The sequence below is a fragment of the Microcoleus sp. Z1_B2 genome, from assembly GCF_036700325.1.
Taxonomy (GTDB): Bacteria; Cyanobacteriota; Cyanobacteriia; order Cyanobacteriales; family Microcoleaceae; genus Microcoleus.
Genome location: NZ_JAUBOQ010000014.1, coordinates 57,672 through 115,342 on the forward strand (window position 1 = coordinate 57,672; position 57,671 = coordinate 115,342).

44 protein-coding genes and 1 pseudogene (2 of these 45 cut by a window edge) are annotated in these 57,671 nt (G+C 42.6%); 27 read left to right on the top strand and 18 right to left on the bottom strand.

Going from position 1 to position 57,671, the window contains the following annotated elements; genetic code table 11:
• Together QT984_RS10450 and QT984_RS10455 are read left to right on the top strand one after the other, a co-directional pair.
• Positions 1-814, top strand: the 3' portion of a protein-coding gene (locus QT984_RS10450) for a calcium-binding protein (protein WP_333052913.1). Its footprint begins 548 nt before the window's first position; only the last 814 of its 1,362 coding nucleotides appear in the window; the start codon falls outside the window, past its left edge; the stop codon is at positions 812-814.
• Positions 815-1,027: 213 nt separating this feature from the next.
• A complete protein-coding gene (locus QT984_RS10455; RefSeq protein ID WP_333052914.1) occupies positions 1,028-2,386 on the top strand; it encodes a calcium-binding protein in 1,359 nt (452 codons plus the stop codon).
• A gap of 107 nt (positions 2,387-2,493) precedes the next feature.
• On the opposite strand, the gene QT984_RS10460 is transcribed toward QT984_RS10455, so the two are convergent.
• Together QT984_RS10460 and QT984_RS10465 are read right to left on the bottom strand one after the other, a co-directional pair.
• Positions 2,494-3,858 carry an MFS transporter gene (locus QT984_RS10460; RefSeq protein ID WP_333208647.1) on the bottom strand — a complete coding sequence of 455 codons (1,365 nt, stop codon included), beginning with the start codon at positions 3,856-3,858 and terminating at the stop codon, positions 2,494-2,496.
• Between the two features lie 134 nt (positions 3,859-3,992).
• Positions 3,993-6,056: an Eco57I restriction-modification methylase domain-containing protein gene (locus tag QT984_RS10465; RefSeq protein WP_333373917.1), complete on the bottom strand. Its 2,064-nt coding sequence runs from the start codon at positions 6,054-6,056 to the stop codon at positions 3,993-3,995.
• A 222-nt stretch (positions 6,057-6,278) separates the two neighbouring features.
• Between QT984_RS10465 and QT984_RS10470 the strand changes: the two genes are divergently transcribed.
• The 5 genes from QT984_RS10470 (at position 6,279) to QT984_RS10490 (ending at position 11,043) form a co-directional block, all read left to right on the top strand.
• Entirely contained in the window at positions 6,279-7,646 is a 1,368-nt protein-coding gene (locus QT984_RS10470; protein ID WP_333052917.1) for an AAA family ATPase, read from the top strand.
• On the top strand, positions 7,639-8,421 hold the full coding sequence (locus tag QT984_RS10475; RefSeq protein WP_333052918.1) for a hypothetical protein: 783 nt from the start codon (positions 7,639-7,641) through the stop codon (positions 8,419-8,421). The genes QT984_RS10470 and QT984_RS10475 overlap by 8 nt, the downstream gene beginning before the upstream one ends.
• A gap of 4 nt (positions 8,422-8,425) precedes the next feature.
• Positions 8,426-8,626 (top strand): alpha-E domain-containing protein, encoded by a 201-nt coding sequence (locus QT984_RS29780; protein WP_445243116.1) that lies wholly within the window; start codon positions 8,426-8,428, stop codon positions 8,624-8,626.
• A gap of 32 nt (positions 8,627-8,658) precedes the next feature.
• The gene (locus QT984_RS10485) at positions 8,659-10,275 is read left to right on the top strand and encodes a family 10 glycosylhydrolase (protein ID WP_333373919.1); all 1,617 of its coding nucleotides are present in this window, start codon (positions 8,659-8,661) and stop codon (positions 10,273-10,275) included.
• Between the two features lie 186 nt (positions 10,276-10,461).
• Positions 10,462-11,043, top strand: a complete 582-nt coding sequence (locus QT984_RS10490; protein ID WP_333373921.1) for a Uma2 family endonuclease — start codon at positions 10,462-10,464, stop codon at positions 11,041-11,043.
• A gap of 284 nt (positions 11,044-11,327) precedes the next feature.
• On the opposite strand, the gene argF is transcribed toward QT984_RS10490, so the two are convergent.
• The 3 genes from argF to dusB all read right to left on the bottom strand — a co-directional run bounded on the left by argF (position 11,328) and on the right by dusB (position 14,825).
• The gene (gene argF / locus QT984_RS10495; RefSeq protein ID WP_333052921.1) at positions 11,328-12,248 is read right to left on the bottom strand and encodes an ornithine carbamoyltransferase; all 921 of its coding nucleotides are present in this window, start codon (positions 12,246-12,248) and stop codon (positions 11,328-11,330) included.
• Positions 12,249-12,332: 84 nt separating this feature from the next.
• Entirely contained in the window at positions 12,333-13,499 is a 1,167-nt protein-coding gene (locus QT984_RS10500; protein ID WP_333208655.1) for an RNA-guided endonuclease TnpB family protein, read from the bottom strand.
• Between the two features lie 312 nt (positions 13,500-13,811).
• The gene (gene dusB, locus QT984_RS10505; RefSeq protein WP_333057150.1) at positions 13,812-14,825 is read right to left on the bottom strand and encodes a tRNA dihydrouridine synthase DusB; all 1,014 of its coding nucleotides are present in this window, start codon (positions 14,823-14,825) and stop codon (positions 13,812-13,814) included.
• 463 nt (positions 14,826-15,288) lie between these two features.
• On the opposite strand from dusB, the gene QT984_RS10510 reads away from it, so the two are divergent.
• Both QT984_RS10510 and QT984_RS10515 read left to right on the top strand, forming a co-directional pair.
• On the top strand, positions 15,289-16,881 hold the full coding sequence (locus QT984_RS10510; protein WP_333057148.1) for a glucose-6-phosphate isomerase: 1,593 nt from the start codon (positions 15,289-15,291) through the stop codon (positions 16,879-16,881).
• 63 nt (positions 16,882-16,944) lie between these two features.
• On the top strand, positions 16,945-17,685 hold the full coding sequence (locus tag QT984_RS10515; protein ID WP_333057147.1) for a response regulator transcription factor: 741 nt from the start codon (positions 16,945-16,947) through the stop codon (positions 17,683-17,685).
• Between the two features lie 10 nt (positions 17,686-17,695).
• Here QT984_RS10515 and QT984_RS10520 read toward each other — a convergent pair whose 3' ends face one another.
• The 4 genes from QT984_RS10520 to murC form a co-directional block, all read right to left on the bottom strand.
• Positions 17,696-18,184 carry a low molecular weight protein-tyrosine-phosphatase gene (locus tag QT984_RS10520; RefSeq protein WP_333208657.1) on the bottom strand — a complete coding sequence of 163 codons (489 nt, stop codon included), beginning with the start codon at positions 18,182-18,184 and terminating at the stop codon, positions 17,696-17,698.
• 279 nt (positions 18,185-18,463) lie between these two features.
• Complete coding sequence (locus QT984_RS10525; RefSeq protein ID WP_006634273.1) at positions 18,464-18,814, bottom strand: YbaB/EbfC family nucleoid-associated protein; 351 nt, start codon at positions 18,812-18,814, stop codon at positions 18,464-18,466.
• Positions 18,815-19,225: 411 nt separating this feature from the next.
• A complete protein-coding gene (murB, locus tag QT984_RS10530) occupies positions 19,226-20,182 on the bottom strand; it encodes a UDP-N-acetylmuramate dehydrogenase (protein ID WP_333057143.1) in 957 nt (318 codons plus the stop codon).
• Between the two features lie 150 nt (positions 20,183-20,332).
• Positions 20,333-21,889, bottom strand: a complete 1,557-nt coding sequence (gene murC / locus QT984_RS10535; RefSeq protein WP_333057142.1) for a UDP-N-acetylmuramate--L-alanine ligase — start codon at positions 21,887-21,889, stop codon at positions 20,333-20,335.
• A 964-nt stretch (positions 21,890-22,853) separates the two neighbouring features.
• Between murC and nadD the strand changes: the two genes are divergently transcribed.
• Positions 22,854-23,585, top strand: coding sequence for a nicotinate (nicotinamide) nucleotide adenylyltransferase (gene nadD / locus QT984_RS10540; RefSeq protein WP_333057141.1), 732 nt, complete (start codon positions 22,854-22,856; stop codon positions 23,583-23,585).
• Here the strand turns inward: nadD and QT984_RS10545 are convergent.
• The 5 genes and pseudogenes from QT984_RS10545 to QT984_RS10570 all read right to left on the bottom strand — a co-directional run bounded on the left by QT984_RS10545 (position 23,574) and on the right by QT984_RS10570 (position 27,672).
• A complete protein-coding gene (locus QT984_RS10545) occupies positions 23,574-24,668 on the bottom strand; it encodes a transposase (protein WP_333342664.1) in 1,095 nt (364 codons plus the stop codon). The two genes, nadD and QT984_RS10545, sit on opposite strands and share 12 nt — an antisense overlap.
• Before the next feature lie 22 nt (positions 24,669-24,690).
• Positions 24,691-24,792: pseudogene (locus QT984_RS10555) on the bottom strand (IS607 family transposase); the annotation flags it as partial.
• 77 nt (positions 24,793-24,869) lie between these two features.
• The gene (locus QT984_RS10560) at positions 24,870-25,598 is read right to left on the bottom strand and encodes a group II intron maturase-specific domain-containing protein (protein ID WP_333373969.1); all 729 of its coding nucleotides are present in this window, start codon (positions 25,596-25,598) and stop codon (positions 24,870-24,872) included.
• Positions 25,599-26,591 carry a reverse transcriptase domain-containing protein gene (locus QT984_RS10565; protein ID WP_333273462.1) on the bottom strand — a complete coding sequence of 331 codons (993 nt, stop codon included), beginning with the start codon at positions 26,589-26,591 and terminating at the stop codon, positions 25,599-25,601.
• Positions 26,592-27,084: 493 nt separating this feature from the next.
• Positions 27,085-27,672: an IS607 family transposase gene (locus QT984_RS10570; RefSeq protein ID WP_333057139.1), complete on the bottom strand. Its 588-nt coding sequence runs from the start codon at positions 27,670-27,672 to the stop codon at positions 27,085-27,087.
• A 658-nt stretch (positions 27,673-28,330) separates the two neighbouring features.
• On the opposite strand from QT984_RS10570, the gene QT984_RS10575 reads away from it, so the two are divergent.
• The 16 genes from QT984_RS10575 to QT984_RS10650 all read left to right on the top strand — a co-directional run bounded on the left by QT984_RS10575 (position 28,331) and on the right by QT984_RS10650 (position 51,463).
• On the top strand, positions 28,331-29,350 hold the full coding sequence (locus tag QT984_RS10575; protein ID WP_333057138.1) for a type I glyceraldehyde-3-phosphate dehydrogenase: 1,020 nt from the start codon (positions 28,331-28,333) through the stop codon (positions 29,348-29,350).
• A gap of 356 nt (positions 29,351-29,706) precedes the next feature.
• Positions 29,707-30,660: a GDP-mannose 4,6-dehydratase gene (locus tag QT984_RS10580; RefSeq protein WP_333373924.1), complete on the top strand. Its 954-nt coding sequence runs from the start codon at positions 29,707-29,709 to the stop codon at positions 30,658-30,660.
• A 22-nt stretch (positions 30,661-30,682) separates the two neighbouring features.
• On the top strand, positions 30,683-30,922 hold the full coding sequence (locus QT984_RS10585) for a DUF5678 domain-containing protein (protein WP_333373926.1): 240 nt from the start codon (positions 30,683-30,685) through the stop codon (positions 30,920-30,922).
• Between the two features lie 261 nt (positions 30,923-31,183).
• Entirely contained in the window at positions 31,184-32,002 is an 819-nt protein-coding gene (locus QT984_RS10590; protein ID WP_333373928.1) for a sulfotransferase family 2 domain-containing protein, read from the top strand.
• The gene (locus tag QT984_RS10595) at positions 32,003-33,238 is read left to right on the top strand and encodes a glycosyltransferase family 4 protein (protein ID WP_333373931.1); all 1,236 of its coding nucleotides are present in this window, start codon (positions 32,003-32,005) and stop codon (positions 33,236-33,238) included.
• A 17-nt stretch (positions 33,239-33,255) separates the two neighbouring features.
• Entirely contained in the window at positions 33,256-33,969 is a 714-nt protein-coding gene (locus QT984_RS10600; protein ID WP_333373933.1) for a formyltransferase family protein, read from the top strand.
• On the top strand, positions 33,969-35,174 hold the full coding sequence (locus QT984_RS10605; protein ID WP_333373935.1) for a DegT/DnrJ/EryC1/StrS family aminotransferase: 1,206 nt from the start codon (positions 33,969-33,971) through the stop codon (positions 35,172-35,174). The genes QT984_RS10600 and QT984_RS10605 overlap by 1 nt, the downstream gene beginning before the upstream one ends.
• A gap of 163 nt (positions 35,175-35,337) precedes the next feature.
• A complete protein-coding gene (locus QT984_RS10610) occupies positions 35,338-37,653 on the top strand; it encodes a glycosyltransferase (RefSeq protein ID WP_333373937.1) in 2,316 nt (771 codons plus the stop codon).
• Between the two features lie 138 nt (positions 37,654-37,791).
• The gene (locus QT984_RS10615) at positions 37,792-40,137 is read left to right on the top strand and encodes a glycosyltransferase (RefSeq protein ID WP_333373939.1); all 2,346 of its coding nucleotides are present in this window, start codon (positions 37,792-37,794) and stop codon (positions 40,135-40,137) included.
• A 215-nt stretch (positions 40,138-40,352) separates the two neighbouring features.
• Positions 40,353-41,129, top strand: coding sequence for a glucose-1-phosphate cytidylyltransferase (rfbF, locus tag QT984_RS10620; RefSeq protein ID WP_333373941.1), 777 nt, complete (start codon positions 40,353-40,355; stop codon positions 41,127-41,129).
• Positions 41,126-42,124 (top strand): GDP-mannose 4,6-dehydratase, encoded by a 999-nt coding sequence (locus tag QT984_RS10625; RefSeq protein WP_333373943.1) that lies wholly within the window; start codon positions 41,126-41,128, stop codon positions 42,122-42,124. Before rfbF ends, QT984_RS10625 begins: the two co-directional genes overlap by 4 nt.
• 75 nt (positions 42,125-42,199) lie before the next feature.
• Complete coding sequence (rfbH, locus tag QT984_RS10630) at positions 42,200-43,555, top strand: lipopolysaccharide biosynthesis protein RfbH (RefSeq protein ID WP_333373945.1); 1,356 nt, start codon at positions 42,200-42,202, stop codon at positions 43,553-43,555.
• Positions 43,548-44,456, top strand: coding sequence for an NAD(P)-dependent oxidoreductase (locus QT984_RS10635; RefSeq protein WP_333373946.1), 909 nt, complete (start codon positions 43,548-43,550; stop codon positions 44,454-44,456). Before rfbH ends, QT984_RS10635 begins: the two co-directional genes overlap by 8 nt.
• A gap of 18 nt (positions 44,457-44,474) precedes the next feature.
• Positions 44,475-45,494 (top strand): GDP-mannose 4,6-dehydratase, encoded by a 1,020-nt coding sequence (locus QT984_RS10640; protein ID WP_333373948.1) that lies wholly within the window; start codon positions 44,475-44,477, stop codon positions 45,492-45,494.
• Between the two features lie 557 nt (positions 45,495-46,051).
• Positions 46,052-48,424 carry a tetratricopeptide repeat protein gene (locus QT984_RS10645; protein ID WP_333373951.1) on the top strand — a complete coding sequence of 791 codons (2,373 nt, stop codon included), beginning with the start codon at positions 46,052-46,054 and terminating at the stop codon, positions 48,422-48,424.
• 201 nt (positions 48,425-48,625) lie between these two features.
• Positions 48,626-51,463, top strand: coding sequence for a tetratricopeptide repeat protein (locus tag QT984_RS10650; protein ID WP_333373953.1), 2,838 nt, complete (start codon positions 48,626-48,628; stop codon positions 51,461-51,463).
• Positions 51,464-51,532: 69 nt separating this feature from the next.
• Here the strand turns inward: QT984_RS10650 and QT984_RS10655 are convergent, their stop codons facing one another.
• From QT984_RS10655 to QT984_RS10665, 3 genes are read right to left on the bottom strand one after another with little or no spacing between them, the layout of a single operon-like run.
• Positions 51,533-56,404, bottom strand: a complete 4,872-nt coding sequence (locus QT984_RS10655; RefSeq protein ID WP_333373955.1) for a tetratricopeptide repeat protein — start codon at positions 56,402-56,404, stop codon at positions 51,533-51,535.
• Positions 56,391-56,570 (bottom strand): hypothetical protein, encoded by a 180-nt coding sequence (locus QT984_RS10660; RefSeq protein WP_333057112.1) that lies wholly within the window; start codon positions 56,568-56,570, stop codon positions 56,391-56,393. The genes QT984_RS10655 and QT984_RS10660 overlap by 14 nt, the downstream gene beginning before the upstream one ends.
• A gap of 15 nt (positions 56,571-56,585) precedes the next feature.
• Positions 56,586-56,750: a hypothetical protein gene (locus tag QT984_RS10665; protein WP_333337609.1), complete on the bottom strand. Its 165-nt coding sequence runs from the start codon at positions 56,748-56,750 to the stop codon at positions 56,586-56,588.
• A gap of 78 nt (positions 56,751-56,828) precedes the next feature.
• On the opposite strand from QT984_RS10665, the gene QT984_RS10670 reads away from it, so the two are divergent.
• Positions 56,829-57,476 (top strand): Uma2 family endonuclease, encoded by a 648-nt coding sequence (locus QT984_RS10670; RefSeq protein ID WP_333373957.1) that lies wholly within the window; start codon positions 56,829-56,831, stop codon positions 57,474-57,476.
• A gap of 119 nt (positions 57,477-57,595) precedes the next feature.
• Here the strand turns inward: QT984_RS10670 and QT984_RS10675 are convergent, their stop codons facing one another.
• Positions 57,596-57,671, bottom strand: partial view of a 50S ribosomal protein L25/general stress protein Ctc gene (locus tag QT984_RS10675; RefSeq protein ID WP_333057110.1) — the end only. 530 nt of this gene lie beyond the right edge of the window; 76 of the gene's 606 nt are visible here — the last part of the coding sequence; its start codon lies off the right edge, out of view; its stop codon occupies positions 57,596-57,598.

Genomic DNA, 57,671 nt, shown 5'->3' on the forward strand with positions numbered 1-57,671 from the left:
CTTGTTTGGTGAAGCATTTATTCCGGGTAAAGTATTTATCCAAAGTTTTACCGATCCGAGTATTAATCCCTTAACTGTTTTGGCAAAACATCGAACTGAAAATTTGTTAACTAATCCGCCCGTGGGTTTTTTGCAGAGGCAAATTTCCGTAGAACAATTAAACAGTCCTGAATTTACTTATAACAACGATTCAGATTTTAACGAGTTTATCGCTGCCATGAATTTGGCCTTGCCCAATGTGTCAGTCGCCATCAGAAGCAGAGGCGGTGCAGAGAGTGTGAGAACCGCACCAGAATTTTCTTTTGTGCAGTTGATCAGACAAATGCAATACGGTTTAGCTCCCTTACAACCGAATTATTTATCAGGCGACGCTCGCAACAATACTGCTACGGGGGGCCCTGGAGAGGATACAGTTACCGGCAACGGCGGTAACGATACTCTCAGAGGCAATCGAGGTAATGACAGCATCATCGGTGGTGATGGCGACGATTTCTTGTACGGCGGCAGAGATAACGATTATTTGGAGGGGGGCGACGGAAATGATTTGGTTTCCGGCGAGTTGGGCAACGATTTTTTAATTGGTGGTGCGGGGCGCGATCGCTTTGTATTGGAACCCGGTGGCGGAGCAGATGTGATTGTAGATTTTCAAGATAGTGAAGATTTAATTACCCTGTCGCGGGGTCTAACTTTTCCTCAAGTTACAGTAACCCAAGGTGTTGACGGAGCTTTAATTAGTATCCCGATTACTGGGGAAATTCTTGCTACTCTCAGAGGCGTAGTTGCCAGCGATATTAGTCGGGTAGATTTTGTATAGTTTTAGGGCGAGCAAAATTTGTATTTGTGGTGGCGAGAAACCCGCATGGGTTTTGTATCGAGAGGTTTTTTTTGTTAAAAAATCTCAATTAATTTGCCCCTAAAAAGCCACTAAAAATGACCCATTAATATGGTTAATAAACGAAGTTTATAGTAAACTGAGTTAAGTAGCTTAAAAACTAATTCCCCATCAAACGACAGGAAATAAAAAAATATGCCCTCCTCCCCCGCCGCTTACGAAACTATAGCCAAGCAACTTGTTTACATAGATGACCAGCCCCAGTTTCAAACTTTAGTTCAAACAGGTTTGAGTGCTGCTGGCTACCAAATCGATCGCACCTTTGACGATCCCGGAACTGGATTTCACGCGATCGGCTTAATTTCCACCACCCCAGACAAACCGCCTGTTTTGGTAGTTCGCGGCACTGACTCGCCCGTAGACGATATTGCCAACGCAGACCCGCGGGGCGCAGGTTTCAACCAATTTGAAGCCAACAAACAAGCATTAGGAAATTGGCTGACACAAATCAGTCAAGATACAGCCAAAAACCCCAGCCGCTTGCCACCAGATGTTCTCGGACACAGCTTAGGCGGCGCCATAACGCAACTAGCCGCCACCGAATTTACATCTACTATCGGAGATGTTGTCACCTTCAATTCTCCCGGAGTTGCTCAGAGTACAGTCAATACATTCAAGCAGAAAGTCGGCCCAGGAAAAAATGTAACTCACTACATAGTTAGCGGCGATTTTGTGAGTTTGGGAGGAGAAGCTTTCCTACCGGGAAAAGTAGTTCTTCAAACATTTACTAACCCGATTATCAACCCGCTACTTGTCTTGGAAAAGCACACCCAAAACGGTTTGTTAACTTCTCCTCCTCCCGGCTTGACTCAGACAGAAATCTCTGTAGACCAGTTGAACCGCCCTGATTTCACTTTCACAGATTCAGATTATTTAGAACTGTTAGCTAGCTTAGACTTTGCACTGCCAACCTTAGCAACATCGCTGGAATCGCGCAGCAGTTTAGAACAATTAAGAACCACTCCGGGAAGCTCGTTTTTAACAAACGTTGTGGCAATGCAAACTGCTCTCGATGTCTCCAAAATTAACAATTTAGTAGGCGACGATGCCAACAATACAGCATCAGGTTTTGCAGCGGACGATATTATCACTGGCAATGGGGGAAACGACACTCTCAGCGGCAACAAAGGCAACGATATTATCAGCGGTGGCAGCGGCAACGACCTACTATTAGGTGGTAAAGGGGATGACAATTTGAGCGGTGGAGAAGGAGACGATACACTCATTGGCGCAATGGGTGCGGATCTCTTAATTGGTGGCACTGGACGCGACGTATTGGTGTTAGGAGCAGGTGCCGGTACAGATACATTTTTAGACTTTCAAAAAGGTGAAGATTTAATCGGTTTGAGCGGAGGTTTGACCTTCAACCAATTGAGAGTTACTCCAGGCGATTTTATAACGACGATCGAAATTGCCAGTAACGGCGAAGTTCTTGCCAGTATTCCTGGCATTCCAAGTAGTCCGCTAACAGCTAGCGATTTTATTGCGATTTAGTTGGCGGCTGACAATACAGATATTCGGTAGCGGTAGGGACACAACAATGTTGTGTCCTTATTTTATCTTATGAACGCAAGCGCACACAATTTATACTCGTTCGATGATTAATCGAAATCGTCAAGCCCAGGTCTCGGCATGGATGCCAATTTTTTCTCATCGTCTAGGGGCAGAAAGAAAATCGTCAGCATACCGGGAATCACAGCCAGCGCGCTCATCAAAAAATAATTTTGATAGCCGAGACTCGCCTGCAAGTAGCCGCTAAAAACGCCCGGAATCAGCACTCCTGCGGCCATAAAAGCCGTTGTAATTGCATAATGAGATGCTTCGTATTCAGGGCGGACAGTCCGCATCAAGAACACTGTATAGGCAGCTACGCCAAGTCCGTAAGTAAATTGCTCGATCGAATTTACAGCATAAGCCCATTCAATCCCCGGTTGATTGATTGCCAACAGCCAATACAGCACGTTAGTCGAATTTTGCAGAATAGCCGTCGGCCACATCCATTTTTTCAATCCTTGTTTAGCAATCAAATAGCCGCCCAGCAACCCTCCTATTAACAGAAACATTACCCCTAAAGTACCGGATAATAAGCCCATATCCGACGTAGAAACTGCTAATCCTCCTTTCTCAACTTTATCCATTAAAAAGGGAGGAGCCATTTTAAACGTCAAGGCATCGCCTAACCTAAAAATTAAGACGTAAGCCACAATCCAACCTATTTTATCTTGCTGAAAATAGGTTTTGAATGCTTCGACAAAGCTGGTTGTTTGTTGGGGTGCACCGGATTCTAGATCGTAATTTCTAGGATAGGGAAGATACCACCGCTGAAAAAGATATATCAGCACAAACATAATCGCACAAATACCAAAGGCTGTCGCCCATCCGTAGTTAAGCGCCGACACGCTAAAATCCGAACCGAAAAGTGACAGTGGAATGTTTTGATATGTTTTTGTGTCGCCTGTATTTCCAGTGACTAAATGCTGTTCGGCCAGTTTCCCCGCTAAGAACACCAATAAACCGCTACCGGCAATGACAGCACCTCTATAAGCCGTGTTGCGAACCCCGACAAACAAGGCTTGCTGGTCTTTATTTAGAGTGTTTAAATAAAATCCGTCAATGGCGATGTCGTGAGTAGCGGATACAAATGCGATCGCGGTAAAGATAACAAGCGATATAATAATCGGTGCCGGCGTTAATACGCCAAAAGCTAGGAAAGCAAACAGAAAAGCACAAATGATTTCGGTTGTTAAAATCCATTTGCGTTTGGTGGAATACAAATCAACAACTGGCCCCCACAAACCTTTTAATACCCAAGGAAAAGACAAAAGACTTGTCAAGCCGATGAGTTCGTTGCTGGTTCCCATACCTTTCAAAAAAATCACCGACATTAAATTAACGACGGTGTAAGGGAGACCTTGAGCGAAGTATAATACTGATACCCACAATCCAGCGTTATGCTTTTTTTCCATTGCAGAGATATTTTACCTAGTTACTTATTTGATTTACTGAGTGCGATCGACAATTCCGGTCAATTAAACCGCTTGCATCACAGTATATGCCATTCCGATGCCAGCGGCTGCCATATAAATAGTGCATTTTAGCATCATTCAGACTCAAAACTATTTTTGTTTTGTGAATAAGCCTGCAAAAATTTTTCTTCGTTAAAATGAACGAGGTAAGCGCGAAGATTCTTGTCCCAGTCAGAAGTGTCATAAGTTCGCAGCAGTTCCAAAGCACTTTCTTCTATCTGATATGCAGTTTTTGAACTATTCACCGGACGTTCGGGACTGTCAGGATTAACAACAATTAAACCTGCATCTAGAAACTGATGCACAGTCTGGCGGCGCACAGTTTCCCGCGTATTTGGCGCATACTTTTTACCGTATTGCTGAGCCATAAATTCCATAATTGGTGTGATTCCCCGAAGTGGAGATTTTGCCAATTCCCAAGCATCCTTTGGCTTGAGGTCAAGCAAAGCCAGAAGGGTTAAGGCGGAACGTTCGTTAACCTGACCTTTTGGAAAACCCAGCGCTGCAAGTATTTCTAGAGATTCATCAATACGGTTCTTGATTGTCATTGGGCTATTTTCTAACGGATTGGTCGCCTTCAGCAGTTGTCTCTCGACAAGTTTATCAATCTCCCGCTGTGTAGGAAATATTTCTCCTATTTGAGCGCCAAGTAAAAGTAATTGCTCTAGATTAGGATACTTCAAATTGCGTAAATCCGTAGCATTAACTTGAGTGTGTCCGTTGAACAGTCGAAAAAACGCATCTACCAAACTCGAATTTAGATAAACGGCCAATCCCCGCGCCAGGGTGAGGTCTAATCCGCGTCCCTGTTGGTGAAAATAATTCAAATGGTTCTCAAAACCAACGCTAGAACTATTAATTTTATTGGCATCCCAGACAACTGCAACAATTCGCTTTTTCTCTTCCTTTGAGGAGAAGCGCTTGCTCAAAACATAATGTTCGTTAGGTACGAGGAGTGCAGCAGTTTTTTCCGTGACAGCTAAAGCTTGATGCTTTCTCGTTGCTGTGGGATATTCAACACCGCCAGCCGAGAAGTGTGCGGGATAAATTAGCGGAACTGTACCGTTCTCAGGTTTTAGCCGCAAGTCAGAGCGAACACGAAAATCTACAACTTTTCCGGTGGAAACTGTTAAGCCTAATTCCTCTAGCGTGCAAGTAAATTGAGCCATTTGCTCGACTACTTTCTGGCTGACAGAATCCGGTAAAATCCGAATAAATTGCTCGGAATCTTTGGGATTAATTAGGGCGGTATAGGGCAGTTGGTGAGACAAAACCAGGTCGTCACCCACGCTGCTGCTTGAGGTAATTAGTACAGTATCTGGCTGTTCTATTTGTTTGGTGGCGCGCACAATAATAGTTTCTTGCAGCACCGCATCATCGCGAAATGGCAACTGTCGGGATTCAAAGATGTGTACTTGGCGTAAAGCCATCATTTGAAGGAAGACTTTGCGGAAATCTCGAAAGTATAAACCGTTGCAAAAGCTGCGGGGAGTAATCGACACTAATTCACCGTTTGGTTTGAGCAGGTGAGCGGCAGCTACTGTGAAGCCAGCGTAGAGATTGCTGGTTTCTAGTCCTATAGAACGCAGCAAGGTTCGGGCTTGGGATTTAGCGTCTATCTTGGCATAGGGAGGATTGATAATTGCATGGGTAAATTCCCGTTTTACTGGTTGTGTAAATAGATTGGGCTGCAACATATCGGCGCTGTCTTGAATAAAATCAATTTCGCGCACCTCACAGGTAAAAGATATCCCAAAATGCTGACATTCAATACTGCATAATTCTAAAGTTTGCTTGAGGTATTCAATCAAGATAAGGTCGATTTCATAAGCTGTAACGTGCAGGCTAAGCGGTTTGTTTGGGCGCTGACAAAGCTCGCAAACAACTGCTGCTAACAGGGTGCCAATACCAGCCCCGGCATCTAAAAGCGATATATCGGGACAGTTAAATTCAAACATTCCCGCCATCAAACTTGCGACGGAGGAAGGTGTTAAAAATTGTCCTTTTTCTCCTCTCTGGCTTTGCTGCAACTTCCGAGTTGCTTCTTGGCGCCAGCCATCTACTCGATCGAGTAAATTGCTTGCAGTTGAGTAGCTGTTACCCGGAAGGGCTAGGGTTTGAAAGTGCGGTACTATCATTTGTTCAAAAAGTGCGTTAGCGAAGCCCTCGAAGAGGATCGCCAGTTCAGTTTATTTTCGCCTAAAATTTCACCGATGTGCAAAAATGTCAAGCGCCCTAGAAAATATATAACTTATCCAAAAGTATGTTGACTGTTCATATAGCTAGATCGGGAGGTAGCTAACGATGACACAAACTGAAACCAAGCGTTATGATTTTACTTAAGTATCTAGGCCTAAATCATGACAACTATCAACTGGAATGAAGTTTTAGATAGTATTTCAGAGAATGCAGAAGAGCCAGAAGTCGAAGATCGATTTGTCAAACGCCTTCTAAATGCACTTGGATTCACATCTGATGAGTGGGTACAACAGTTTAAAACAGGGAAGGGTCAGGCTGATTTTGCTGCTCGCAAGAATCACGATGAGGATAAATTTTCAGTTTCTAAGATTAACCCATACTTAATCATTGAAGTTAAAGGGAGAGTATCAGGAAAGTCAATCAATAACTTAGCAGAAGGTACTCCCACGTACAAAAAAACTAAAGAACAGATAACACGTTATCTTCTTGATCCTAAGTGCCAAACATCTCAATGGGGTATGATCACTAACTCAACAGATATCCAGCTATTCCGTAAACATGGTAAAATCGTATTGCCTGCTACTGACTGCATGAGGATAACCAAAGATAATATCATTGAGATTATTACTAGACTTAAGAAATTGCTGGAAAATCCACCCCAAGCTTTAACAATTTGCATCTATAATGATAAGGGAGGCGTGGGAAAAACTACAACGACAATCAACTTGGCTGCGATTCTTCGACTACAGCAGAAAAAAGTGCTTGTTGTTGACTTCGATCCACAACAAGGAGATTTAACAGATTCATTAGGCTTACAGGAGGGAAAAGTCAAATTATCGGATTGTCTGGTTGATGAATCATTGAATGTTAAAGAAACTATTCAACCATTTTATCTAAAGAATAAAGCTGGTCAATTAGTTAAGATGTTTGATGTAATCCCATCTGATTCAGGGTTATCTAAGTTCATGACTTATGAGTATGAAGCAAAAATTGAGAAAAGTTCAGCAAGGCTACGAGATTTACTTGATATTTTTGTTCGTAATTATGATTACATCTTAATTGATGCACCTACGAACTGGACTTTTTTTAGTAAAAGCTGTGTAATAGCTTCTGATGTAATCCTCATGCCAACAGAACACAATAACTTTTCATCTTTAAAAAATGCTGCTAAAGTGATTAAAGTATTCTTACCTGAAGTTAAGAAGCTTAGGAAGGACGGTGGCCCTATTGCCTTGCCGATATTTTTCAATAAACATAAAGAAACAGAGGCTTCACTCAAAAGAGCCAATGCAGAAATTAAAGCAATTCTTACAGTTAAGAAAGGAGATAATTATCTTATAGATACTAATTTGTTACCCTATTATTGGCCTAAATCTACAAAAACGGTGATTGACCCAACTATATTCTGTATTCCAGAATATGAAGTTGTTTCTACTGCAGCTTTTTCTCGAAAACCAGCGGTTTTTCAACACAAAAAAGCCGCTGAATATTACTTAAAATTAGCGAAGGAGTATTTTTTGTATGAGTAATTCTGAGAACATCGGTAAGTTAATGCACTTGAAGTTATCTAAAATTGAGTCAGCAGAACCCTGCTCTGAGTCAGAGTTTATCATTGCTGGAGCCGCCGAAGCCGTCTTACAAGCAGGTAATCGCAATTGGATTCCGATTATCGTTAAAGAAACAGGCGACTATCAGTATCAAGTTGTGAGCAATCACTTTGTCTATGCTGTAGCTCAACAAGCCAAATTAGATTTAGTATGGTGTATTGTCATTGACCCAAAACCATCAAATATTGAACAAGCGAAGATTCTAGCGCGAGAAGCAAATCCCACAGTCAATCTGAGTACAGCATCAAAAGATACTATTATAGCTGCACTTGAATACTTAGTTAAAGAACAGAAGTGGAAGAATGTAAAACCAGTTGAAGCTGCCAATAAAATTTTAGCTTCTAACCGGGAGCAATGGTCAGATTTTATCCCTCTGACTAAGCTACCATGTGGTTTGAGTAAGGCGAGATTAGATTGTATTACTAAAGTGTTTTCTATATCGCCACCACCACCACCACCGCCACCTCCTGAAGCGGTTAGTGTGAAACGTGCATCAAGAGATGAAATTTTCGATCGCCTCAATTACTTATCAACTAATAAAATAGGCGGCTTTGAAAATATTGATGCCGAAAAAACAGCAGATGCTATTTTCAACGCAAATAAAGGCAAGTGGAAAAGCCTAACTCCAATTGCCAAACTTGAACCCGGCCTTGATACAGCCAAAATGAAAATCATTAAAACCCTATTTAGCCTGTAAAACTATGTTAAGTGGTGTAGCGGATTCAATTTACGGGCTCAACCGCTATATTGAAAGATCGGAAAATATCGCGCATTTTGCCAAGGTCAATTTTAATCTCATTCTCGACTCTCCCAGCGGTATTACTCAACTATTTACCGATCGACCCAATGAATGTACCCTTGTGCGAAAATGTCAAGCGGACGCTCAAACCAAAAGTCCGTAAAGGACTGTTAAACGCTCTCTCACACATTTCTGATGCGAAATACCAAAACATTCTTTTTGTCAAGCTTGTTCCTGATTGGCTTAACAATTAGTTTTCTGCTGACTCCTGGTTGGTTATCAAACTGGTTCCCAAACCGCGCGATCGCAACTATGCCCCCACAAACCCAAACCGCCGAATTTCGCGCCTTCTGGGTGGACGCCTTCAACCCCGGCTTCAAAACCCCTCAAGAAGTCACAAAATTGATCGCAGACGCGCAGCGGGCAAATGCCAACGCGATCGTCGCCCAAGTCCGCCGCCGTGGCGATGCTTTTTACACGAGTGCGATCGAACCCCGCACCCTCGATCCCAACGTTCCGGCGGGTTTCGATCCCCTGCAAGATTTGATTGACAAAGCCCACGCCGCAGGCATTGAAGTACACGCTTGGATGGTGACGCTGCCGGTGGTTTCGGGCACCAAACTTCCCGCCGGTCACGTTTGGCAACAACACGGGCCTTCTGCCCCAGGAAACGACAATTGGGCAATGCTGACTTACGGTGGGCAAGCCCAAGGCTATCTCGATCCCGGCCATCCAGACGCCCTAGATTATACTGTTTCCGTCTATTTGGACTTGCTGAAGCGCTACGATGTGGACGGCGTACAGTTGGATTATGTGCGCTACGGCGGGCCGACTTGGGGCTACAATCCGACTGCGATCGCCCGTTTCAATCAGCAAACAGGTCGATCGGGCAAACCCGCACCCACCGATCCCGCGTGGATGCAGTGGCGGCGAGATCAGGTGACGAATTTAGTGCGGAAGCTTTATGTAGAAAGCCTTGCGATTAAACCGCGCGTTAAAATTACCGCCGCCACGATCGCCTGGGGAGACGGCCCGAAAAACGATGCAGGGTGGTATCAAACACAGCCTTACAAAGAAGTATTGCAGGATTGGCGCGCTTGGCTGGAAGAAGGGATTGTAGACATGGCGATGCCGATGACTTACCAGCGCGAGTACAAACGATCGCAAAAACTCGCTTATGACAACTGGATCGAGTACGCCAAAGACCACCAGTACAATCGCCAAATTGCGATCGGCCCCGGCAATTACCTCAACTACATCGAAGACACTCTAGCGCAGGTACGCCGCGCCGAAGGGCCTTCTGCGAAAGGGAATAACCTAGCGGGTACGGTGCTGTATTCCTACGCTAGCAGCAACGTCTACACGAATGTGGAACTGCGATCGGGCGGTAGCGGTGATTTGCCCCGCCAGCCTTGGAAATACGTTCTTCAAAGCAATGATTGGTTTTATACCGCGCTCTCGCAGCCGAGTCAATACGTTGACGGCGCGACGGGTAAAACTGTTGAAACTCAGCCTGTGTGGACGACTGCGGTGGGGATTCCCGATATGCCTTGGAAGTCGCGGCCGACTACAGGTGCGATCGCCGGAAATTTGCAGCGCTGCGCTCAAACTTGCGACGGTGCGAGCTTGACATTGCAGTCGATCGATGATATTGGCGCGGTGCGTCAACTGCGCGCCGATGGTAAAGGATGGTTTGGGGCGATCGAGCTTTCTCCGGGAACTTATCAGTTGAAAGTTGACGGTAGTCAAATTCAACAAACAGTTAATGTTGTCGCGGGCGACGTAACAAAAATCAATCTCGGAGCATCTTAACTGCTTTACTCGTTACCAGGCAGAGCCTGGTAACGCAGATCCGGAGGCTGTGCCTCCAATTCCCATAAAAGCTTGCGAGGCAGAGCCTCGCTTATATCGGTTTCCAGGCAGAGCCTGGGAACCAGTTAATAGCATAAGCTAAAATAAAATCATCCCACATCAAATTATAAATTTATCAATCGAGATATGCTAACAACAGAAGCTGCTTTCACGCTCCGTAAATGGACAGTTAAAGAGTATCACAAGCTGGGAGAGATGGGATTTTTTCACCCAGAGGAACGAGTCGAATTACTTTCAGGAAATATCATCAAAATGAGTGCAAAAGGAACTGCTCACACCTCCGCTTTAGGGCGTACAGATAGATTGCTGCAATACCTTTTTAGAAATCTTGCCTGGGTACGTATGCAAGATCCGATCGCCCTTGATGACAATTCCGAACCAGAACCAGATATTGCCGTAGTCAGAATCGATCCTTTTGACTATGCGACTCACCATCCGACGCCCTCAGAGGTATATCTCATTATCGAAGTGGCAGACAGCAGCTTAACTTTCGATCGCGAAATTAAAGCCAAAGCTTACGCGCGATCGGGAATTGCCGATTATTGGGTATTAAATGTGGGCGATCGACAACTGCACGTTTTTCGAGAACCTACAGAAAATGGGTATCAAAGCGAATTAATTCTGGGAGAAAGCGCGATCGTTTCACCGCTGGAATTTCCTACTTTTAATATCGCAATTCAGGCAATGTTGCCACCAATTATGCCATAGGTGCGCGCTGCGAACTTAATAATTTTTATTAACCGCAGAGGGCGCAGAGGGCGCAGAGAGAGAAGAGAGAGAGGCAAGTATTTAATCTGTTTGTAAAACCGCCAACTATTTTGAATTCATCGGCAATTTTATTCGCCTAAAAAATCGATACAATAAATCTAATAGTCGCAGTCGGTTAAAACCGACTTAAGCTTTGAGCCAGGGGTTTAAACCCCTGGCGGACTGGCGAAATGGCGACATATTTACTGACAACATCTTTAAGGACTGAAGTCGTTACTACAAACCTAATCGCTTTCCAGAATGCTTGCGAGCAAAGCTTGCTGAGCGTGCATCCGATTTTCTGCCTGATCCCAAACGCGCGATTGACTGCCTTCTATCACTGCATCGGTAATCTCTTCATCCCGGTGTGCGGGCAAACAGTGCAATACAATTGCATTCTTATCGGCTAACTTCAGCAATTGTTCATTTACCTGATAGGGTTCAAACAAAGGAATTCTGATTTTTGCTTCCTCTTCCTGTCCCATACTCGCCCAAACATCAGTATAAATCACTTGAGCATTCTTCACAGCAGCTTCTGCGTCCGTCGTCACCGTAACTTCGGTTTTTCCCTGAGCAATATTCTTAGCTTTTTCCACTATCTCAGCATTGGGCCCGAAATCTTGAGGGCAAGCAATTCTTACATTCATTCCCGTCATTGCACAGCCCAACATCAGCGAATTAGCCATATTATTGCCATCGCCCAAATAAGTCAGGGTCAATCCTTCTAGCTTGCCAAAACACTCTTTTACTGTCATTAAATCCGCCAGAACTTGACATGGGTGTTCGTCATCTGTCAACGCATTAATCACAGGAATTTTCGCATAATTAGCAAAAGTTGCTAAGTCCTTTTGCTCGAACGTCCGAATCGCCAAAATGTCTAAATATCTGTCTAAAACCCTGGCTGTATCTACCAAAGGTTCCCCGCGGCTGACTTGTGTAACGTTGGGATTGAGGTCAATCACTTGCCCTCCCAATTTATACATTGCTACCGTAAAACTTACCCGCGTTCGCGTTGAAGCTTTGGAAAATAACAAGCCGAGAACTTTATTGCGTTTCAGCTTGACCATTCCCGATTTTAAACTGGCTGCTAGATCCAGCAAATAATTTAATTCGTCAATGCTTAAATCTGCCAGACTTAATAAATCTCGCCCTTTTAAGGAATCCATGCTTTCCCCCACACACAAATTTTTAACTTTGTCGTGAACTACCAGACGCTGACCACTTAAGTGGTACAGCGCTGGCTTCCTGATTCAACGGGGCGGGGCGTCCAACAAAACCGAAGTTTTACCAGATCGACTTACATCCCCTCCACAGGCAGAAGCGCTAGTTCCTAACGCCAAAATCCGCAAGGCTTCATTTCTAATATTGGTTGCCGCGTTTACGTCACGATCGTGGTGAGTACCACAATGCTGACAACTCCATGCTCTAATATCAAGAGTGAGATTCTCAACTCGATTTAGACATACATGGCAAGTTTTAGAACTAGGAAACCATCTATCGATTTCGACATATTGCTTTCCTTCGCTCTGGGACTTGTACTTGAGCATGGTACAAAACATACCCCAGCCAGCATCACTAATAGCTTTGGCTAGATTATGATTCTTTACCATGCCTTTGATGTTGAGATTTTCCACTGCAATAACTTGGTTTTCGTTAACTATCTTGCGGGATAGCTTCTGTAGAAAATCTTCACGGCATCGGGCAATTTTGGAGTGAACTTTTGCCACAGCCAATCTTGCCTTTTTCCGGTTCTGACTGCCTTTCTTTTTGCGAGCAAGCTTTTGCTGCTTACGTTTTAGGTTCCGCTGACGTTTAACAAAATGCTTGGGATTGCCAAACTTAGAACCATCACTGGTAATCGCAAAATGAGTCAACCCGACATCAATGCCAATAGCTTTACCTGCTGGGACGGATTCAGGCTTTTCTTTCCCGTCGTCAGTCAAAACAGAAATAAAGTGTTTGCCGTCTGGGTTACGAGACACGGTAACGGTCTTGATGTCGCCCTCGAAATCACGGTGTCGCCGACAGAAAACTAAACCAATTTTAGGTAAATTGATATAGTCACCGTCAAATTTGACATTTTGAGGATAACTGATCGACTGCCTGTCGTGCTTGGCTTTGAATTTGGGTGGCATCGCCCTCTTGTCAAAGAAGTTTTTGTAGGCAGTAGATAAATTCAATGCAACGACCTGCAAGCATTGAGAATAGGGTTCTTTCAACCATTCGTATTCTTTCTTGAGTGCAGGGAGCAAACCTTGTATGTATGCTCTCGATAGTCCTTTCCCGGTATTCTTGTAAGTTTCTTGACACAGATTCAAAGCATAATTCCAGAACCATCTCGCACAGCCAAAAGACTTTGCCAGCAAGACATCTTGCTCATCTGTGGGATAAATTCTGTACTTGTAAGCTTTATACATTTATCAGGAGTGCAGAATACCGGTAAAAATATCATAGTGCACAAAAACGATATTGATTCGCTGTCGCTCAATTTATTTTCTGACTCATTTTCATCCCGACGCTCACCTTCGGTAGAGCGCGGGACTTCCCATTCGCATTAGTTAAATCTTAGCCCGCAGAGGTGGGTTTTGTTTATTTCAGCTTGCACCATTTTCAAGAACAGGCAAGATGCCTGTTCCACAAAGATTAGATTTTAGTGTGGGGAGTAGGGGTTGGGCATCCTGCCCGCCCGTGAAAGGCTTATTAAAAATGGTGCAATATCTAAGTTTATTTCAACTTGCGGGCAATTGATCGATCGCGCGATCGATCGAATCGCAACCTTGTTCAACCGTTTCTACCACAGCCAACACGCCCCGCAATTCCCCAGCGCCGGGGAAACCCTTAGCATACCAGGTTAAGTGCTTGCGCGCTTGGCAGACACCGCTTTCACCTTTATATTCCCACAAAGCCCGCAAATGTTCCTTAGCACATTCGAGGCGTTCAATTGGTGTCGGAGGTATCTTTTCCACACCAGTTTTCAAGAAATAATCAACTTCTCCCACCAAAAAAGGATAGCCCAAAGTTCCCCGCGAACACATCACTCCATCGGCGCCGGTTTCTTCCAGACATCGCATCGCTGCTTCCACTGAAAAAATATCCCCGTTAGCAATAACTGGAATCGATAAAACTTCTTTCACTCGGCGAATCCACTCCCATTTTGCCGGGCCGGTGTAACCTTGCGATCGAGTGCGGCCGTGCACGGTAATCATTTTTGCACCCGCATCTTCCATCCGCTTCGCAAATTCCAAAATATTAATTTCTTTGTCAGTCCAACCAATCCTAGTTTTAACCGTGACAGGAACATCTACCGCTTCCACAACTGCCCGCACAATTGCCTCGGCTGTTTCCGGATCTCGCAGCAGGGAAGAACCGCCGCCGTTTTTAGTAATTTTGTTAACCGGACAGCCCATATTAATATCAACAGTATCCGCTCCTTCTGCCACTGCTTTCTGGGCCGCTTCTGCCAAGAAATCCGGCCGGCAGTCAAACAATTGAATGCTAATCGGGCGCTCGTTCGGGTCAACTTCCATAATTCTCGGCAGTTGCTTCACGTAGTGCAAACCCGTAGCGTTCACCATTTCCGTGTACATCATCGAATCCGGCGCGTAGCGGCGCACCAGGCGGCGAAATACCAAATCGGTAACGCCGGATAATGGCGATTGCAAGACGCGGCTTTTAACTTCAAAATCGCCGATTTTGAGCGGAGTTGCTAACCTTTCTTTTAATTCGGGAGATAGAGCAAGCATAGTCGATCGCACTTTAATTCTAATATCTGTATATTATACTACACTTCCGATAGTTGACAGTTGTTAATTATATTTTTAGCCGATTATTGAGTGACAGCTAAAAGTATATTTAACCTGACCGCAATACCTATTTTACAGAACCCGATCGCCCGAATTTGAACATTGTGAAACCATGACTCAAACGCCAACGCCGACCACAGTTAAATTTCTGTGCCGCTTCCATCTATCTATGGGGTGTGACCATTAATGAGATATCTACCTACTAAGACTGTTGCCCAAGTCATATTTTTATTGTTTAATTCTGCCGAATGCTCTGACTGCCTTCGGCTCCGGCTGCCTTCAGACGATTAATGCTTAAATTTATTGGGATTCTGCAAAAGCCGTACATCAGATCGTTTTAAACTACAATTGGTTGATTCCTGACGACGCCGATCGAACATTAAAAAAATTGTAGAGAATTCCTATGGACGCCGCAGCACTCTGGCAACGCTATCAAGACTGGCTTTACTATCACGAGGGATTGGGACTTTACCTCGATATCAGCCGCATGGGATTCGACGACGCTTTCGCAGCAGCACTGAAGCCCAAATTTGACAAAGCTTTCAAAGACATGGCAGCTTTAGAAGCAGGTGCGATCGCCAATCCCGACGAACACCGCATGGTGGGCCACTACTGGCTGCGAAACCCCGATTTAGCTCCCACTCCAGAATTAAAACAAGAAATAGTCGAAGGAATATCACAAGTCGAAGCATTTGTCAAGAAAGTTCAAAACCGCGATATTAAACCGCCCTTTGCTCCGCAATTTACCGACATAATTTCGATCGGCATCGGCGGCTCGGCCCTCGGCCCCCAATTTGTCGCCGAAGCTTTATCCCCAGACATTCCGCCCCTAGCAATACATTTTATCGACAACACAGATCCGGCTGGGATCGATCGAGTCCTCAACAAAATCAAAGACAAACTCGCCAGCACCCTAGTAATTACTATCTCCAAATCCGGCGGCACCCCCGAACCGCGCAACGGGATGATCGAAGTTCAAAAAGTCTTCGCAGCCGAAAAACTCGATTTTGCCAAACAAGCAATTGCCATCACCGGAGTTGACAGCCAACTCGACAAATTAGCCAAATCCGAAGGCTGGATTACCACTTTTCCAATGGCAGATTGGGTGGGAGGACGCACTTCCGAATTGTCAGCAGTCGGACTTTTGCCCGCAGCTTTGCAAGGCATCGACATTCGGGCGATGCTCGACGGCGCTAAAGTCATGGACGAAGCTACCAGAACCACCGAAATCAAACATAATCCCGCCGCCTTGTTAGCAATGTCCTGGTATTTTGCTGGCAACGGACGTGGCGAAAAAGATATGGTAGTTTTGCCGTATAAAGATTCACTGCTATTGTTCAGCCGCTACTTGCAGCAATTAGTCATGGAATCGATCGGCAAACAGGAAGATTTAGACGGCAACACAGTTCATCAAGGAATCGCAGTTTACGGCAACAAAGGCACCACAGACCAACACGCCTACGTCCAGCAACTGCGAGACGGCGTGCCGAATTTCTTCCTAACATTTATCGAAGTTTTGCAAGACAGGCAAGGCATTTCCCCAGAAGTAGAAACCGGCGTCACTTCAGGAGATTATTTGTCGGGTTTGTTGCAGGGAACTCGACAAGCTTTGTACGAAAATCACCGAGATTCCATTACTGTCACAATTCCCCAAGTCAACCCGGAGACAGTAGGAGCATTAATCGCCCTCTACGAAAGAGCAGTAGGTTTTTACGGTTCCTTGGTGAATGTCAATGCCTATCACCAGCCAGGGGTTGAAGCAGGCAAAAAAGCGGCCGCTGCTGTATTGGATTTGCAGCAACGGGTACTGCAAGTGCTCAAAGACGCCCAAAAACCTCTGTCTGTAGCAGAAATAGCCAAAAAAGCAGGGAAACCAGAGCAAATCGAGACAATTTATAAAACTCTGCGACATTTGGCAGCCAACGGGCGCGGCGTAGCTTTGGAGGGCAAATTAGGACAACCGGCTACTTTAACTGCAAGCTATCAAGAGAATTAAACAGTAGAATTAAACATTAAAAGTGACTAATTTCACTTTTAATGTTTAATTTTTAATTCCCCCATGCCATTAACGATTCTGGTTGCTGACGACGATTTCGCGACTCGCTTGTCGATTACCGATTATCTAGAAATTACCGGATACTCTGTAATCGCTGCTGAGAACGGCAAAGAAGCTTTAGGCTTGGTAGATGAATTTGGGCCCCACTTGATTGTTACCGACATTACAATGCCCGAAATGGATGGCTACGAATTTGTACGGCGAGTTCGGACTCGTCCCGCTTTCCGCTTGCTGCCGGTGATTTTTTTGACCGAACGCACGAGCACGGAGGAACGGATTCGCGGCTATCAGATGGGGTGTGACAATTATCTGGCTAAGCCTTTTGAACTCCAAGAATTGGGGGCGGTAATTCGCTCTTTGCTCGATCGCTACGCTCTAATCGCTCAGGCCCCCTCTCGTTCCCCGGAACCCGAACCAATGCCAACAGAGGCACGCAGCAGAGCCAATGACAAGCCAGAAGCAGATTTTTTAACTCAAAAGTCAAACACAGGCGATTCCCTACGAGATAGCTCCGCTTCACGGGCATCTCCCAGCCAAAATGCTCCGACTTTGACTCAGCGAGAGCGACAAGTGCTAGATTTGCTGACAGAAGGTCTTTCTAATATTCAAATAGGCTCCACACTCCACCTCAGCCCTCGAACTGTCGAAAAGCACGTCAGCAGCTTGTTCAGAAAAACTGACAGCAACAACCGTGCAGAACTCGTTCGCTTTGCGATGGAACACCATTTAGTCGGTAATTGGTAATTGGTAACTGTTAATTGGTAATTGTTAATTTTTCCTGATTGATAACGTACTCCAACAAACCCTCGGCAGCATCGTGCAGCAAATCAATTACTCGATCGAATCCCTCCGGGCCACCGTAGTAAGGATCTGGCACTTCTTTAAGGTCGTATTTCTGGCAAAAATCGCACATCAGTCGCACTTTATCTTTATACTTTCCAGCCGCATCCAAGGCAAGAATATTGCGATAATTGTCCCGATCCATAGCCAGAATCAAATCAAAATTTTCAAAATCTTTCCTGGTAAATTGGCGGGCTTCGCCTAGCAATTCAATGTCTCGCTTCTTCGCCGCCAATGCCATCCGCCTGTCAGGGGGGCTGCCAATGTGATAGCTAGCAGTTCCAGCCGAATCGCAGGTGATGCGATCGCTCAAACCAGCTTGTTCGATTAAGTGATTCATAATATTTTCTGCTGAGGGCGATCGGCAGATATTTCCGAGGCAGACAAATAATAATTTAGTCATTAGTTAGTAGTGATTAGTTATGAGTTATTAGTTATTAGTCAGTCAACCGTCAACAGTGCTAATTTGTAGCTAATTTGTAGGGTGCGTCGCTTTCAGAGTCAATCTGCAAGTTGTTCCATCAAACATGGAGCCGCGACGCACCTTACCATCGCTAATTTGTAGGGTGCGTCGCTTTCAGAGTCAATCTGCAAGTTCCATCAAACATGGAGCAGCGACGCACCTTACTGTAGCGGTTTTCCAGAAAGTTTAATCAGTCAACAATTGACTGATGACTAATGACTAACCGAAACCGGGGAGATTTAGTCCACCGGTGAGTTCTTCCATTTTCTCCCGCATCGTCATCGTAGACTTAGCGTAAGCATCCTGCATCGCCACCGTGACGAGTTCAGAAACCACATCAGCACCTTCACCGAGGGCATCCGGTGAGATTTCCACGCGGCGGGGTTCTTGGTTGCCGCTGAGAAAAACCTTGACCAAGCCACCGCCGGCAGTTCCCTCAATTTCCATGACATCCAACTCTTCTTGGAGCTTTTTAGCTCCTTCTTGAACCTGCTGAGCTTTTTTGAAAGCTTCAGTCAGTTCTTTCATTTTGCCCAGGCCGAAGCCAAATCCTTGTCCTGATTTTGTCATCAAAATTCCTCTGGTCTGAAACCCCGTCCTTACAGGACGGCTTTACATTTAATTTTAATCCCCTTGCGGGGTAGGGGGGTAGTTGCCCCCCGTGAGGATATGGTTGTCCTCAATCTCCCATTTCTGGGGTAAAGTTAGCTTTGCCAATGTTTTCTGAGCTTGTTAGGCTAGGAGCACTGTTCCTGTTACCTGAGAACTGTTTAACTACTAGCGACAGAGCAGGGAACTAGCTTCGCATTCGCCCGGTGTCGTGACTCAAAAAACGTAGTCAGTTAAGACTTAGGCGGGTCAAGATGGCTTGTTAGATTTCTCTTTCAAGCCTCATGCCGTCAGGGCTGAGGTTCTTGACAACTACTTTGTGATGGTGTGTGGGCTGGCAGTCTGCCGTTTCCGTATTACTTCAATGATGCCTTAGAAGGGAAACTCTCCCAGTATTCTAACTTCTGGCTCCAACAACAGCGACCACCGCTGCTCGACTTGCTGTTGAACGTGGCGGATCACTTGAAAAATATCATTGGCCGTTGCCGACCCGCAGTTAAGAATAAAATTAGCATGGCGCTGAGCTACTTGTGCACCGCCGATCTGATATCCCTTCAGTCCCGCTTGTTCGATGAACCAACCTGCCGTCTTGGGGCCAGGGTTACGGAAGACTGAGCCACAGCTCGGTAAGTGGTAAGGTTGAGTTGTCCGCCGCTGGCTGAAATGGTCATTAGTTTCTGCCATTACTTGCGATCGGTCGAATCCCGGCTGTAACTGAAAAGTCGCTTCTGTTACTAGCCGATCGCCCCCTTGCAGCACCGAAGTCCGGTAGCGGTACTCCAACTCTTGGGGAGTCAGAATTTCCACCTTACCACCGGGGGATAGGACGCGAGCATTGACTAGAATATCAGCAGTACAGCCTCTGTGAGCGCCTGCATTCATCACCACAGCCCCTCCCACGGTACCCGGTATGCCGACTGCCCATTCTAGACCTTTCCAGCCCCGTTTAGCCGCCAACCAAGCAAGGCGGGGAATTGACTCCCCCGCCCCCGCCGTAACTTGACCTGTTTCTGGGTTAAAATTCACCTGTTTGAGGTAGCGAGTGCCGACGACCAAACCGGACAAACCCCGATCGCTCACCAACAAATTAGAACCCGCACCCAGCAGAGTCACAGGCACCCCTTCATCGTGTGCCCAAGCAAAACTCGCTTGCAAAGCCTCCATACTGCGGGGAGCAACATACCACTCGGCAGGGCCACCGACTCGGAAGGAAGTCAGGCCCGCCAGCGAAACTTGGGAGTTAATCTTGCAATCAGTTCCCCGCAAAGAAATAGGAGAATACACTCGCCGATTGTCCTTAACAGAGGAGTCATTCGAGATAGTCACCATCTTGAAAATCCTTAAAAATACCTTCGCTCGAAGACAGGGTTGAAAATCCATTTAGCTAACTTATGTCGCCCCTTTGAGCGAGCCGTCCGACAGAAGTTTCGACACAAAGTGCAACGCCATAATGTCGATCGACTCTACTCTGTTCGCGAGCTAATCGGGGCGATCGGCTTCTTGATAAAAAGCCATAACCTCTGGAATAATCTGATTCAGATTACCAGCGCCCAAAAACAGAGCCAAATCCCCCGGTTGCAGATTTTGGGTTAAAAACTGAGTGACTGACTCTAGGGAAGGCGCAAACTCAACCTCTCGGCCTTCTTTAGCAATCAAATCAGCAACCTGCTGCCCGCTAATCTCTCCTAAATTTGGTTCCCCAGCACTATAAATATCGCAAGCCACAACCAAATCAGCATCCCCAAAAGATTGAGCAAATTCTGGCAAAAATGTCAGAGTCCGGCTGTAACGGTGGGGTTGAAAAATTGCAACCACTCTTCGGGATTTGGGATTTTTTTCGCTACCTTCGATACGCAAGCGAGCGGCCGCCAAGGTGACACGAATTTCGCTAGGATGGTGAGCGTAGTCGTCCACAAACAGGATGTCATTGTGAAAACCCCGCACCTCAAAACGGCGACGAGCTCCTTCAAAGCCAGCAATCGCTTTGGCAATCGCCGAAAACTCTAACCCCAACAATCGGCCTACTGCTACCGCAGCTAGTGCATTGCTGAGATTGTGTGTACCCAGCAACTTCAACTCCATTTCCCCCAGGAAAGCTCCTCGCTCCCAAATTCGGGCCTTGGTACTTTCGGCCCCGTACTCCACGCCCGATGCCGTGTAGTCAGCACCGCTGTCCGGCTGCAAGCTATAACTGACATTAGGCTGAAGGGAATCTTTGACGATTTGGTCGTCAATGCAGCCCACCAAGGTTTGACAGTTTTGGGCAAACACCTTAAATGTGTCTATTACCTGGTCAAGGGTATCGTAATGGTCTGGATGATCCAGTTCCACGTTCGTTACTATGCCAATTTTGGCTACTAGCTTAACGAGAGAACCGTCGGATTCATCAGCCTCGGCCACTAAGTAGGGGCCTTCCCCCAAACGGGCATTGCCTTCCCAAGCATTTACCTCGCCTCCTACTACGATCGTCGGGTCTAGACCCGCAGCCATCAGCATGAAGCCGATTAAGCTGCTAGTAGTAGTTTTGCCGTGAGTCCCGGCTACGGCTATGCTTTGGTAATCTTGAATTAACGCTGCCAACACATCCGATCGATGAAAAATCGGACAGCCCAAATCTAAAGCAGCTCGATATTCGGCATTGGCTGGGTGAATAGCCGTCGAACATACTACTTGAGGCAATCCCGGAATTGCTTGGGCGCTTGAACCGTTGCCGTTAAATTGGACAGCTTCGGCTGTCGCGACAGAAGTTCCTACCGTACCCGCGACTATCGAGGATACTGCTCTTTCCTGTTGCCCGCAGTCGGGACTGCTACCGTTAAGGGCCGTTTCAAATAATTCAAAATTGCTGGCGTCTTGACTCCAAAAAATATGAGCTCCCATTCCTTGCAAGCGCTCGGTTATGTGACTCGATTTAATGTCCGAGCCGTACACAGGCAACTTGCGTTTAGCTAGAATGTAGGCAAGGGCTGACATCCCAATCCCACCAATGCCGATGAAATGAAATGGTCTACCGCTAAAATCAACAGAACTCGGCATCTTTGCTCCTCACACACCACACCACGCCAATAACACGCGATATCATATCAAGAATTGTTTTTTCAGGATACAGTTCGCTAGAGATTTTGTACAAAATTCTCTGCGTGTCCCTAGATTTGAGGGACTTGTAGAGATGTTTGTCTTGTATCCTATATGACTTAGTACCGAGTAGTTTTCCGGAACAGTCACAGCTCGAAAATTGCAGGTAACAGAAAACGGGGTCTGGGGTCGGGGCCAATAGACTAATTTTGGGTGGTTGCATACTCCTGCATTCTTTCTATTTCTATCCGCCTGCTGTGCTGGGATACGGCAGCAAAAGCCCCACAACCTTTCTACCAAGATTGAGGGTAAAACCCATAAGGATTTACAAACACTACCACGAACAACAAAATTTCGCTCATTTTGTAGTCATTTATCTACTCCTACGGTCATTTTTTCTTGAAAGTGAGAGATTGACACGATCGCAGCTATAGTATATATTCTGACTTTATTGTATATATACAAGTTATGCAGTTTGTCGAAATAGTCGCAAAGCCATAGATCAAACCAAATCATTGGTTTTGATCGAGAAGCCGATCGACGCTCTTGGCAGTCCTTAAAATTTTTACCAGTGCGCTAAGTATATCTACCGTCAAAACTTTTTCGGTAGCCCACAAACGAATGCTCAGGCGGTCGATCGCAAAACGAGAAACAAGTTGGGATTAATATTGGCAAGGTTAATCATCCAGTCCCGAAACCACTCCGACGCTCAGAAGCGGGTTTTTTAAGTCTTATTGAAGGTTTGGACGAATTAAGGGGGTTGAAAAAACCGGTTTCAGCGTCCAGGACGATCGTCGAAACTAGGGTCGTCTAGGGGTTTGTCGCCGATGTAAAGCGAGGGTTTTCTCATAAACGAGCTTATGGTTAAAAGCGTATAAACAGAAAATTGGCGCGATGTCTGTATTAATCCTGATTTGGGGGAAATATGGGGAAAATAGCGGTTTTGGGGGGGACTTTTGACCCGGTTCACTGGGGTCACGTGTTGGTAGCCGAAACGGCTGCGAGTCAATTTGCTCTCGATCGAGTCATTTGGGTACCGGATCGCTCTCCTCCTCACAAAGAGCGCCCGGATTTGGCAAGTTTTGAGCAGCGGCGGGAAATGCTTGCTCTGGCGATCGCCGATCGCCCAGACTTCGTAATTTCGCCGCGGTCGGCCAATCCCAGAGGCAGTTGTTTTGCGATCGACACCCTGCTGTATTTGCAAAAATTGTATCCCGGCGATCATCGCTGGTACTGGATTATTGGTAGTGACGCACTCCTTACTCTTCCCAAATGGCACCGGTGCGCCGAAATTGCCCGGTTGTGCGACTGGTTGGTGGCCCCACGTCCGACTCACGGAGATCGAGTGACAGCAGAAAGCAAGGAGAGTGGGGGACTGTCCGAGTGGGGAGATTATCCGGGTGGAAAACCCCTCGATTCCGGGGGAGACAGGATGCAGGTTCAGGCGACTGCTGTGGGCCGACGAGTTGCCGAACAAATGGCTCTTGTGGACGTGGAAATTCGCTGGGAAGTGCTGTCCATGCGTGCGATCGAGATTTCGTCCAGCCACATCCGCCGCTGCTGCGCCGAAAGGCTCGACCTCCGCTACTTAGTCCCGGAAGTTGTCGGGACTTATATTGCAGCCCATCAGCTTTACCAGATACATTTAACCCGGTAAATCCCGAACTAAGCCAGGAATCACCGTGTATGGCAAGATAGAAAAAGCAGCAAGCTCTCCTATCAAGGAGGTATCTCTCAAAGCTTTCAATAAAATATTGAAAGCGCCATTTTTGTCCCTGTCCAGAGTGTGTCCGCACTTTGGACATTTAAATATTTTAGACCCGCCTAATTTAGAATGAACGTGTCCACATTTGGAACAGATTTTCGATGTGTACTCTTCTGTCACGTCTACTACAACACCACCATGCTTGGTAGCTTGATGCTTCAACGTTTGTTTAAAGCGATAATGGCTCAACGTAACCATCGCTCTAGCCGTTTTAGTCGCCAACCTGCGTTTGCCTTTTTTGACCATTTGTTGTGTCTCAAAGGTTGGCAAGAAAATTAACTTGTACTTGCTTGTCAAATATTTTGCAGCTTTCTTGTGTAGTTCATTGACCAAGTTTTTAATCTTGCTCCTGATTGGGGCTGCTGATTTTCGCAGGCAATACCTTAGTCGCTTGAACTCTCTCCCTTTACTTACTCCAATACGGGACATTAATTTGTCTAGATGCCTTGCTAGGCGATAGATACGACCGATATCGTTTTTTCCTATTTCGATGAAGTCACTACCATCAAAACCAGTAAGAAAAGTTCTGACACCCGGATCTAAAGCAATAACTAAATCGCTCTCAATTGGCTTGATTTTTGGTACATCAATTGCATAGCAAATAAACCATTGCCTGTTAATCAAGCTAAGTGTCGGTTCGTGCTGCATTACCTCGATAATGGGCTCCGATGACTTGAATGTTAGTTCCTTAGTAGAAAGTGGGTAAAAAGTTCCTAGTTTCCAATTGGACGTTTGAAATCGGATAGTCTCAGATGCGTCGAAACGGCTTCTAAATTTTGCCGTTCCTTTTGTCTTTTTAGCTGCTTTGTGTGCTTCAAAAGCTTGGAACACTGCCATTTGACGCGGATTGTAAGGTTGTTCAGACACCCAACTAGGGGCTGAGTCCATTATTTTCTTCCTTAAGCCATACTTACCAATTTTTTCATCTTTCAGGATAGCAATTGCTTGATTGTAACACCATCTACTTGCTGCAATCCAACTCCTCCACTTCGCTGCTAGCTTGGTTTCCGGGTAAACTCGAATCTTCTTTGATAGCAGATTTGTATTTTCGCAAACCATAGAGTCGGCTGCTAAAGACGTGGATGATGGCAAGGATGTCGGGTAAGGAGGCATATGTCACCATATCCCCCTCCCCTAAGAACCGTACTTGATACTTACGCATCATAGGGCTCAAGCCTATGGCTTTCCAGATTGCTTACCTGTGTGTATGTGTATATGACAGGCTTTGTGTACATGGACGAGATTGACCTCATCTTCTGTACCTCCATCTTTAACTTTCGTTATGTGATGAAGATGTAGTTCTTCTCCGTTGAACAGATTTTCGCCACATACTGGGCATTTCCATTTCTGGTTTTCAGCGACTTTAAAGTATTTGGACTTTTTATCCCATCGAATTTTTCCGGTGGAGGTTCGCCGTTGTTCCCAGTATTTGGCTAGGGTGGGGTCATCGGGTGATGAGGTGTCTTTGACTTTGATATGGCGTATAATTGGTATCTGAGAAATTTTTCTTACAGATACTATTTTGGGTTTTCCATGTCTGTCTGGCACCTCTGTTGTGAAGTTCCATTCCTTCCCTTTTAATTCGCGGAAGTATTTATTCTTCACCCACTCTTTACCCTTTTTCAGGTGTCTCCTGATTGCCCATGCCCACAGCATTTTGTGAACCATGTGGTCAACGTAAGAGAATGTTTCTTTACTCACCCCCGCTCTGTAGTAGTTAGCCCATCCGATTAGCTGTTGATTGAGATGTGTTATTACGACATCTTGTGGAAGGCTTTTATTTACTCTCAACCAGTCACGCAGTTCTTGAAGGAATGCTAAAACTTTTTCCTTTTGAGGCTTGGTTAATAGTTTTCCTTTATACTGTCGTAGATTAAACCCAAGAAAGTTAATTCCTGTACCTATCTAGGCGATAGTGGTTTTGTCTTGGTTTAAAGTCAGTCCTCTTTCTTTCAACCAGTCCTCGACTATAGGCACTACTGCTTTAGTATCTTCCTCGGTTCTAGCGGTGATTAGAAAATCATCAGCATATCGGATAAATCCGTATTTTGGTGATTTTACGTTCTCTTGCTGCCCCTGTCTCTTACCACTTTTTCGGATTTGGGTGGATATTTTTGTGTACTTCGTAAGAAGCTTATCCAATCCGTCTAGTGCAATGTTCGCCAGTAGGGGGCTTATTATGCCACCTTGGGGGGTTCCGCTAGTTGTAGGGTTGAATACCTCAGCTTCAACGTAACCTGCCTTTAACCATTGTTTAATTAGCTCTTTTCCTGGAAGCTCTTTGATTGCGTCGAGGATGAAGTCGTGGTTAATGTTGTCAAAAGCTCCTTTGATATCGGCATCAAGAACCCATGTGTCTTTACCTTTTTGTAGACGACTGAAGCATTGCTCTATTGCGTCATTGGTACTTCTACCTGGTCTAAAGCCATACGAATTAGCTTCAAACTTAGATTCAAAATGCGGCTCGTAAGAGTTTTTAACTATTGCCTGTAATACTCGGTCTTTGATAGTCGGAATGCCCAAAGGTCTTTTCTTACCGTCGGATTTAGGTATGTAAACTCTTTTGGTTGGAATTGCCTTCCAAGGAGTATAATTTCCCATTTCTTGGATTAGTTGTATTCTTTGTGCTGGGTTAAGAATTGTCTGGTCATCAATACCTGGCGTTCCCTTCCCCCGATTCTCCTGAGTAACTCGTCTTACAGACAATTGCAGGTTAGAATAACTCCGTAGCATAAGTTTCATAAGGTTTCTAACCTTATTCCACTCTTTGTTCTGGGTTGCCCGATAAATTCGCTGTCTTAGTTTCCTAACATTCTTCTTAATGGACTTCCAGTTAAGGTTTGCCCATTCTGAATTGAGTTCCGTGATTCCGATACCATTACTGGTTCTATCTTCCATCTTGGTTTGGATTCTTTACAGTGTTTTATCGTTTAAGACCAGTTGGAAGTTTGCAATCTTTCGATTCGGGGCAAATTTTGAACCCTTATCTCTTGCATTACACAAGAGCGTTTGCTTTCTCCAACCTCCTTTACCCTCTAGGTTTTCACCTTCCTTGCGGTTGGTTTACTCATAAGGATGAGAACCCATAGGGCTTACCATGTTTCGTGCGTTGAACATCCGTCTCATTTGGGTTCCTTCTATATTCCGGTAGAGGCTTAGTTCTTCCGTAGTTATTGAAGACATCTAACTACCGCTCTACTTACCTTTTGGTTGATGTGTATCAGCCTGATTTCACATCTTAATGGATAACGGAACTTAGGAAGATTCACTTTCGTTAACCCTCATGAGACTTTCCCTCGCTTGATTTACCCTTTTAGGCTAAGAGTATATTAAGCTTCTGTGCCTTGCTTAATGCCCATTTCATTACTTACTCTGAACACTGGCGGGGTCTCTATGACCCTTTTACATGGGAACAGGAAGAAAGAATTTCCTGGAGAAGAAGGCTCCTCAGTTCTTGTGGAACAGATTCCACTAATCGCACGACTTCATGTCGCACATCTTCAACCATTTCTCGTTCTGGAGACAACTCGTTTCTGCTGAGAACCATGAGTTGGCAATTGTTTTGCTCGCAGATCCATTTGATAAGGTCGCCACCAAACCGGCACAGTCTGTCTTGGTGTCCGACCACAACTGCTGAGATATCTCCTGACATGACTTGTCCCAGAAGGGCAAGAAGCGCTTTTCTTTTGAAGTTGAGTCCGCCTCCGATGTCTTTAAAGACTTTAGCTTGCGGATAGAGGCTTTGGAGGTAACTGACTTGCCTATCAAGGTCTTCGCGCTGTTTGTAGCTGCTGACCCTGGCGTAGATGGCTGTAACTCGGTCATGTCCGGTTCCGAGAACGCTGTCGATATCATAGCGTCGCTGGTTAGAGGGAGTTCTGATTGCTGATATTTTGCCGACAAGTTCCCAGTTTCTAAGGGTTTTGTCTGAGACTTGCAAGATTTTGCAAGCTTCTCGTGGTGTGACATATCTGGTCATCGCTAGGGGGTATTTTTGCGTTTTCCAACCATATTACCAGGTTCTACAATGATTTACCCGAATATTCTAAGAAATCGTTTACTTTGTAACATCAGTAAGCAGCAGCAGAAAGCCTAATGCCTTCTGCCTTGCAATTTCAGCCTTCTAGAAAAGTTCAGGTTTTTTGATAAACACAAAAAGTTAGAAAGGATCGAGCTTTGCGATATGATCTGGTGTCATCAGAAAGGTGGGCGGAAACCCCGTCGTTTTAAGACCGCTTTATATTAAACTATAGTTTGGTCAATGACCCACCCGCGACGATGGATTCAGACAGCCTAACGAGCGAAGTCCAGTACAACTGGCGGCGCAGACAAATCGGTAGACCGGGAAAAGAGGATAGGGCAATGGTAAACATCCCTGGAATCAAAACAACAGATAAGAATTCCTTTTAGGTATTCGACGCATAAAAACCGCTGGGCTAGCGGGGTTAGTCTGTGGAGCGAACATAAGACCAGAAAACTCCTTGTGGGTGGAGGCAGTTGCGATGAAGCAGAAACTCAAATCGTGAGGTTTGGGAATCACCGTGGCTTTAGTCCGGTGAGAATGTCAAAAGTCAATTCTTAAATTTTTCCAAAATTTAAGCCTGAGCTAGGGGCTGCCATCGTTAGGAGGTACTAAAGTGATTCGAGTCGCGATCAATGGTTTTGGACGTATCGGGCGCAGTTTTGCGCGCTGCTGGCTGGGCAGAGAAAACAGCCAGCTAGAGTTGGTAGCTATTAATGACACTTCCGATCCCAGAAGTAATGCTCACTTGCTCAGATACGATTCCATGATGGGAACGTTGAAGAATGTGGACATCAGTGCGGATGAAAATTCCATTACCCTAAATGGGAAGACAGTTAAATGCGTGAGCGATCGCAACCCGCTAAACTTGCCTTGGAAAGATTGGGGTATTGATCTGATTATTGAATCAACCGGCGTCTTCGTTGACCAAGCTGGTGCATCGAAGCATATCACTGCCGGCGCTAAAAAAGTGCTAATTACCGCTCCCGGCAAGGGTTCTGAAGTTGGCACTTATGTGATGGGAGTCAACCACCACAACTACAAGCACAGTGACTACACAGTCATCAGCAATGCTAGCTGTACTACCAACTGTCTGGCTCCTGTACTGAAAGTGCTGCACGAAAATTTTGGCATCGTCAAAGGCATGATGACCACTACCCACAGCTATACTGGCGACCAGCGCTTGCTGGATGCTAGCCACCGCGACTTGCGGCGGGCCCGGGCGGCAGCAATGAATATTGTGCCGACTTCTACCGGAGCAGCACAAGCTGTGGCTTTGGTGATTCCAGAATTGAAGGGCAAGTTAAATGGTATCGCCATGCGCGTCCCGACTCCTAATGTGTCGGTAGTTGATTTTGTGGCTCAGGTAGAGAAAAAGACTTTTACCGAGCAAGTAAATCAAGTTTTCAAAGAAGCCGCCGAAGGCTCCATGAAAGGGATTTTGGAGTACAACGATTTGCCTTTAGTTTCATGCGACTATCGCGGAAGTGATGCTTCTTCGATTCTGGATTCCAGCTTGACGCTGGTGATGGATGGCGACATGGTGAAGGTTTTGGCTTGGTACGACAATGAGTGGGGCTACAGTCAGCGGGTGGTTGACTTGGCTGAATTGGTCGCCGAACGTTGGGAAGGTTAGATCCCTGACTTCTTTCCGGCAGTCCAGCCGTCCGGCAGGGGTTGAAACCCCTGCCTCAAAGCTAAAGTCCTCTTAAGAGGACTGAGAAGAAGACTTTTAAACTTATTAGTCTTCTTAAAAAAAGTCAGAAGAAGACTTTTAAACTCATTAGTCCTCTTAAGAGGACTTTAGCTATTAGACAGGGAATTCATTCCCTGGCGGACTAGGGAGTGGCCGACAGTCAGCTTAAGTAAAATCCAAAATATGTAAGTTGGGTTGAACGATAGCAAACCCAACCTACTTCTTAGTCTGCGGAGGCAGATTTTGTTTGTGTAGGATCGGTTTCAACCGCCGAATCATCAAAGTAAATAGTTTATATGAAAAAAGCACTGATTTGTGGTATCTCAGGTCAGGACGGAGCTTATTTAGCGAAACTTTTGCTCGATCGAGGTTATGAAGTTTGCGGCACCTCCAGGGACGCCCAAATTTCTAGTTTCGGAAACCTGGCTCGTTTGGGCATCCGAGACAGAGTAAAACTAGAATCTATGTCTCTCAACGATTTTCGCAGCGTCTTGCAAGTGCTTGCCAAAATAGAGCCAGATGAGGTGTACAATCTAGCAGGTCAAAGTTCCGTCGGTCTGTCTTTTGAACAGCCCGTAGAAACCCTCGAAAGCATTGCCACAGGCACATTGAATCTTTTAGAAGCAATTCGGTTTACTGGCGGCAAAATTAAACTTTACAATGCCAGTTCCAGCGAATGTTTTGGGGATACCGGAGGCAGTGCAGCGGATGAAAATACGCCTTTTCGCCCCAGAAGTCCTTACGCGGTAGCGAAAGCAACGGCATTTTGGGAAGTAGCAAATTATCGGGAAGCGTACAATTTGTTTGCGTGTTCTGGTATTCTATTCAATCACGAGTCGCCGCTGCGGCCGGAGAGGTTCGTCACCCAAAAAATTGTATCTGTGGTGTGCCGAATTGCTGCCGGCAGTTCCGAAAAACTGCATTTGGGAAATATTTCAGTGCAGCGGGACTGGGGTTGGGCCCCGGAATATGTGGAGGCGATGTATTTGATGTTGCAGCAGGAAGAACCGGACGATTATGTAATTGCCACGGGTGTAAGTTATCCTTTGGAGGAGTTTGTGCAGACAGCGTTTGTTGCTGCGGGTTTGGATTGGCAGGAACATTTAGTAACCGATGCAAGTCTTTACAGGCTGACGGATATTGCTGTGGGGAGGGGAAATCCGGCTAAGGCGAAGCAAAAGTTGGGATGGGAGCCGAAGTATAAGATGCCCGATGTGGTGCGGATGATGGTGGAGGCGAGGATGAGTTGATGGAAAAGTATGGGGTGAAAATATGGCAGCAGAATATGCGACAGCTAAGGAGTGGTATAAGGCTAATCGCCGAGAGTTGAAAAAATATCGGGGTCAGTGGATAGCTTATACTAACCAAGGTGTGATTAGTCACGATCGCGATTATCGAAAGATGAAGGACGGGATACCCCCTGATACAGCTAATTTAAGTTATGTGATCGGTCGCATATTTGAAAGCGAGTTTATTGAGCCTGTTAGGTTTTATCCTGTGAGTTTGATATAGAAGTAAAACAGGCTGAGGAGATGATTTTTTTTCAAGGGCGATCGCAGTGAACGGCCTCGATCGAATTTAAGTTAATTTTTCTTCAGTTGGGTGAAAGCAAATATCTCCCATTAAAGATAAAATATAAGTGATGCACTTTTAGTAATTAACATGGCTTCGGAAGAATTTTATGGCCAACTTTGTAAATTTCTTGGTTTTTCTCCACTTAGAGAAGACTTTCCCCACTTAAATAAAAATCAATAAGCAGGAGGTTTGGGCAAAATGTTTAATGATAAGTTACAGCAGATTAGGGAAGATTTGGAGTGCTCGCGCTCTTGGTTATCGCAAGTGCAAGGAAACAAGTTTCAAAGGACACAATCAGCCTCCCTGGAAATACCTGAATCCTCAGTAGAAATAATTTTTGTTCATGTCCCCAAAACAGCGGGTTCTTTTTTTAACTCCGTTCTCCAGCAAGTATATGAAAAAGACTTATTCAATGACTATAAAGAGCAGATACACCCTGTGTTGTTTCATGTACTGAAGGCAATTCCTCAAGCTAAATCAGAATTGATAAATAATTTGATTAGTGCAAATATCAAAGCAATACATGGTCATTTTCCCATTGCCAAGTATGAAGGATACTTTCCAAAATCTAAAAGAGTAGTCTGGCTAAGAAATCCTATTCAAAGGATCATTTCGGCGTACTATTTCATTTTGAGTGAACCGGCAACATGGGCGGCCGATCCAGTTAGTAAATTCATAGCAGAGATTAACCTAGATATCTATGATTTTGTTGAGTTACCTGCGATGCAAAACCAAATCTCTAATTACTATTGTCGAGGTCTAGACTTGAGTGAGTTTGATTTTGTTGGTATTCACGAATATATTACTGAAGATATAATTGAGTTAAAGCACTTAATGAAGTGGTCTGATTTTACAGTGCAAACAGTTAATGATAATAAATACCCTAACTACCACGATAACTTCTCAACCTTGATGAACGATCGTAAGCTAATAGAAAAAATATCCCTTTTAAATAAGGAAGATATGTACCTTTATGAACTGGCATTGAAACTAAGAGAAAAAAGGAGGAAATCTTAAATGGACTTGCGAAAAATTCGCTCTGATTTAGAAAAGTCTCAAATATGGCTAGAAAAAATTAAATCCGAACTAGAAGTATCATCTCATAGTCAGAATTACGATTTAGTAATACTAGATGACATTTTTCCTTTACGGTTATCCGCTTTTAGAATTGCTGAATATAACTATTACTTAAATACTTGTCCTAATTCATTGGTGCTATCTACTGCTACAGCTTTTTCTTTGCTGGGGCAAAATATTGGTTTAGCCGATGTTGTCCAGGAATATGAATGTTTTTATCCTCAATTTAAAGGAAAAGTAATGGAATTTGATTTTAATCGGTTAGTTAAGGCTAAGTTAATATATACTATTTTTCTAAATAATATTTTTAACTTTATAGATTTTATCGAAAAAAACCATCTACCCTTTGTGTTTACTCTATATCCTGGTGGAGGATTTCACATTGAGGAAGAAGCCACCAACCACAAACTAACAAGAGTATTTGCATCCCCAAATTTCAAGAAAGTGATCGTTACGCAAAGAAATACTTACGAATATTTAATTGATAAAAAGTTCTGTACTCCCAAGCAAATTGAATTTATTTATGGATGTGTAGTTCCGAGCGATAAATTAACCAGTAACCTTTACCCAAAAAAGTATTACAAACAGAATAAATTCACCTTTGATATTTGTTTTGTTGCTTATAAATATCAACCTACCGGACTTCATAAAGGCTATGATCTTTTTATAGAAGTAGCTAAAAAGCTAGCATCTAAACATGATGATTTTCATTTTCATATTGTTGGTGGACATGAACCCACTGACATAGATGTTATCGTGCTAGAAAATAACATAACTTTTTATGGTCAAAAAACAACCGATTTTTTCCCTGATTTTTATTCAGGTATGGATTTAATCTTATCTCCAAATAGACCAGCTTATATTCCTGGGGCCTTCGATGGGTTTCCCACAGGGGCTTGTGCTGAAGCTGCCTTGTCAGGTGTGGCATTATTTTGTACTGATTGTCTCAATCTTAACGTGGCTTTTAAAGATAGAGAAGAACTTGTTATAATTAGTTTAAATGTTGAAGAAATATGTGAAACGATAGAATATTTTTGGCAAAATTATAATAAATTGTCTGAACTGGCTAAGCAGGGACAATTAGCCTTCCAACGGGTTTTCAACATTGATTATCAAATGAATCCAAGATTACGATTAATCTCTGAGTGCATGGGTCCAAAATCTTCTCTTAAGTAGAAAAATAATTAATCCTTATGACAAAAGTTGACTTGTATTTAGGAGGCGATTTAGGTATATGGACATTACAAAATGTATCCACTGAATTTATCGCCCGAGTATTTACCACAGATGAGGCGATCGCCGATATAGCCGTCAGTTATAATCTAGCAGTAGAAATGTCCAATCCTAATTTTATTGATTTTCAGCCATCAAAAATAGGATTTTCTGTACATTATCCTATTATCTTTAGAGGGGAAATAATCTCAAAATATTCAAAAATTTACAATCTTCACCCAGGCTATTTACCTTGGGGACGCGGGTATTATCCTATATTTTGGGCTTTATGGGAAGAAACCCCTGCGGGTGCAACTTTACATGAAATTAATAACGGTATAGATGAAGGTTCAATAGTTGGTCAAACTCAGGTAGAATATTATCCTGTTGACACAGGAGGTAGTTTGTTTGAAAGAGTTAGACAAGCTGAAAAAGATTTATTTTTAAAGTATTGGCCTAAAATTATTAACGATCAAGATATTCCTGCTTGTCCTCAGCCAGAAGGGGGTAGCTATCATACAAAAAAAGATTTTTTTAATCTCAAACAAAACTGTGACTGGGAATCAATGAGCGGCCGAGAGTTGATTAATCTAATTCGTTGTTTAACTTTTGCTGGATACACAGGACTAGAAATTAATCTGGCCAGGCAAAAGTTTGAATTACATTTGAAGTTATTACCAGTACCCAGAAATTAATGCAACTAGAAGACTTAGCTATATTTGGCGCTCCCCCCGCATTTAACGAACCACTCCATGTCGGAAGGCCCAACATCGGCGATCGCGCCTCCCTCCTCAAACGCATCAATGATATGCTAGACAGGAGATGGCTAACCAACAACGGCCCTTATGTGCAAGAATTAGAACTGCGAATCGGTAGCCTACTAGGGGTTAAGCACTGTATCGCCACCTGTAACGGGACAGTAGCGCTGGAACTTGCCATTAGAGCCGCAGGGCTTTGTGGTGAGGTGATTGTACCTTCTTTCACATTCATCGCTACAGCTCACGCCTTGCAATGGCAAGAGATAACGCCTGTTTTTTGCGATGTAGACCCTCGCACCCACACCATCAACCCTTGGCGAGTCGAGGAAATGATTACGCCTCGCACCAGTGGTATTATTGGGGTTCATGTATGGGGGCAACCTTGTGATGTTGAAGCCTTAACCGAGATTGCTCGGAAACACAACCTCCAGTTGATGTTTGACGCTTCCCATGCCTTTGGTTGCTCCTACAAGGGACAAATGATTGGGAACTTTGGTGAGGCGGAAGTCTTCAGTTTCCATGCTACCAAATTTTTCAATACCTTTGAGGGCGGCGCGATCGTCACGAATAACGACGAACTAGCTGCTAAAATACGTTTGATGAAAAACTTTGGTTTTGCCGGTTATGATAATGTTGTCTACATCGGCACTAATGGTAAAATGAGCGAAGTCTCGGCTGCAATGGGATTGACATCCCTGGAAAGTCTGGATGACTTTATCTCTATCAATTATGCCAATTACAAGCAGTATCAGCATGAACTCGCTGGCATTCCTGGCATTTCCTTATTTACATACGGAGACCAAGAAAAATGTAATTATCAATACGTTGTACTAGAGGTTGATGAATATGTGACTAAAGTCACTCGCGACCAACTAATAAATATTCTCTCTGCTGAGAATGTGCTCGCTCGTCGCTATTTCTATCCAGGTTGTCATCAAATGGAACCTTATCGCTCTTACTTTCCCCATGCAGGACTACTGCTGCCAGAAACAGAGAAACTGGTGCGACGCGTGTTGGTGCTGCCGACGGGTATCGCAGTCGGGTTAGGCGAAGTTAGTCAACTGTGTGAGATAATCCGGTTAGTCGTTGCACAGGGTGAAGAAGTAAGAGTAAAATTAGAAAAAAAGCCCACATCTTATTAATTAACAAATATTATTTAAGTAGTGAGACGACCAAAGAAATAAAACTTGTTTTGTGATTGAGTAAAAAAGTGGTTAGATTTCAACATAACCGAGAGTAAGACTATTTTTAATTTTAATCCCAGTGGTAACAACATTGTTAATTCAGACAAGGAGTAGTTAGAGTATGCCTAAAGTATCAGTAGTCATGGCCTCCTACAATCACGAAAAATTTGTAGCTGAGACGATTCAAAGCGTCCTCGACCAAACTTATCAAGATTTTGAATTTATTATTACAGATGATGGCTCGCCCGATCGAACCGTCGATGTAATTAAAAAATTTGACGATCCGCGAATCAAGCTATTTTGCTTTCCGCAAAATCAGGGTGCTTGTGCGGCGATGAATAATTGTATTAATGAAGCTAAGGGAGAATATATAGCTGTCATTAATTCGGATGATGCTTGGTTGCCAGAGAAACTGGAAAAGCAGGTTAAATTTTTAGATGAACATCAAGAAATTGGGGCAGTATTTACTTCTGCCCAGATTATGGATGAAAATAGTAATGATTTTCCCGACAAAGATCATTGGTATCAAAAGATATTTATCCAACCTAATCGCAATAGATTTCAATGGTTAAAACATTTCTTTTTTTATTGTAATTGCTTATGTCATCCCAGTGTTCTGATTCGTAAACAATGTTATGCAGTGACCGGAGTTTATGATGAAAGATACGCTCAGTTGCCCGATTGGGATTTTTGGATTAGGCTTTGTATGAGATATGATATTCATATCATGCCAGAAAATCTAACAAAATTCCGGCTACGGGCCAATGAAGCTAATGCCAGTGGTAATAGAGCCGATGTTGCAACTAGAACTACTTTAGAAATTAGTCAAGTTTTGAGAAATTATCTAAATCCTTTGGTGATTGAAGAATTCTTGAAAATATTTCCTTTGATGACTAATATACCCGAAGTAGGTGTTTCTGCCAGCATTGGCGAAATTGAAACAGAATTAGTTCCGTTTTTTCTAGCTAAAATGGCACTACAGATTGAGGGTCCGGCACTTAAATATTTTGGATTTGAGCTGCTTTATCAGATGTGCAGTAATGCAGAAATAGCTGGAAAGTTAAAAAACAAATATTCCTTTGATTTTAATAGTTTAACAGGTTTAGCAACTCAGCAAGACATTTTTGGTATAATTTCTTCCAGAGCAATTCAAGCGAATTATAACCAAGCCCAATCAGAATTAGAACAAACGCGCTCGGAATTAACACAATCTCAGTCAGAATTAGAACAAACGCGCTCGGAATTAATACAATATCAGTCAGTATTAAAGCAGGCTGAAATGTTGAGGCAGCAAAGCGAACTTGTGTTAGCACAATATCACCACCGAGTACAAGAAAATGAAATTGTGTTGAAGGAATATCAAGAAACAGCGGAACAAACGCGCTCGGACTTAGAAAAGTCACAAGCTCAATTGCTTAATCAACAAGAAGAAAACAATCAACTATTAAGTTTGTTACAGCAGTTACAAACTCAACTGCGCCAAACCGAAGCTGTAGTAGAAGAATCTAACCAGCAGTTACAGCAATCTCGCTGGGACTTAGAAAACTCACAAGCTCAATTGCTTAATCAACAAGAAGAAAACAATCAACTATTAAGTTTGTTAGAGCAGTCACAAACTCAACTGCGCCAAACCGAAGCTGTAGTAGAAGAATCTAACCAGCAGTTACAGCAATCTCGCTCGGACTTAGAAAAGTCACAAGCTCAATTTCTTAATCAACAAGAAGAAAACAATCAACTATTAAGTTTGTTAGAGCAGTCACAAACTCAACTGCGCCAAACTGAAACCATCTTGGTAGAGTATCAAACAAAATTACAAAAAACTCACCAGGGATTTGCTGAATTTCAACAGTTAGGTGAAACAAAAGATGAGTTATTAAATAAGTCAACTACTGAGATAGAGGAACTCAAAAAACTTGTGGATAAACTTCATCAAATACTGCAAGTAAAAGAAACTATGTTAAGTCAATTTCACCAACAAATGGCAGCCTTGCATGCGGCTAAACAGCAATTAAAAGAACAACTCAATTACCAACAAACTGAATCAACGAATATGACCTTCAATTTGGCAAAACTAGAGTCTCAATTGCACCAAAAACAGTCTGAAATTGACCAAAATCAAAAACAATTATATAGATTACGATTCGAGCGTTTCTTAGCTAGCGATAATACCAACTCACCTAAGCAAACACAATATAGACTGCTAGTTTGGGAGGCTTGGTATGCCTATCAGCATGGTGATTATCGCCAAATGGTTAAATCATTACAACAATCCCTCCAACATACACCATTATCCCGGACTGAGACTATGGTTAACTGGCTGGAAAGTTTTGCCAACTTTTCGTCAGAGAATGGCTCTGGGTTTGATTCGAGCCAATTGCTAGGAATGTCAGAATGGCAGCAGTTGACTCGTCAATCCATCCTATCCAAGGTAAGGTAAAATAGCTCAAAAGGGAGAACACCGTTCACCCCTACATCGTGATTGGGTTCTCAAGCCCATATTTGGCACATCGGCGAAAGTATTGATAGTCTAAACTGTATTATTGTTCACAAACATACCCATTAGGAGAATAGTCCCATGAGTTTAAACATTAGAGATAGCATTGCTCAACAATATATATCCGGCGATGGCATAGAGGTGGGGGCGTTACACGGGCCACTACCTGTTCCCCACACAGCCCGAGTTCGTTATTTAGACAGACTACCCGTATCGGAATTGAGAAGACATTATCCAGAATTAGCCCAACACCAATTAGTTGATGTTGATATTATTGATGATGGCGAAACCTTGTATTCTATTGCTGATGGTAGCTTAGATTTTGTTATTGCCAATCATACGATCGAGCATTGTCAAAATCCCATCGGCACAATTAAACAAAATTTGAGAGTGCTAAAATCAGGCGGCATTATTTATATGGCTGTACCTGATAAAAGATATACCTTTGATCGCGATCGGCCCTTAACCCCATTAGACCATCTAATTCGTGATTATACCGACGGCCCAGAGTGGTCAAAAAAAGACCATTATGAAGAGTGGGTTAACCTAGTACAAAAAGCTCCTGAAAAGGAAGTGGAAGAACGGGTACAACATTTACTAGGGATAGATTATAGCATTCATTTTCATGTATGGGAACAAAGCAGTTTTATAGAATTATTGCTTTATTGCCAGCAAAAATTAAACTTGCCTTTTGATATTGAGTTGATCCAAAAAAATGAAGAAGAATTTATTTGTATTTTGAGAAAGTTAGAGCTACCCGTACCCCAACAGGAAATCTTACCTATCAAAGCATCTCAACCATCAGAAACAATAAAAACTTTCCCAAAACTGGAACCATGTCCTGAGTCATCTGAGTTGTCGTTGATCGAACGAGTCAAAAAACAACTAGATAATTCTCAACTATGGCTCCAAAGTGTATGTACTACGATAGAAAAATCTAGGCAGCCCAATTTCGAAGAAATTTCCCAAAACCAGAATTTATTTGATTACTGCTTGGACTCACCAAAACCTAGTGACCCAATTAATACCCGTGATATTCTGCTCTCATGTTGGATCGCCACTCTCAAAGAGAATTTGCTCGGACAACCAGCTTTTTGTAACGATTCTGGCACATTTATCAAGCTACTCAACACTACTCCACGTCCTGATGTGGTAGTAGCTTATCCAATTCACCATGTTGTCGGAGTCCACGATTACATATCCTTACCCGATGATGCAGCTAATACTACTTGGTATATTCAGTTTTTAGTTAATGCCAAAATATGTCGTATTCCTGTCGAATTAGATTTGACCAACTATACCAATCTAATATCTTTAGAATCTGCCCAAATTAATCAAACTACTGGTATCAGAATTGGTATGATCAGTGATTGTCCTGCTGGCTCCTACTGGTATCGAGTTTTACATCAAGCTGAGTTATTAAGAAATATGGGTTTTAGTGTTGATACCTTCCCACCTGATGTATTTCCCTACGAAGATATCTTGAAAAATCAATACAACATAGTAATTGCCCACAGACAGGCTCACACTAATGAATTTGAGCAATTTGTCTTAGCGGCTCGCCAAGGTGGAACTAAGGTGCTATATAGTACAGATGATTTAGTGTTCGATCCTTTCAAACTAGAACATAATGATGCTTATCGCAGTATGAGTATCGAAGAAAAGATTATGTACAAAGATGAAGTTAAGAGATGCCAGCAAGCTTTGTCTATATGTGATGGGGCGATCGTCACTACAGAAAAGTTAGGCTCAGAGTTAATCAATTATCTGCCAAATAAACCCATCCTAGTTTCCCGTAACTTGATGAGTTCCGAAATGGAAAAGTTAGCGATGCAGGCTCGTTTGATGGAAAAAATAGAAGATGGTTTAATTCGCATCGCTTACTTTAGTGGGACAAAAACTCATCAGAAAGATTTTGCCGAGTGCGGGAATGCCCTCTTAAAGATCATGTCAGAGTTTCCTCAAGTTCGTTTGATGATAGTAGGACTGTTGGATATTCCCGATAGTTTTGAGCAATTTAAGCATCGAATTGATATCGAGCCTTACAGAGAATGGCAGGAACTACCTAAGTTATACAGAATAATCGACATTAACCTAGCACCATTAGAACAAAACAATGAATTTACAGAGTGCAAGAGTGAACTAAAATATTTTGAAGCAGGTATTATGTCAATACCAACTGTAGCGTCTGATGTCATTCCGTTTCAAGTGGCAATTCAACATGGTCAAAATGGCTACTTGTGCCGTACCACCGAAGATTGGGCCAATGCGTTAAGGGAGTTAATACTTAACCCAGAACTGAGAGAAACTATGGGTCAAAAAGCCTGGACAGATGTTCATCAAAAATATTTAGCCCGGGCTATTCCCCCGGATGTTTTTCACTCTTGGTATAATTTATTCCAACAATTGAATTTGTATAGAGATTGAACCCAGGGTTAAAAATAGCGTCAATTCAGTAAAGCATAGCGTCAATTCAGTAAAGCATAGCGTCAATTCAGTAAAGCAGGGGAGTGAAATGTAAAAAAAAATAAGCTCAATAGGATTAACGGATACACATACTCCGAACGCTCCACATTATGCTAAAGTAAATTCATCTGCTCAAGCTTAGTCTTTTCAGCTTAACTTTAAGTTAATTCAACAATATGCAAGTAGTAATTTTAGCCGGCGGTTTGGGTACTCGTCTGCGAGAAGAAACAGAATTTCGTCCTAAGCCCCTAGTTGATGTGGGCGGACGACCAATTATTTGGCATATTATGAAGACCTATGCCCATTACGGTTTGCGGGACTTTATTGTGTGTTTGGGCTATCGTGGCAACATGATTAAGGAGTATTTCCTGAATTATGAAGCTATGAATAATGATTTTACTATTTGCTTGGGCCGCCAAAATCAGATTACCTATCACGAGGAACACCAGGAGCAAAATTTTAAGGTGACACTCGCGGAAACAGGGCCTGACAGCATGACTGGGGGGCGGGTGAAACGGGTGGAGAAATACATTACAGAAGATACCTTTATGGTTACCTACGGTGATGGAGTTGCTGATATAGATATTGGGGCGCTGCTCGATTTTCATAAGTCTCATGGTAAGCTAGCAACTGTTAGTACCGTGCGTCCGATATCTCGATATGGTATTTTAGATGTGGACAACCAAGGGCAAGTTCGGGAATTCACCGAAAAACCTCAAATAGATGGCTGGGCTAGTGCGGGATTTTTGGTACTTCACCGCAGCATATTTGAAGATTTGAGCGGGGATGATTGTTTTCTAGAACGGGAACCTCTAGAACGGTTAGCGGGTCAGGGACAATTGATGGCTTACCGCCACGAAGGTTTCTTTTTTGCGATGGATACTTACCGCGAGTATAAATATTTGAACGAACTTTGGGATAATGGAGAGGCTCCTTGGAGGGTGTGGGAATGAGTGAATTTTGGCGAGATCGATCGGTATTGGTGACAGGTTGCACAGGCCTTTTGGGCAACTGGTTAGTGGCTGAGTTGCTGGAAAGAGGGGCTTTGGTAACGGGATTAGTCCGTGACTTGGTTCCCCAATCCCGACTGTATGCTGGAGAGTGGTATCGGCAAATTAATATCGTGCGCGGTTGTGTCGAAGATTTGCCAACGGTAGAACGAGCAATCAATGAGTATGAAGTCGATACGGTGTTTCACTTAGCAGCTCAGACAATTGTGGGAGTTGCAAATAGAGAGCCTGTTGCAACTTTTGAAACGAACATTAAAGGTACTTGGAATATTCTAGAAGCTTGTCGCCGCGTCGGTGGTGTGACTCGAATTGTCATAGCATCCAGCGATAAAGCCTATGGAGACCAGCTAGTGTTGCCTTATAGCGAAACAACTTCGCTGCAAGGAGAACACCCTTATGATGTTTCTAAAAGCTGTGCTGATTTAATCAGTCGGGCTTATTACGTCAGTTATGGTTTGCCCGTGTGCATTACTCGCTGCGGCAACTTTTACGGCGGCGGAGACTTGAATTTTAATCGGATTGTTCCGTCTACAATTCGATCGGCATTACGAGACAAGCCGGTAGTCATCCGCAGTGATGGCACTTTTATCCGGGACTATTTTTATGTGAAGGATGGAGTTTTAGCTTATCTCCATTTGGCGGAACACATGGATAGGAAAGAAATTTTAGGGGAAGCATTTAATTTCAGCAACGAGTTGCAAATTTCTGTGCGGGGCATGGTAGATAATGTTTTGAAATTGATGGGTAAGAGTCATTTAGAGCCAGTCGTATTGAATCGGGCCAAGAATGAAATCAAACATCAGTACCTCTCGGCAGATAAGGCGCGAAAAATGCTCGCTTGGGAATCTAAGTATCCTCTAGAAGAAGGGTTGAAAGAAACAATCGAGTGGTATGAACAATTTTTGATGGATGAAAATCCCTGTTTGATCAACGTGTGATTGATGATTCAATGGTAGAGTGACCTATTGATTCCCGAACTCATACCTGTACTATATTATTGATTTGCGATCGCCATGACCCAAGCCACACCGCGCCCAGTTAGTAGTTCACAGCAAGAGCAAGCGCTTAGAGAGCAGGTTTTTGCGGCCGTTGAAGCATACCATCAGTTTAAGTTTGCCCACAAACAGTTTGTTCCTGGTCAAACTTATGTCCCAGTGTCAGGTAAAGTATTTGACGATCGCGAGTTAGTACAGCTAGTCGATGCGTCGCTTGATTTTTGGCTGACTACTGGGCGCTATGCGGCTGAGTTTGAAGAGAGGTTTGCTGAGTGGATGGGAGTGAAGCACTGTCTGCTGGTGAATTCAGGTTCTTCTGCAAACTTATTGGCTTTATCGGCACTAACTTCGCCGAAGTTGGGGGATAAACGGCTGCAACCAGGGGATGAAGTAATTACAGTTGCGGCTGGATTTCCTACTACTGTGAATCCAATTTTTCAGAATCAGTTAGTGCCTGTATTTTTGGATGTAAAATTACCCACCTACGATATCGATACCGATCAGTTAGAGGCTGCTTTTTCATCCCGTACTCGCGCCATTATGGTTGCTCATACATTGGGTAATCCGTTTAATATTGAGGCGGTAATGACTTTTGCACAGAAGCATGACCTCTGGGTGATTGAGGATAATTGCGATGCGGTGGGAAGCCTTTATCAAGGAAAAAAGACTGGCACGTTTGGGCATCTATCAACGGCGAGTTTTTACCCAGCGCATCACATGACTATGGGTGAGGGAGGCGCGGTGTTGACGAATGATACTCGCCTCAAGAAGATTGTCGAGTCTTTCCGCGACTGGGGCCGCGATTGTTGGTGTCCACCTGGAATAGATAATACCTGCGGGAAGCGATTTGGCTGGCAGGTGGGGGATTTGCCGTTTGGCTATGACCACAAGTACACTTATTCTCATGTTGGTTACAACTTGAAAATGACCGATATGCAGGCTGCTGTCGGTTGCGCCCAGTTGGATAAGTTACCGGAGTTTGTAGAGAAACGTCGGCATAATTTTGACTTTCTATATCAGCACTTGCAAGATTTACAAGATGTTTTGGTGTTGCCGGAAGCAGCCCAAGATTCTGAGCCAAGTTGGTTTGGATTTATGCTATCAGTTAGGGAGGATGCGCCATTTACTCGTAATGCGCTGGTGCAATATCTAGAGGAAAATCGTATTGGAACTCGATTGCTGTTTGGTGGAAATTTAGTACGTCAGCCTTTATATAAGGGTTTGAAATACCGAGTGGTGGGCGAACTTGGAAATACAGATAGGGTCATGCAAACTGCTTTTTGGTTGGGGGTATTTCCAGGGTTGACAGAGGAAATGCTGAGTTATACAGTATCAAAAATCAGAGATTTTTTTAGGAACTATCAACATGGTTGAAGATTCTGAGTCTCAGTCGCAAAAAAAGAGGGTTTTGTTGACTGGTGCAACGGGTTTTTTGGGCAGTCATCTTGCTCATAAACTGTTGCAAGCTGGTCATCAACTGATTATTTTAAAGCGGAGTTTCTCTAATACACAAAGGCTTCAGGATGTTTTGCCTCAGATTGCTTCATATAATTTAGATGAATGTGATTTAGAAACACCCTTTCGAGAATTTGGACAGATTGATGCAGTGATTCACACAGCAACGCTTTATGGTAGAAAAAATGAGTATTTTGCCGAGTTATTTGAGGCAAATACTGTTTTTCCGCTCTGCTTACTGCAAGCTGCCATTAAGTTCAATGTGCCGACTTATGTGAATACAGATACTCCCCTGCACAAGCAGTTAAATTTTTACGCCCTCTCAAAGGCTCAGTTTCGGGAATGGGGGCAGAGTTTAGCTGAAATGGGAAAAATTTGTTTTGTCAATATTAAGCTAGAGCAGATGTTGGGAGGGGGGGATGATGATTCTAAGTTCCCGGCTTTTGTCATTACAAAATGTTTATCGTCGCCCCAACTAGACTTAACTATAGGTAAGCAAAAGCGCGATTTTATTCACATTGATGATGTTCTATCAGCCTATGAACTGCTTTTGCAGAATGCTCCTCTGTTAAACTCTGCTTATCAAGAGTATGAGTTAGGGATTGGAAAAGCTATATCTATCCGCGATTTTGTGGAACTGGTAAAGCAGTTAACTAATTCTTCTATTAAGTTTAATTTTGGTGCTGTTCCTTATCGGGAACGGGAAGTTATGTATTCTGAAGCGAATTTAGCAGCTTTGGAAGCGTTGGGATGGGCACCTAAAATTGAATTAGAGGAAGGGTTACGTCAAGCAATTGCTTGGTATGCTAAAAATAAATAAATATTTGAGGAGCAATTTGTGAAGTATCTGGTAACGGGTGGTTGTGGTTTTTTAGGCAGTAACTTAGCTGCACAGGTGTTACAACAAGGCGATGAATTGGTAGTTTTGGATAATTTATATCGCTTGGGATCTAGTCAAAATCTGGACTGGTTACGCAGTCAAGGGGATTTCCGATTTATTCATGCTGATATTCGGAATATTAATGATGTCGAGAGGACGATTAAAGAAGTCAAGCCGGATGTGATCTTTCATTTAGTGGGTCAGGTTGCGATGACAACTTCCCTGGCGAATCCACGTTTTGATTTTGAAGTTAATGTGGTTGGCAGTTTTAATGTTTTGGAGTCGGTGCGTCAATGTTGTCCTGAAAGTACGATTATTTATTCTTCTACTAATAAAGTTTATGGGGATTTAGAATATCTGGAGTATGAAGAACAGGAAAAACGATATGTTTCTCCTAAGTATCCAAAGGGGTTAGATGAATCGGTTTCTCTTGATTTCCGTTCCCCATATGGCTGTTCTAAGGGTGCTGCGGATCAATATATGTTAGATTATGCCCGGATGTTTGGGTTAAATACGGTGGTCTTCCGTCACTCATCAATTTATGGAGGTCGTCAGTTTTCTACCTTCGATCAAGGGTGGATTGGTTGGTTTTGTCAGAAGGCTTTGGAACAGAAAAAAGACCCTGATTGTGAACCTTTTACCATTGCTGGAAACGGCAAGCAGGTGCGGGATGTTCTCTATGCAAGTGATATTGTAAGCTGTTATTTTGCGGCTGTTTCTCGCATTAAAAAGGTGCGGGGACAGGCGTTTAATATTGGTGGAAGCATGGACAATAGTTTGTCTTTGTTGGAGTTATTTGATTTATTAGAAGAGTTTTTGGATGTAAAATTACTCTATAAGAACTTAGCTCCAAGGAAGAGCGATCAGAAGGTTTTTGTTGCTGATATCTCAAAGGCAAAAGAACTGATGGGATGGGAGCCGGAGGTTTCTTGTAAACAGGGTGTATGGAAAATGTTGGAATGGTTGCAAAGAGATTAATTGAGGAAGGAAAAACAATAGCAATACTTCGGACAGTTTTTATGCAGCCCAAGTACCATAAGACAGGAGTGAAGGAAAGTTCGGGTGATTTCAAATCAAATTTGGGTCTAAATCAATACTCCGGACAGTTTTGGGAACGAGACTACAAGCTTTACAGCGCAATGATCATAAATAAAGTCCAATTAAATGCAACGAGCGGGGTGGAGCTGACATTGATTTAATTATCCACAGGGGCTGCGAAGTCAACCGAGAATAAGCCATTGGGCCATATAAAAACTGTCCGGACTCTTGCTAAATCTAACTTATCAATAAAGATAGAAATCAGATGCCGATTGAGTTGCAGACGTTTATCAGAAGCCATTTTGTTTTGGACTCAGATTCCATTCCACTCACTTTTTGGGATTCTGTGGTGGGCTGCGTTAGTGAAGCTTGCCGTAGGCATCGCTTTCCTATTTAAAAACGATCCGAAGTATTGATAACATATAATTTTATGTAAATACTTGTTGACATGAAATTATATCTGTTGTACCTTAGAAGGAAGCATCATAAGGAAAACTATGAACTCATTAAATAAAGTAGACAATAAATTATCACTAGAAATTTCTTTTGAAGAGTTAGAAGGTTTATTAAATAGTTATGCAGATCAAGCAAATCCTGCTACTATCTGTTTACACCTAAAAACTATCGAGTATTTGAAACCACAATCAGCGAAATACTATCATCATTTAGGAGAATTATTATTAAAGCTTAAGCAGCCTCTACTATGGAAATTGACAATTTTAACATATCAAAAACTAATTGATGATGAACCCATGAATTCTTGGACTCATCATTTCTTGGGAGATGCTTTTCTACAAATTGAAAAGTGGCCTGAAGCTATTGCCAGTTTTAATGCTGCGATCAAAATTAATCCTCATTTCTCTTGGTCTTATCATAACTTAGGAGATGCACTGCTGAAAGTCCAAGAGTGGGATGATGCTATTGTTGCTTATCAGAGCGCGATCAAACTAAACCCTAGTTTTATCTGGTCTTATCATAACTTAGGCGAAGCATTTATGAATACTAAGCAGTGGGAGGAAGCGGTTAATGCTTACGAAGGGGCTTTGATGCTGGATTTAAACAACTTTACACCCTTGATTAATAGGTTATCGCAATCTTATTTTAAGCTAGGACTTTTACAACTTGAAGAAGGCAAAATTGATTTAGCATTAGCATCTTACGAAAAAGCAGTAAATACTCATCCCGAAAAAGTAAAAGATTACTCAGAATTACAGGAGTGTTTAGCCAGATGTTTCTATAAACTAGCCATTGAACAGGCTGAAAAAGGCGACTTAGATATAGCACTTAACTTATTTAAAAAAGCTCCTCAAAGAGCCCAAGAATCCTTTGCGTATAATTATCTATGGAATGGATTAAATCAACTTGGTATATTGAATGAAAATAGTCCTTATTGTAGAGAAATTCAACGCACAGATGCAGAAATATATTTCCGAGAAAATAGTAACTATAGGTTAATCATGTGGGAAGCGATTACAGAATCAGATAAAGATTTTTTGGCTACAGTAGGTATATCTTTGGCGCATTTAGAATTAATCAAGGAAAATAACAAAGTTTTAGAGGAGATTTACATAAATAGTTTTGATAATCAAGAATCAACTATCAAACTTTCCGCCACTGCTTCTAGCCATAACCTATTTCAACAAACAATAGTTACAACAGGCTACATATATTCAATCTGTCCCTTTAGTGGCAAAATTGTCAGATCAAATCAATCATTTTATGATCCATATTGGTTGCCAATGTTTAGTTATCGATTTGTTGGTCGAGAAGTTTTTTATTTAATGACTGGTCATTTTTGGGGAGGAAAAATCTGTATTTATATTCCCAGACTAGAAACAATTATTGGCTTTGCGTATGTTCATAATAGACTTGAAGAAATTGTGGATAGACTTAAAAGTTCTATGGTAAGCTGCTGGCAAGATGTTAAGACATATATTTCTTCGAGCGATCCAAAACCTGTAGCTTGCGTTTCGGGAATACTTAGTAACATTGGTCATTATTTTTGGAATGAAGTATCAGGTATTCACGATTTATATGAAAACGGAAATTTGCCCAAAGTGGATAAATTTTTGGTTGGTTCAAATGAATATTTGAGAATGAGTTACATATTTCCCGAAGAAATACCAGAAACCAAAGTTGAAAGACTATCTGATGACTGGAGTATTTTCCAAACTATCCTGAAAAATAATTATATGGCCCTTAGAAGCGCTGGAGTGCTTGTAAAAGACCAATTAGCCGATAAAATATATTTAGGTTCTCAGAAACGTTGTTCACCTGATTTTTTGAAGATAGTAGAAGAATCTCAAAGCTATTTTCCATTGGTGTGGATCGGTATTCGTACTAATCAGAGAGTTTGGAAATCCCAAACCCAAGGAATAGTTAATATTATCCGAAGTCTCTATGCTGATTTTCCAAATATGGCGGTTGTTCTTGATGGATGGTCGCGGATAGAAAGAGATGATTATTATGGGGGTTTAATGATAGATACCGAAAGACCCATAGCAAATGAAATTTTAGCTATGATTCCTTCTCAAGTTAAAATTTATGATATTATTGGCTCTCTAAGTTATGAAAAAGTAGTTTGGGGTTATGCGGTAGATACCTGGATTGCCTCATTAGGATCTGGAAATGCTTTTACTACCTGGATTGCGAACAAACCTGGAGTGGGTTTGGGTAATAAGGAATTTTGCACTAAGGTAAAGGCAGATTTGTTGGGACGAGAAAATATTGTAATGCCAATTACAGTCCCGGATGAAGCTATAGTCGATTTAGATGAATCAGTTCATCATCTCAATCGAAACTATGAATGTGACTGGAAAGCAGTCTATGATGAAATTAAAAAAATAATTCTAAAGATTAAAAGAGAGTAACTGTTTTTGTAGTAAGCTATTCAGCAGTTAAACCGCATATTTTTCCTTATGATGCCCAATACTTGCTTAGTTATCTTCCGAAACTTAGATGTTGAATAGCTTATCCTAAATCGAGATTGGTCTTTTTATGTATGAAGAGCAACTTTCTGCCACTATCTATATGCCCAATTGTTGGTACATCAAAAAGGAGTTGATCGCACAATGAGTTTACAGGATGATAGTGTTAAATATTTTATTGAAGGTCAAGAACTTACTCATTTAGGTAAGTTAGAAGATGCTATCAAGGTATACTTTAAATCTATTGAGCTTGACCCTGAATCTTTTAATCCTTATCATCTATTGGGAGAGACATTGGTCACATTAGATAAGGCGCAATCATGGAAAGATGCGATCTTATTCTACGAACACCTTATAAAAACACATCCTACCCTGTCATTGCCTTATCACTTTTTGGGAGATGTTTTTCGCCATCAAAAAAATTGGGTAGATGCCATATCTGTTTATAGCAAAGCTACACAACTAAACTCATCTTTCTTTTGGTCTTTCCACTTTTTAGGTGATAGTTTCCGAGAAAGAAAACTCTATGATGAAGCTATATTTGCTTACGAGAGAGCTTTATCCTTAAACGCAACATACATCCACACCTTAAAAAGTCTAACGGATGTTTACTTGTTGAAATATTTTATACCACTAAATAAAGATAACTATTTAGGCAAGTTAGATAATCTGATTAAGGCATACTTTAAAGCGATAGAACTTGAGCCTGAGCTTATTGATTGTTATCTTCTACTGGCAGATATTTTAGTCAAATTGGATGACGTGGAGTCCTGGAAAGATGCAATTATATTATACAATAAACTTATACGCATTTACCCAAATGTTTCATGGTCTTACCATTTTTTAGGAGATGCTTTTAGGCATCAAAAAAAGTGGGCAGATGCTGTATCAGCTTATTCTAAAGCTGCTGAGATAAACCCATCTTTTTTTTGGTCTTGTTACTACTTGGGAGACACACTAATGGAATTACAAAACTGGCATGATGCCATTAGTGCTTACCATGAAGCGATAGAAATTAACCCCTGTTTTATCTGGTCTTACCATAATTTAGGGGAAGCATTAATGAAGACCAAGCAGTGGCCGGAAGCTATTGAAATTTACGAACGTGCCTTGCTTGTTGATGCAACCTTTGTTTTCGTTAAACATAAGCTAGGAGAAGCCTATTTTGAGCTAGGAATGCTACAAATAGAACAAAATAATCTTAATTCAGCATTCAAATCTTATGAACAAGCAATCAAACTATCAAACCTTCCTTCTCACGTCAAAAAATGCTCACAATTAAGAGATTGCCTAGCAACGGGTTTTTATCAATTAGCAAGTCAACAATCCCAAAAAAGTGATTTTGCCGAAGCACTTTCTTTTTTTAGGACTGTTTCAGACCAACCAGTGGAGAATATTTATGAATATTTGTGGAAGCAGATAAATGAGTTGGCTTTTGGAGATACTGAAAATAATTTATATCCTGAATTACCAATTCTTGAAGAAGATGCGTTTGAATATTTTAGCTCGACTTCTCAGTATAAAATTATTAATCTTCATTTGTTAACGGAAGAAGATAAATTATTGATTTATGACTCAGAATTATCACTGGCCAATTTAGAATTGATGAAGCAGGATAATATAGCTTTAAAAAAAATTTATATTAATAATTTTCCTCAAAACGATAAAATACAACAAATAAAACTTTCTAGAGAAATTTATAGAAAATATTTATTTTCTAATAATGTTTGGTCAGGAGGAATGTATTTACAGCAAAGCATGATAGAGACTGGGTATATTTACCTAATTTGTCCGTTTACAGGAAATAGTATTAGATCTAATCAGTCAATATATTGGCTGCATGGATACACGTTGTATCGATTTGTTAGTAGTCAAGTTTTTTATTTGCTAATCGGTGATTGTTTTGGTGTTCCACTCTGTGTTTATTTTCCCAAATCAGAGATAATCGTAACTTTATATGTAGCTTACGAGCATCATAACTACTCTTTCGTTATTAATCACTTTAAAGCTCTATTTGTTAAAGAACATAAAAATTTAACCTCTTACTTTTCTCAAACCCATAAAAAGTCTGTGATTATATTAGGCTTAGCGAGGAATCTTTCTCATTATATATGGAATGACTTGACAGCTATTGAATATTTGGTTTACAGTAAGTTATTAAAGAATATCAATAACTTATTAATTAGTAATATTGACTTTTTTGATATAGGCTCTGTTTTTCCAGAAATTCCTCCCCCAACAATCATACGTAAAGATAATAAAGATAATATTTCGCAAACAATCATCAGTAATAACTACTTTGTAATTCCCCTATCTGGATTCTATATTAAGGAAAAATTAATTACTAGAATTTATGAGTGTTCTCTCAAGAAATGTTCAGAGGATTTTTTGCAAAAAGTGGAAGAATCAAGGAAAAAATTCCCCTTACTATGGATCACAATCAGAAGTCGAAGAGTATGGTTGTCCCAAGTTGAAGGTCTAGCTAATATAATCAAAAATTTAGCTAGAGATTTCCCCAAATTAACTGTTGTCTTTGATGGATGGTCTCGTACAGAGCCAAACGATCCCGAGGAAGAACCTAGAATACAACTTGAAATAAATATTATGCGGAACATTTTGGATTTAATTCCTAAAAATATAAATACTTACTGTGCTATCGGTTCTACAACCTATGAAAAAGTCCTATGGGCGCATGAAATAGATTTGTGCATAGCCCCGATAGGTGCTGGTCTTGTATTTACTTCATGGATTGCCAATAAACCTTGTGTTGTTCACGGTCATACAGCTTTTGCTAATAATCAATACATAGAGGATACTTATTCATCATTAATACGGGAAAATTGCGTGAGGCCAATTTTTGTAACTGGTGTTGATGTTGATGATTCCGCTATGTTCACACGAAATTATGACTGTAATTGGAGAGATATTTATAATGAGTGTATTACAATCTTGAACAACATAAAACCAGATTGTAATAATTAGATTACGAGTAAGACTGTAGCAATTAAACAATTAAACACTTAAACATCATTTAATTAAAAGTAAGACTACTTAGTTAACTTTTAGTCCAGAGATGCTTAAGAACAACTTGCATTGAAAATAAGCAAGTAATAACGTTTGTTGCTCCCAACCATACATATGTTTATCATAAGATGAAGATTCTGGATTGTCGCCCTGTGGAATACATTTTTCATACTCAGTAATATATAGTTGGGCCATATTTTCATAAGATACCAAAGGATACTGCTTAACAGTGGAATATCTAACTTTTGCAATTTGTTGAAAATCATTGGCTAAATTAACTAAGACTTCCAATAAGTCTTCTGCAGAACAAGATTTGCTAACCCATCCTACGCCATATTTTTTAACCCTTTCAGCATTGGCACCTAAAGGAGTGGTAATAACAGGGATTCCCAGTGACAGAACTTCATCTAATACCAAACTATAAGTTTCAGCCCAAATCACGGGAAGCATGACAACATCAACATTTTTCAATAATTCGCGTAAATCTTGGCGAGAATAAGCATCATATATTTTAGTATTTTGCCTAATCAAAGACATCAGATAGTCATCAATTTGCGAGTTATCTATTGGGCCATAAAATTCAAAAGAAAACAGTTCCTTTATCTGTGGATTTGCCCAAACTTTTTGCAATAACTTAATAACCACATTCAATCCTTTAATGAGGTGCATTGTACCAACAAAAGCTACTCTAATAGGTGGACTGTGACGAGGGGACGGATGACCATTTTCTTGGCTAATCTTTAACTTGTCTAGTTGAGATTGTGGCTGAACTCCGTGACGAATAACTTGGATTTTGTTGCTGAGTTGTGGATATTCTCTAATCATATAAGATTTAGCCGTATCCGAAGGAGAAATAATTGCAGATGCTCCCAACATTAATTCTAGACAAAGACTATACCATTCCTGCTTGAGATTTTCTCCTTCATTAAATAAAGAATGAATACATTTTTGACAATAAGATTCACTTTTATATTCAAAACAAAAAGATTTATGTAAGTCCAAAAGATTATGACTAGGACAAATAAAGTAATAGTCATGGGTAGAAATAATGTAGGGAATTTTTAAACTTTTCAACCCAAATGCAATATCGACTATCGGTAAATTAATCAAATGGTGAATGTGAATTATTTGAGGTTCAAAATAATTCATTAAGGCGATAAATAATTCTGATAAGCTTTGTTCAGCCAAAAAGGGACGACTAGAGAGAGATTGACAAGGAAACTCAAATCTAAATTCTTCATCTTGGAAAAAAATATTGAACATGACTGTTGATCTGGCAGTCCCATAAAAGGTATAAACTGGTCGATTTTGCTTGATTATTGCAACTAACTCAGAACAGTGATATTCAGTCCCTCCCAAGTTATGATTAAGAGGTAGTTCCGTATCATTATGTAGTATAAAACAGATCGGCGATAAACGTTTAAGCTCCGACAACCGAAGATGGAGTTGAATATTGCTAATAATATCTTGAACAGCCTTGTTTTCGATAAAAGCAGCAACGTTGCCTAAATAGGTTGGATGTAGCTGGGCAAGCTGTTGTAAATTGTTATTGATAATGTTTTGTTTTTCTGGACCAAAAGACTTACCTCCTGCATGATAAACAAAAGTAGCGTCATCAATAATATGAATATATCCCGCTACAGTAGCACGACAACACAAATCATTTTCTTCTCCATATCCTTTGCCAAAATGAACATCATCAAAATAACCAACTTGATCTAATACTTCTCGCTTAATGTACATACAAAATCCTACACCAGTAGGAATGGTAGGATAACATTTGTAAGAAATATTATCTATCAATTCCGCAAAACTCTCAATAGTGTGATCTGCCGGTATCTCATTTTCTTCTAGCCAAACTGGTACTGAACAGATCGTGCCATTATTAGTCAAAGGTGTCACTGTGGCAACTTTAGCATCTGAATAAGCAGCCGCGATCATCTTATTGAGCCAATTATTAGTAACTACAGTGTCACTATTAAGTAAAACAACATCCTCTCCTGCGGTTGCTTGAAAAGCGAGATTGCAACTCTTGACAAAACCTAAATTCTCTTGATTTCTAATTAACCGGACATGAGAATATCTAGCGGCTATTTGCTGCGTCAATTCTCTGACTCTTGTATCTGGACTAGCATCATCAATCAAGAGAACATTATACTGACTACTGGTGTGCTTAAATAAAGAATCTAAACACCTTTTAGTATATTCATAAGCATTGAAAATTGGGACTATGACAGTTAACTTGAGGTAAGATGGAGCCGATTTTAAATTAAGTAATCTTTGTAAGTTCGATCCATCCTTTAGTGCAGAACCTAAATTACGCTGAACCCAGTCTGTATGTTGCAGATCGGGATGAAGTTGAAATGCTCTGATGTAGCAAATAATCGCCTCTCTCCATTGTCCAAATTTCACCGAAGATTCTGCTCGTTCATATATTGATGTATACGAATCTAATAGCAAACTTTCAATGGGGGAATTGGCTGGAGGAGAGGCGATCGCGTTACTTACCCCCTTTTTTTTTTCCAAAACCTCTTCTAACCGCCCAGAAATAGCCTTGTCATCAGGTCGAATCTGCAACGCCATCTGATAAAAGACGATCGCCCCATCCGACCAATTTTTCCGCACCAAAGCATCAGCCAACTCAACATAAAGGTCAGCATCATTCGGCGCAATCTCCAGCGCCTTGTGATACAACTGCACGTCATCAGGATTCTCCTGAATCGCCCGTCGGTATAAACGCATCGCCTCCTGCAAATCCCACTGCGATCGCATCCTCAAAGCATCAGCCAACTTTTGCGAAAGCCACGGCAAATCCGCCTGAATCTCCGCAGCGCGGCGGTAAGCGGCGATCGACTCATCCCACCGTTCCAGGTTCTCAAAAGCCGTTCCCATGTTGTAATAAGTCCACGGAAAATCAGGATTCAACTCGGCCGCGCGTCGGTAAACATCGATCGCCTCCTCCCACCTTTCCATTTCTAGCAACACGTCGCCTAATTTGCTCTGCGACCAGAAGAAATTCGGATTAACTTCATTAGCACGCCGGTAGGCAACAACTGCCTCATCCCACCGTTCCAAATTCACCAGCGCTTCTGCTAAATTGTTGTGCGCCCAAAAATGGTCGGGATTGAGTTCGATCGACCTTTGGTAAGCCGAAATTGCCTCATCCCACCTTCCCAGTTTAATCAGCGCGTCTGCTAAATAGTTGTGCGACCAACTGAAATCTGGATTTAATTCTGTTGCTTTCCGGTAAGACTCTACAGCTTCTTCCCACCGTTCCAACTTCAGCAATACATCTGCTAAATTGTTGTGAGACCAGCTAAAATCAGGATTTAATTCGATCGCCTTGCGGTAAGCATTTACAGCTTCCTCCCACCGTTCCAACTTAACCAGCGACTCAGCTAAATTGTTGTGCGACCAAGAAAGATCGGGATTGTTTCTAATAGCATTGCTGTAAGCATCTACCGCCGCTTCCCACTGTTCTTGACCCTTAAGAATTTCGCCCAATTCGTGATAAGCTGCGCCAGCATTTGGGTTCAACTCAACCGCGCGCCGGTAACAGTCAATTCCCTTATCTACCTTACCTTGCTCGATCAAAGTTTTGGCTAAATTCTCGTGTTCCTCAGCGGTGCCAGACTTCGGGTCGATCGCAAATGCTCGATACCAAGCCTCAGCAGCAGCCTCCGGCTTGCCTAACTGCGTCAACAGTTTCGCAAAATTGCGGAAAGCACCGGCAAAATCCGGTTTCAGGGCGATCGCCTTTTCGTAAGCAGAAACCGCTTGCTGCCACTGTTCTTGCTGCGCGCAAATGCTGCCGTAGTTAGCGTAAGCTTCGGCAAAATTTGGGTTGATTTCTATTGCTTTGACATAGCAACTTTTAGCTTCATCAATTTTTCCGCCAGCTTGCAGGGCGTTGCCCAGCATTTTGTAAAGCGGCGCTTCCGGCTTAATTTGCAGCGCCTTCTTGCAAGCTGCGATCGCCTGTTCCAATTTACCCTGAGCAAAATAGCCTTCTGCCAGTATTTTGTATGCTTCTGGATCTTCTATATTAATTGTAGAATTAACTGCCTGCTGAACTGGCGGCTTAACTGGCGGCTGCACTGGCGGCTTAACTGCGGTTGCTGCGGGCTGCTGCTTAACTGCACCGTTTGTCGCAGTTGCACCCGCCAATGTTTGCTCTCCCTCGCTGCCATTTCTCGCATTAGCTGCGTTCAGTTCAATAGCTTTGCGATAATATGCTGTCGCTTCCTCTAACTTGCCTTGTTTTTTGAGCGCTTCGCCCAAATTTTGGTAAGCTGTCGCCACATTAGGATTTAATTTTATGGCGCGATCGTAACAGGCGATCGCTTCGGGGAATTTTTCCTGCCGGAAAAAAGCGTCGCCCATATTCAAGTGTTCCCCCGGCGCTACTTTTTCCGGTTCCAAACTAAATGCTTGATACCAGCACTGCTGGGCTTCTTCCGGTTTGTTAATTTGTCCGAATACTTTTGCTAAATTCCGGTACACTCCCGCGAAATTCGGCTTAATCGCGATCGCCTTTTGATAAAATCCGATCGCCTCCTGCCATTTTTGCTGCTGCGCGCCCAGGCTGCCCAAATTCGCGTATACTTCCGCAAAATTCGGTTCTATTTCAATCGCTTTAGCGTACCAGTGCCGTGCCTCTTCCATCCTGCCTTGAGCTTGCAGCGCGTTGCCCAAAGTCTTGTAAGCTGGTGCAAAATTGGGGTGAATCTTCAAAGCTTGCTCGCAGGAGGCGATGGCTTCTTCTATTTTTCCTTGGGATAAGTATATTTCTCCCTGTTGGTTAAATTGAACCGCTGTTGATTCTGTACTGACTGTTGATGGCATAGGGGCGGCGGCTCCACAAGTAGCAAGTAAATTATAGGATTCAAAATGTTTCACAATTATACAGCGGTTTGACGCCAACAATTGCCGTTTTACCAAAGCTGTCGAGAATGTGATGCAAAGCTTCAACAATAGCAGAATACGATCGCGAGCGCGCAACTCCGGCAAAAAAGCGATCGACCACCTCCGCCTCGGTTTTTTCCCGGCATTCTAGTGCTTGCACCGGAGATACAGGTTTTCACCCCCCATGAGGGATGCCTGATTCGGCTGATGTCAGCAGGATTTTCGAGGTTTGGTTTGTACCTCTAGAAACTTGAGAAAGTCGATAGTGCAGCAGACGAAGTTCCAGCGGCAATAGTTCCTCACGCACCAAAATCGATCGCAGGTATCCGGGCTGCACCACCAGACTTATGGAAGAAATATATTAAAATAATTAACAGTAAATGTTCTGTCAACTTTCGCTTAAATTGCGGTAATTTTGATGTTGTTAGAGCCACCACCTCAACTTGTCGGAGAAAAGCGCCTCACCTTTCGCGACCTCGATTGGCAAGCCTTCAAGCAAATTCAAAGTTTGCTGAGGGAGCGCACTCGCGCCCGCTTTACTTACGATAACGGAGTGTTAGAAATCACCATGCCCCTCGAAGAACACGAACGCTCTGCTCGTTTGATTGAACGATTCATCTTAATCCTGATCGTTGAGATGGGGATGAGAATGAAGACGATGGGATCGACTAGGCTCGATCGAGAAGACCTACTCAAGAGCGCCGAGCCAGACAATGGATATTACATTCAGAATTATACCTTAGTTGCCGATCGCCTGGTTAATTTGAATGTCGATCCCGCCCCGGATTTAGTCGTGGAAGTAGATATTACCCATACCGATATCAATAAAAATACACTCTATGCCAGTATAGGCGTGCCGGAATTTTGGCGGTTTAACGGGCGGGTATGGCGGATTCTGCAATTAGTCGATGGGGCTTATGTTGAGCGCGATCGATCTCCGACTTTTCCCATTATTGAAAAAACGGATTTATACCAGTTTCTAGAAGTGGCTTTCATCGATGAAGTTGCCGCACAGATTGATTTTAGTCAATGGGTGCGACAGCAGATTCAAGGCCCAGTAGAGTAAGTGCGATCGAACCCAAATTAGAATAGCCTTTTTAGCAAAAAACGATCGCCCTTTTGGGAGAAAGCGATCGCCCTTTTTTTTCAACAATTAATTAGTTAACAACTATTAGCAATTACTAATTAAGCTGCTGCGGCTGCGTCTTCTTCTGCGTCTTCTGCTTCAGAACCTGCTTGAATTCCCAGCACGCTAACAACC

Coding starts and splice junctions, on each gene's coding strand:
- QT984_RS10455 (WP_333052914.1), top strand. CDS start 1,028: ATGCCCTCCTCCCCCGCCGCTTACGAAACTATAGCCAAGCAACTTGTT.
- QT984_RS10460 (WP_333208647.1), bottom strand. CDS start 3,858: ATGGAAAAAAAGCATAACGCTGGATTGTGGGTATCAGTATTATACTTC.
- QT984_RS10465 (WP_333373917.1), bottom strand. CDS start 6,056: ATGATAGTACCGCACTTTCAAACCCTAGCCCTTCCGGGTAACAGCTAC.
- QT984_RS10470 (WP_333052917.1), top strand. CDS start 6,279: ATGACAACTATCAACTGGAATGAAGTTTTAGATAGTATTTCAGAGAAT.
- QT984_RS10475 (WP_333052918.1), top strand. CDS start 7,639: ATGAGTAATTCTGAGAACATCGGTAAGTTAATGCACTTGAAGTTATCT.
- QT984_RS29780 (WP_445243116.1), top strand. CDS start 8,426: ATGTTAAGTGGTGTAGCGGATTCAATTTACGGGCTCAACCGCTATATT.
- QT984_RS10485 (WP_333373919.1), top strand. CDS start 8,659: ATGCGAAATACCAAAACATTCTTTTTGTCAAGCTTGTTCCTGATTGGC.
- QT984_RS10490 (WP_333373921.1), top strand. CDS start 10,462: ATGCTAACAACAGAAGCTGCTTTCACGCTCCGTAAATGGACAGTTAAA.
- argF (WP_333052921.1), bottom strand. CDS start 12,248: ATGGATTCCTTAAAAGGGCGAGATTTATTAAGTCTGGCAGATTTAAGC.
- QT984_RS10500 (WP_333208655.1), bottom strand. CDS start 13,499: ATGTATAAAGCTTACAAGTACAGAATTTATCCCACAGATGAGCAAGAT.
- dusB (WP_333057150.1), bottom strand. CDS start 14,825: ATGCTTGCTCTATCTCCCGAATTAAAAGAAAGGTTAGCAACTCCGCTC.
- QT984_RS10510 (WP_333057148.1), top strand. CDS start 15,289: ATGGACGCCGCAGCACTCTGGCAACGCTATCAAGACTGGCTTTACTAT.
- QT984_RS10515 (WP_333057147.1), top strand. CDS start 16,945: ATGCCATTAACGATTCTGGTTGCTGACGACGATTTCGCGACTCGCTTG.
- QT984_RS10520 (WP_333208657.1), bottom strand. CDS start 18,184: ATGACTAAATTATTATTTGTCTGCCTCGGAAATATCTGCCGATCGCCC.
- QT984_RS10525 (WP_006634273.1), bottom strand. CDS start 18,814: ATGACAAAATCAGGACAAGGATTTGGCTTCGGCCTGGGCAAAATGAAA.
- murB (WP_333057143.1), bottom strand. CDS start 20,182: ATGGTGACTATCTCGAATGACTCCTCTGTTAAGGACAATCGGCGAGTG.
- murC (WP_333057142.1), bottom strand. CDS start 21,889: ATGCCGAGTTCTGTTGATTTTAGCGGTAGACCATTTCATTTCATCGGC.
- nadD (WP_333057141.1), top strand. CDS start 22,854: ATGGGGAAAATAGCGGTTTTGGGGGGGACTTTTGACCCGGTTCACTGG.
- QT984_RS10565 (WP_333273462.1), bottom strand. CDS start 26,591: ATGGAAGATAGAACCAGTAATGGTATCGGAATCACGGAACTCAATTCA.
- QT984_RS10570 (WP_333057139.1), bottom strand. CDS start 27,672: ATGACCAGATATGTCACACCACGAGAAGCTTGCAAAATCTTGCAAGTC.
- QT984_RS10580 (WP_333373924.1), top strand. CDS start 29,707: ATGAAAAAAGCACTGATTTGTGGTATCTCAGGTCAGGACGGAGCTTAT.
- QT984_RS10585 (WP_333373926.1), top strand. CDS start 30,683: ATGGCAGCAGAATATGCGACAGCTAAGGAGTGGTATAAGGCTAATCGC.
- QT984_RS10590 (WP_333373928.1), top strand. CDS start 31,184: ATGTTTAATGATAAGTTACAGCAGATTAGGGAAGATTTGGAGTGCTCG.
- QT984_RS10595 (WP_333373931.1), top strand. CDS start 32,003: ATGGACTTGCGAAAAATTCGCTCTGATTTAGAAAAGTCTCAAATATGG.
- QT984_RS10600 (WP_333373933.1), top strand. CDS start 33,256: ATGACAAAAGTTGACTTGTATTTAGGAGGCGATTTAGGTATATGGACA.
- QT984_RS10605 (WP_333373935.1), top strand. CDS start 33,969: ATGCAACTAGAAGACTTAGCTATATTTGGCGCTCCCCCCGCATTTAAC.
- QT984_RS10610 (WP_333373937.1), top strand. CDS start 35,338: ATGCCTAAAGTATCAGTAGTCATGGCCTCCTACAATCACGAAAAATTT.
- QT984_RS10615 (WP_333373939.1), top strand. CDS start 37,792: ATGAGTTTAAACATTAGAGATAGCATTGCTCAACAATATATATCCGGC.
- rfbF (WP_333373941.1), top strand. CDS start 40,353: ATGCAAGTAGTAATTTTAGCCGGCGGTTTGGGTACTCGTCTGCGAGAA.
- QT984_RS10625 (WP_333373943.1), top strand. CDS start 41,126: ATGAGTGAATTTTGGCGAGATCGATCGGTATTGGTGACAGGTTGCACA.
- rfbH (WP_333373945.1), top strand. CDS start 42,200: ATGACCCAAGCCACACCGCGCCCAGTTAGTAGTTCACAGCAAGAGCAA.
- QT984_RS10635 (WP_333373946.1), top strand. CDS start 43,548: ATGGTTGAAGATTCTGAGTCTCAGTCGCAAAAAAAGAGGGTTTTGTTG.
- QT984_RS10645 (WP_333373951.1), top strand. CDS start 46,052: ATGAACTCATTAAATAAAGTAGACAATAAATTATCACTAGAAATTTCT.
- QT984_RS10650 (WP_333373953.1), top strand. CDS start 48,626: ATGAGTTTACAGGATGATAGTGTTAAATATTTTATTGAAGGTCAAGAA.
- QT984_RS10670 (WP_333373957.1), top strand. CDS start 56,829: ATGTTGTTAGAGCCACCACCTCAACTTGTCGGAGAAAAGCGCCTCACC.